Annotated in this window: 51 protein-coding genes, 2 tRNA genes and 1 pseudogene; 29 read left to right on the plus strand and 25 right to left on the minus strand. The window is 59.2% G+C overall.

Going from position 1 to position 46,058, the window contains the following annotated elements; genetic code table 11:
* Positions 1-123 precede the first annotated feature (123 nt).
* Positions 124-1,044 carry a DMT family transporter gene (locus BMY36_RS12460; protein ID WP_050519425.1) on the minus strand — a complete coding sequence of 307 codons (921 nt, stop codon included), beginning with the start codon at positions 1,042-1,044 and terminating at the stop codon, positions 124-126.
* Positions 1,045-1,172: 128 nt separating this feature from the next.
* Between BMY36_RS12460 and ade the strand changes: the two genes are divergently transcribed.
* Entirely contained in the window at positions 1,173-2,873 is a 1,701-nt protein-coding gene (gene ade / locus BMY36_RS12465) for an adenine deaminase (RefSeq protein WP_050518295.1), read from the plus strand.
* Positions 2,874-2,980: 107 nt separating this feature from the next.
* Here ade and BMY36_RS12470 read toward each other — a convergent pair.
* Positions 2,981-3,056, minus strand: a tRNA-Ala gene (locus BMY36_RS12470).
* Positions 3,057-3,187: 131 nt separating this feature from the next.
* Positions 3,188-3,529 carry a TIGR02300 family protein gene (locus BMY36_RS12475; protein ID WP_050518296.1) on the minus strand — a complete coding sequence of 114 codons (342 nt, stop codon included), beginning with the start codon at positions 3,527-3,529 and terminating at the stop codon, positions 3,188-3,190.
* A gap of 199 nt (positions 3,530-3,728) precedes the next feature.
* Between BMY36_RS12475 and BMY36_RS12480 the strand changes: the two genes are divergently transcribed.
* The 4 genes from BMY36_RS12480 (at position 3,729) to BMY36_RS12495 (ending at position 6,847) form a co-directional block, all read left to right on the plus strand.
* Positions 3,729-4,415 carry a M48 family metallopeptidase gene (locus tag BMY36_RS12480; protein WP_050518297.1) on the plus strand — a complete coding sequence of 229 codons (687 nt, stop codon included), beginning with the start codon at positions 3,729-3,731 and terminating at the stop codon, positions 4,413-4,415.
* Between the two features lie 13 nt (positions 4,416-4,428).
* Positions 4,429-5,082, plus strand: a complete 654-nt coding sequence (locus tag BMY36_RS12485; RefSeq protein WP_419186866.1) for a GntR family transcriptional regulator — start codon at positions 4,429-4,431, stop codon at positions 5,080-5,082.
* 66 nt (positions 5,083-5,148) lie between these two features.
* Positions 5,149-5,853, plus strand: a complete 705-nt coding sequence (gene deoD, locus BMY36_RS12490; RefSeq protein WP_050518299.1) for a purine-nucleoside phosphorylase — start codon at positions 5,149-5,151, stop codon at positions 5,851-5,853.
* Between the two features lie 10 nt (positions 5,854-5,863).
* Positions 5,864-6,847 carry an aldo/keto reductase gene (locus tag BMY36_RS12495; RefSeq protein ID WP_050518335.1) on the plus strand — a complete coding sequence of 328 codons (984 nt, stop codon included), beginning with the start codon at positions 5,864-5,866 and terminating at the stop codon, positions 6,845-6,847.
* 4 nt (positions 6,848-6,851) lie between these two features.
* Here the strand turns inward: BMY36_RS12495 and BMY36_RS12500 are convergent, their stop codons facing one another.
* From BMY36_RS12500 to BMY36_RS12555, 13 genes are all read right to left on the minus strand, one after another.
* Positions 6,852-7,067, minus strand: a complete 216-nt coding sequence (locus BMY36_RS12500; protein WP_050518300.1) for a zinc finger domain-containing protein — start codon at positions 7,065-7,067, stop codon at positions 6,852-6,854.
* 25 nt (positions 7,068-7,092) lie between these two features.
* The gene (locus BMY36_RS20780) at positions 7,093-7,227 is read right to left on the minus strand and encodes a hypothetical protein (protein ID WP_269430800.1); all 135 of its coding nucleotides are present in this window, start codon (positions 7,225-7,227) and stop codon (positions 7,093-7,095) included.
* A gap of 151 nt (positions 7,228-7,378) precedes the next feature.
* Positions 7,379-8,155, minus strand: coding sequence for a succinate dehydrogenase iron-sulfur subunit (locus tag BMY36_RS12505; protein WP_050518301.1), 777 nt, complete (start codon positions 8,153-8,155; stop codon positions 7,379-7,381).
* A gap of 12 nt (positions 8,156-8,167) precedes the next feature.
* Positions 8,168-8,911, minus strand: coding sequence for an FkbM family methyltransferase (locus BMY36_RS12510; protein WP_050518302.1), 744 nt, complete (start codon positions 8,909-8,911; stop codon positions 8,168-8,170).
* A gap of 57 nt (positions 8,912-8,968) precedes the next feature.
* Complete coding sequence (locus BMY36_RS12515) at positions 8,969-9,286, minus strand: hypothetical protein (RefSeq protein WP_050518303.1); 318 nt, start codon at positions 9,284-9,286, stop codon at positions 8,969-8,971.
* Positions 9,286-11,088 carry a succinate dehydrogenase flavoprotein subunit gene (sdhA, locus tag BMY36_RS12520; RefSeq protein WP_050518336.1) on the minus strand — a complete coding sequence of 601 codons (1,803 nt, stop codon included), beginning with the start codon at positions 11,086-11,088 and terminating at the stop codon, positions 9,286-9,288. The genes BMY36_RS12515 and sdhA overlap by 1 nt, the downstream gene beginning before the upstream one ends.
* A gap of 10 nt (positions 11,089-11,098) precedes the next feature.
* The gene (sdhD, locus tag BMY36_RS12525; protein ID WP_050518304.1) at positions 11,099-11,470 is read right to left on the minus strand and encodes a succinate dehydrogenase, hydrophobic membrane anchor protein; all 372 of its coding nucleotides are present in this window, start codon (positions 11,468-11,470) and stop codon (positions 11,099-11,101) included.
* 10 nt (positions 11,471-11,480) lie between these two features.
* Entirely contained in the window at positions 11,481-11,867 is a 387-nt protein-coding gene (gene sdhC / locus BMY36_RS12530) for a succinate dehydrogenase, cytochrome b556 subunit (protein WP_050518305.1), read from the minus strand.
* 260 nt (positions 11,868-12,127) lie between these two features.
* On the minus strand, positions 12,128-12,841 hold the full coding sequence (locus BMY36_RS12535) for a DUF4344 domain-containing metallopeptidase (protein ID WP_074818784.1): 714 nt from the start codon (positions 12,839-12,841) through the stop codon (positions 12,128-12,130).
* Positions 12,838-13,866: a MaoC family dehydratase gene (locus BMY36_RS12540; protein WP_050518337.1), complete on the minus strand. Its 1,029-nt coding sequence runs from the start codon at positions 13,864-13,866 to the stop codon at positions 12,838-12,840. The genes BMY36_RS12535 and BMY36_RS12540 overlap by 4 nt, the downstream gene beginning before the upstream one ends.
* A 114-nt stretch (positions 13,867-13,980) precedes the next feature.
* A complete protein-coding gene (locus BMY36_RS12545) occupies positions 13,981-14,184 on the minus strand; it encodes a DUF1737 domain-containing protein (protein ID WP_050518307.1) in 204 nt (67 codons plus the stop codon).
* 3 nt (positions 14,185-14,187) lie between these two features.
* Positions 14,188-14,730 carry an NnrU family protein gene (locus BMY36_RS12550; protein WP_050518308.1) on the minus strand — a complete coding sequence of 181 codons (543 nt, stop codon included), beginning with the start codon at positions 14,728-14,730 and terminating at the stop codon, positions 14,188-14,190.
* 15 nt (positions 14,731-14,745) lie between these two features.
* The gene (locus BMY36_RS12555; protein WP_050518309.1) at positions 14,746-15,591 is read right to left on the minus strand and encodes an HpcH/HpaI aldolase/citrate lyase family protein; all 846 of its coding nucleotides are present in this window, start codon (positions 15,589-15,591) and stop codon (positions 14,746-14,748) included.
* Positions 15,592-15,782: 191 nt separating this feature from the next.
* Between BMY36_RS12555 and BMY36_RS12560 the strand changes: the two genes are divergently transcribed.
* Entirely contained in the window at positions 15,783-16,097 is a 315-nt protein-coding gene (locus BMY36_RS12560; protein ID WP_050518338.1) for a hypothetical protein, read from the plus strand.
* A gap of 3 nt (positions 16,098-16,100) precedes the next feature.
* On the opposite strand, the gene BMY36_RS12565 is transcribed toward BMY36_RS12560, so the two are convergent.
* Positions 16,101-16,844 (minus strand): sulfite exporter TauE/SafE family protein, encoded by a 744-nt coding sequence (locus BMY36_RS12565; protein WP_050518310.1) that lies wholly within the window; start codon positions 16,842-16,844, stop codon positions 16,101-16,103.
* A 176-nt stretch (positions 16,845-17,020) separates the two neighbouring features.
* On the opposite strand from BMY36_RS12565, the gene mdh reads away from it, so the two are divergent.
* The 10 genes from mdh (at position 17,021) to lpdA (ending at position 28,169) form a co-directional block, all read left to right on the plus strand.
* Positions 17,021-17,983 carry a malate dehydrogenase gene (mdh, locus tag BMY36_RS12570; RefSeq protein WP_050518339.1) on the plus strand — a complete coding sequence of 321 codons (963 nt, stop codon included), beginning with the start codon at positions 17,021-17,023 and terminating at the stop codon, positions 17,981-17,983.
* A 281-nt stretch (positions 17,984-18,264) separates the two neighbouring features.
* Positions 18,265-19,458: an ADP-forming succinate--CoA ligase subunit beta gene (gene sucC / locus BMY36_RS12575; RefSeq protein WP_050518311.1), complete on the plus strand. Its 1,194-nt coding sequence runs from the start codon at positions 18,265-18,267 to the stop codon at positions 19,456-19,458.
* Positions 19,459-19,560: 102 nt separating this feature from the next.
* The gene (locus BMY36_RS12580; protein WP_050518312.1) at positions 19,561-19,752 is read left to right on the plus strand and encodes a hypothetical protein; all 192 of its coding nucleotides are present in this window, start codon (positions 19,561-19,563) and stop codon (positions 19,750-19,752) included.
* Positions 19,753-19,878: 126 nt separating this feature from the next.
* Entirely contained in the window at positions 19,879-20,763 is an 885-nt protein-coding gene (gene sucD, locus BMY36_RS12585; protein ID WP_050518313.1) for a succinate--CoA ligase subunit alpha, read from the plus strand.
* A gap of 76 nt (positions 20,764-20,839) precedes the next feature.
* A complete protein-coding gene (locus BMY36_RS12590; RefSeq protein ID WP_074818779.1) occupies positions 20,840-21,376 on the plus strand; it encodes a DUF805 domain-containing protein in 537 nt (178 codons plus the stop codon).
* Complete coding sequence (locus BMY36_RS12595; protein WP_050518315.1) at positions 21,373-24,333, plus strand: 2-oxoglutarate dehydrogenase E1 component; 2,961 nt, start codon at positions 21,373-21,375, stop codon at positions 24,331-24,333. The genes BMY36_RS12590 and BMY36_RS12595 overlap by 4 nt, the downstream gene beginning before the upstream one ends.
* A gap of 5 nt (positions 24,334-24,338) precedes the next feature.
* Positions 24,339-25,832: a 2-oxoglutarate dehydrogenase complex dihydrolipoyllysine-residue succinyltransferase gene (gene odhB, locus BMY36_RS12600; RefSeq protein ID WP_050518316.1), complete on the plus strand. Its 1,494-nt coding sequence runs from the start codon at positions 24,339-24,341 to the stop codon at positions 25,830-25,832.
* A gap of 85 nt (positions 25,833-25,917) precedes the next feature.
* Positions 25,918-26,316, plus strand: coding sequence for a hypothetical protein (locus tag BMY36_RS12605; RefSeq protein WP_050518317.1), 399 nt, complete (start codon positions 25,918-25,920; stop codon positions 26,314-26,316).
* On the plus strand, positions 26,313-26,708 hold the full coding sequence (locus BMY36_RS12610; protein ID WP_050518318.1) for an MAPEG family protein: 396 nt from the start codon (positions 26,313-26,315) through the stop codon (positions 26,706-26,708). The genes BMY36_RS12605 and BMY36_RS12610 overlap by 4 nt, the downstream gene beginning before the upstream one ends.
* A gap of 75 nt (positions 26,709-26,783) precedes the next feature.
* Positions 26,784-28,169 (plus strand): dihydrolipoyl dehydrogenase, encoded by a 1,386-nt coding sequence (gene lpdA, locus BMY36_RS12615; RefSeq protein ID WP_050518319.1) that lies wholly within the window; start codon positions 26,784-26,786, stop codon positions 28,167-28,169.
* 36 nt (positions 28,170-28,205) lie between these two features.
* Here the strand turns inward: lpdA and BMY36_RS12620 are convergent, their stop codons facing one another.
* A complete protein-coding gene (locus tag BMY36_RS12620) occupies positions 28,206-30,167 on the minus strand; it encodes a methylmalonyl-CoA mutase family protein (RefSeq protein ID WP_050518320.1) in 1,962 nt (653 codons plus the stop codon).
* A 274-nt stretch (positions 30,168-30,441) separates the two neighbouring features.
* Between BMY36_RS12620 and ccrA the strand changes: the two genes are divergently transcribed.
* The 4 genes from ccrA to BMY36_RS12640 all read left to right on the plus strand — a co-directional run bounded on the left by ccrA (position 30,442) and on the right by BMY36_RS12640 (position 34,018).
* Positions 30,442-31,734: a crotonyl-CoA carboxylase/reductase gene (gene ccrA / locus BMY36_RS12625; RefSeq protein WP_050518340.1), complete on the plus strand. Its 1,293-nt coding sequence runs from the start codon at positions 30,442-30,444 to the stop codon at positions 31,732-31,734.
* A gap of 191 nt (positions 31,735-31,925) precedes the next feature.
* Positions 31,926-32,126 (plus strand): hypothetical protein, encoded by a 201-nt coding sequence (locus tag BMY36_RS12630; protein ID WP_074818781.1) that lies wholly within the window; start codon positions 31,926-31,928, stop codon positions 32,124-32,126.
* 77 nt (positions 32,127-32,203) lie between these two features.
* Positions 32,204-33,727 carry an ATP-dependent DNA helicase gene (locus BMY36_RS12635; RefSeq protein WP_050518322.1) on the plus strand — a complete coding sequence of 508 codons (1,524 nt, stop codon included), beginning with the start codon at positions 32,204-32,206 and terminating at the stop codon, positions 33,725-33,727.
* Between the two features lie 54 nt (positions 33,728-33,781).
* Entirely contained in the window at positions 33,782-34,018 is a 237-nt protein-coding gene (locus tag BMY36_RS12640) for an Lrp/AsnC ligand binding domain-containing protein (RefSeq protein ID WP_050518323.1), read from the plus strand.
* A gap of 82 nt (positions 34,019-34,100) precedes the next feature.
* Here the strand turns inward: BMY36_RS12640 and BMY36_RS12645 are convergent, their stop codons facing one another.
* The gene (locus tag BMY36_RS12645; RefSeq protein WP_050518324.1) at positions 34,101-35,159 is read right to left on the minus strand and encodes a quinone-dependent dihydroorotate dehydrogenase; all 1,059 of its coding nucleotides are present in this window, start codon (positions 35,157-35,159) and stop codon (positions 34,101-34,103) included.
* Positions 35,156-35,512, minus strand: coding sequence for a DUF952 domain-containing protein (locus BMY36_RS12650; protein ID WP_050518341.1), 357 nt, complete (start codon positions 35,510-35,512; stop codon positions 35,156-35,158). Before BMY36_RS12650 ends, BMY36_RS12645 begins: the two co-directional genes overlap by 4 nt.
* 247 nt (positions 35,513-35,759) lie before the next feature.
* Between BMY36_RS12650 and BMY36_RS12655 the strand changes: the two genes are divergently transcribed.
* The 3 genes from BMY36_RS12655 (at position 35,760) to BMY36_RS12665 (ending at position 38,163) form a co-directional block, all read left to right on the plus strand.
* Positions 35,760-37,280, plus strand: coding sequence for a bifunctional metallophosphatase/5'-nucleotidase (locus tag BMY36_RS12655; RefSeq protein ID WP_050518325.1), 1,521 nt, complete (start codon positions 35,760-35,762; stop codon positions 37,278-37,280).
* Between the two features lie 108 nt (positions 37,281-37,388).
* Complete coding sequence (locus tag BMY36_RS12660; RefSeq protein ID WP_050518342.1) at positions 37,389-38,033, plus strand: SOS response-associated peptidase; 645 nt, start codon at positions 37,389-37,391, stop codon at positions 38,031-38,033.
* 56 nt (positions 38,034-38,089) lie between these two features.
* Positions 38,090-38,163 (plus strand) — tRNA-Gly (locus BMY36_RS12665).
* A 9-nt stretch (positions 38,164-38,172) separates the two neighbouring features.
* On the opposite strand, the gene BMY36_RS12670 is transcribed toward BMY36_RS12665, so the two are convergent.
* Genes BMY36_RS12670 through fabA form a run of 4 tightly spaced genes read right to left on the minus strand, consistent with a single transcriptional unit; the run spans position 38,173 to position 41,185 of the window.
* Positions 38,173-38,574 carry a VOC family protein gene (locus tag BMY36_RS12670; RefSeq protein ID WP_050518326.1) on the minus strand — a complete coding sequence of 134 codons (402 nt, stop codon included), beginning with the start codon at positions 38,572-38,574 and terminating at the stop codon, positions 38,173-38,175.
* Between the two features lie 48 nt (positions 38,575-38,622).
* A complete protein-coding gene (locus BMY36_RS12675) occupies positions 38,623-39,414 on the minus strand; it encodes an enoyl-ACP reductase FabI (RefSeq protein ID WP_050518327.1) in 792 nt (263 codons plus the stop codon).
* Positions 39,415-39,417: 3 nt separating this feature from the next.
* Positions 39,418-40,644: a beta-ketoacyl-ACP synthase I gene (fabB, locus tag BMY36_RS12680; RefSeq protein ID WP_050518328.1), complete on the minus strand. Its 1,227-nt coding sequence runs from the start codon at positions 40,642-40,644 to the stop codon at positions 39,418-39,420.
* A 31-nt stretch (positions 40,645-40,675) separates the two neighbouring features.
* A complete protein-coding gene (fabA, locus tag BMY36_RS12685) occupies positions 40,676-41,185 on the minus strand; it encodes a bifunctional 3-hydroxydecanoyl-ACP dehydratase/trans-2-decenoyl-ACP isomerase (RefSeq protein ID WP_050518329.1) in 510 nt (169 codons plus the stop codon).
* Positions 41,186-41,349: 164 nt separating this feature from the next.
* Between fabA and irr the strand changes: the two genes are divergently transcribed.
* The 6 genes from irr to BMY36_RS12715 all read left to right on the plus strand — a co-directional run bounded on the left by irr (position 41,350) and on the right by BMY36_RS12715 (position 45,789).
* On the plus strand, positions 41,350-41,769 hold the full coding sequence (gene irr, locus BMY36_RS12690) for a Fur family transcriptional regulator Irr (RefSeq protein WP_050518343.1): 420 nt from the start codon (positions 41,350-41,352) through the stop codon (positions 41,767-41,769).
* 6 nt (positions 41,770-41,775) lie between these two features.
* Positions 41,776-42,432 carry a DUF2161 domain-containing phosphodiesterase gene (locus BMY36_RS12695; protein ID WP_050518330.1) on the plus strand — a complete coding sequence of 219 codons (657 nt, stop codon included), beginning with the start codon at positions 41,776-41,778 and terminating at the stop codon, positions 42,430-42,432.
* Positions 42,433-42,451: 19 nt separating this feature from the next.
* Entirely contained in the window at positions 42,452-42,667 is a 216-nt protein-coding gene (locus BMY36_RS12700; RefSeq protein WP_050518331.1) for a DUF4376 domain-containing protein, read from the plus strand.
* On the plus strand, positions 42,664-42,924 hold the full coding sequence (locus tag BMY36_RS12705) for a DUF1353 domain-containing protein (protein ID WP_050518332.1): 261 nt from the start codon (positions 42,664-42,666) through the stop codon (positions 42,922-42,924). Before BMY36_RS12700 ends, BMY36_RS12705 begins: the two co-directional genes overlap by 4 nt.
* Before the next feature lie 270 nt (positions 42,925-43,194).
* Positions 43,195-44,001: a DNA adenine methylase gene (locus BMY36_RS12710; RefSeq protein ID WP_217646624.1), complete on the plus strand. Its 807-nt coding sequence runs from the start codon at positions 43,195-43,197 to the stop codon at positions 43,999-44,001.
* 432 nt (positions 44,002-44,433) lie between these two features.
* The gene (locus BMY36_RS12715; RefSeq protein WP_139194041.1) at positions 44,434-45,789 is read left to right on the plus strand and encodes a hypothetical protein; all 1,356 of its coding nucleotides are present in this window, start codon (positions 44,434-44,436) and stop codon (positions 45,787-45,789) included.
* A gap of 113 nt (positions 45,790-45,902) precedes the next feature.
* On the opposite strand, the pseudogene BMY36_RS19530 reads toward BMY36_RS12715, so the two are convergent.
* Positions 45,903-46,058 (minus strand): annotated as a pseudogene (locus tag BMY36_RS19530) (IS5/IS1182 family transposase); the annotation flags it as partial.

Below are 46,058 nucleotides of genomic sequence, written 5' to 3' on the forward strand. Positions count from 1 at the left end.
GGATTGTTTTCTGATCCGCTGCACTCCCTCAAAACCGATCTTGCCATAAAAAAAGCAGATCGCAGAGGGTCTATGTGATCATCCGGGATGGAACAAGTAGACGTTTTTGAACTTAGCCCCCCATCACCCGTGCGGCGTCATGGCTTTCCTCTGCCGTGCCCGTTCCAGCCCCAGCCGGCGTTCGCGCCAGATGATCAAAACACCTGCGGCGACGACGATGGAGGCGCCCAGTAGCATGGTGCCCGTTGGCACCTCGTCAAACACCCAATAGCCGATGGCGAGGGCGAAGAGCATGGAGGCGTAGTCGAAGGGGGCGACGACGGAGGCGTCCGCCTCTCGGTAGCTTGAGGTCAGTAGGATTTGCCCGACGCCGCCGAGGAGCCCTGCGAGGATGAGGAGCGCCGCATCTTTTGGGGCGGGGATGACCCAGCCGAAGGGGAGGGTGACGAGGGACAGCAGTGTGGCGGTGAGGGAGAAGTAGAACACGATGGCGGCGGTTTTTTCGGTGTTGACCAGTTTGCGCACGAAGACTTGGGCCAATGCCGCGAACACAGCACCCCCCAGCACCAGCATGGCGCCAAGGGTGGCGGCATCATCGCCTGCGCCGGGCAGGGTGGTGAGGCGGGGCGACAGCACGATAAGGACGCCGACAAGGCCGAGGGCCACGGCGGAAATGCGGAACAGGCGCACCTCCTCTCCCAGAAACATCGCGGCGAAAATGACGGTGAGGAGGGGGGCGGCGTAGCCGATGGCCGTCACCTCGGGCAGGGGCAAATAGCCCAAGCCCGCAAAGCCAAGGCCCATGGCCAGCGTGCCGACCACGCCGCGCCAGATGTGGCCCATGGGCTTTTTGACCTTGAGGCCGGTGCGCAATTCGCGGCGCAGCGCGAGCCAGACGAGGATGACGGGCATGGCGAGGAGGGAGCGGAAAAACACGGCTTGACCGGGGGGGACGTGATCGGCGGTGGCCTTTATCAGCGCGGCCATGACGATGAAGGTCACGACCGAGGCGAGTTTATAGAGGATGCCGCGCATGGGGCGCATGTTCGTTCTCCGGCGTTTTGGGGAGGGGACCATTGTTTGGGGGGGGATGCAAGGGATAGGGGTGGACGGCTGGGGGTGGACTGCGGGGGGGCAATGGGGTTTGGTGGGGCAAAGCCAAGGAGAGTTTTATGCCGGTATCATCGCTGTCTGCCCGAATTTCCCAAGGTACAGGGGCGGTGCCTGCCGATGTGGTTCTGCGGGGGGGGCATGTGTTTGATCTGATCACCGGGGATTTGGTGCAAACGGATGTGGCGATCTGTGGCGATACTATTGTGGGGGTGTTTGACGCGTATGAGGGGGGGGAGATTGTTGATGTTACGGGCAAAATCCTTGTGCCCGGATTTATCGACACGCATTTGCATATTGAAAGCAGTTTGGTCACGCCGTTTGAATTTGACCGGATGGTGACGCCCTTGGGCGTGACGACGGCGATTTGCGACCCGCATGAGATTGCGAATGTCTCCGGGTTGGCGGGGATTGACTATTTCCTGCAAGCGTCGGCGTTGACGCTGATGGATATTCGGGTGCAGCTGTCGTCTTGTGTGCCATCGACGCATATGGAGACCAGCGGGGCGGTGTTGGAGGCAGGGGATTTGCTGCCGCTGCGGGACCATCCGCGCACCTTGGGGCTGGCGGAGTTTATGAACTTTCCCGGTGTTTTGATGCAAGATGCGGGCGTTATGGCCAAGCTGGAGGGGTTTGCGGGGCGTCATATTGATGGGCATTGCCCGTTGCTGTGCGGCCATGCGTTGAACGGCTATATCGCGGCGGGGATACGCACGGAGCATGAGGCGACGAGTGCGGCGGAGGGGTTGGAAAAGCTGCGCAAGGGGATGCGTTTGTTGATCCGTGAGGGGTCGGTGTCCAAGGATTTGCACGCGTTGGCGGGGCTGATCACGGAACGCCATTCGCCCTATATCGCGTTTTGCACGGATGACCGGAACCCGCTGGATATAGGCGAGCATGGGCATTTGGATTACATGATCCGCACGGCGATTGCCCTTGGGGCACCCCCATTGGCGGTGTACCGCGCCGCCAGCCTTTCTGCCGCCGAGGCGTTTGGGTTGAAAGACCGCGGGTTGATAGCCCCCGGCAAGCGCGCAGATATTGTGGTGATCGACAGCTTGGAGGATTGCCGCGCCAGCATGGTGTTTGCGGGGGGCGTGCGGGTGACGGATGCGGCGTTTGCCGCGCGGCAAACGGTGGAGCCTGTGGGGCGGCGGTCGGTGCGCGCGCCTGCCATTGCGGTGGCGGATTTTCGCACCCCCGGCAACCGGGTGGAAACCCCGGTGATTGGGATTATCCCCGGCAAGATTATCACCCAGCATCTGACCTTTGATATCGCCCCCGTGGATGGTGACAAAGCGCCGGATCTTGCGCGGGATTTGATTAAAATTGCGGTGATTGAACGGCATGGCAAAAACGGCAACCGCGCCACCGGGTTTGTGCAGGGGTTTGGGCTGAAACGGGGCGCGATTGCATCGACCGTGTGCCACGACCATCACAACATCGCGGTGGTGGGGGCGGATTACGGCGATATGGCGCGGGCGGTGGCGCGGTTGGGCGAGATTGAAGGCGGGTTTGTGGTGGTCGCAGATGGCCAAGTGCTGGCGGAACTGGCGCTGCCCGTGGCGGGGTTGATGAGCCTTGAGCCGTTTGAAGTGGTGCGCGGGGCCTTGGAACGGCTGCGCATGGCGGCGCAAAGTTTGGGCGTGACGCTGGAGGAGCCGTTTTTGCAGCTGGCGTTTTTATGCCTGCCCGTTATCCCGCATTTGAAAATTACGGACCACGGGATGGTGGATGTGGATAGGTTTGAGGTGATGCCGTAGCGGGCGCGCCTGTGCCGCGCTAGGGCGGGTTAAACCAAAAGGCCCCCAAAACCAAAAGGCCCCCAAAACCAAAAGGCCGGGCGAGGTGCCCGGCCTTTTTGAAAGTTTGGTGGAGCCACGCGGGATCGAACCGCGGACCTCTTGAATGCCATTCAAGCGCTCTCCCAACTGAGCTATGACCCCATTCGTAGCACGGCCAAGGCCGTATTCGCGCTAATTAGGGGAGCAGGGCAGGCGCTGCAAGGGGAAAAATCATCCCGATGTGAAAACCCCGATTTGAGGGGGGGTGTACAGCACCGCCTGCGCCTTATCCCTTAGCTGTCGTCGTCTGGAGCGCTGACATCGGCCAGATCATCCAGCGATACGGTGTCATCGCTGTCATCTTCCAGCAGATCATCATCTTCGTCATCCGAATCATCGGTTTCTGCAACGGCGAGCAGATCCTCATCGGCGTCCAGATCATCAACCAACACTTCATCATCATCTTTGGTCGGTGCGGGACGTGCGGCGGCGGCGGACACGATCTTGCGGCGTGCGCTTTCGATATCCACCACTTCGCCCGTGTAGGGGCTGATGATTGGCGTTTTTTTTAGGTCGTAAAAGCGTTTGCCAGTGGTTGGGCAAAGACGCTTTGTACCCCATTCTTCTTTGGGCATGGAATTTCCCTTTGTGACATCGACCGGGGGTGGCGGCCCTGATGGGCCAGCCCGGCAAAAGGGTCGCTTGCCACAGGTGCGCGCGGCTGTCAAAGGCTTTTGCGCAGAAATGCCAGTGATTGGGGGCTGCGGGCGCATGGGGGCTTGCGGCAGGCGCGGCCCACAGGCATCTTGACCGTCATAAAGGAGCCATGACCCCATGCCCGTTTTGCCCGGATCCCCCCCTGTCGAGGTGACGCTGAAGCGCACGGCGCGCGCGCGGCGCATGTCGCTGCGGGTGTCGCGGCTGGATGGGCGTGTCACCTTGTCGTTGCCCCCCTTGGCGCGCGAGGCGGAGGCGTTGGCGTTTTTGCGCGCACAAGAAGAGTGGATTCGCAAAGCTTTGGCCAATGTGGTGGCCGTGGGGGCGGTGGGTTTGGGTGATGTGATTCCGGTGGAGGGGCGCAGATTGGAATTGCGCGCCGGGCCGGGGCGGGTGTTGATGCTGACGCCTGATGCGCTGTTGGTGCCGGGCGATGCAGGCCGCGCGGGCGTGCGGGTGGCGGCCTATTTGAAAACCCGCGCGCGCGATCGGTTGGCGGCGGCGTCGGACCATTATGCGGCCTTGGTGGGGCGGCGGTATCGCACGCTGACGTTGCGCGATACGCGGTCGCGCTGGGGGTCTTGCACGGCGGATGCGGGGTTGATGTATTCGTGGCGGTTGATCATGGCCCCGCCGCGCGTGCTGGATTATGTGGCCGCCCATGAGGTCGCGCATTTGGTAGAGATGAACCATTCCGACCGGTTTTGGGCCGTGGTTGCCGATTTGATGCCCGATTACGGCACGCAGCGGCGCTGGTTGAAATCTGAAGGCCACGCGCTGCACAGTTACCGGTTTGCGGGCTGAGATGTTGAGCGGGTTGCCCCCATCGCTGTCGCGCCCGGTGGACCCGAACGCATCGGCGCATGAACGGCTGTACCGCACGTTGCGGATGCAGGTGATGCATGGCGAATTGCCGCCGGGCCAAGCGTTGACGCTGCGCGGCCTTGCGCGGACGTTTGGCGTGTCGATGACCCCGGCGCGCGAGGCGGTGCGGCGGCTGGTGGCCGAAGGGGCGCTGTCGCTGTCATCATCGGGGCGGGTGGCCACGCCGGAATTGACGCCGGAACGGTTGGAGGAGTTGGCCGCAATCCGCGCGCTGTTGGAGCCGGAGCTGGCATCGCGCGCGCTGCCCCGCGCGCATTTTGCGTTGATTGACCGGTTGACCGCAATCAATGCCGCCAACAGTGAGGCGGTGGTGCGGCAAGACGCGGTGGCGTATATTCGCACCAATCTGGAATTTCACCGCACCTTGTATTTGCGCGCGCAGGCCCCGGCGATGTTGGCGCTGACCGAAACTGTTTGGCTGCAACTGGGGCCGACCATGCGCGCGCTGTATGGCCGGTTGCGGCGCAATGAACCGCCGCCCTATCACCGTCTGATACTGGCCGCGTTGAAGGCGGGGGATGAACCGGGGTTGCGGTTGGCGATACGGACCGATGTGACCCAAGGGTTGCGGCATCTGGCCAGTTGAAATCGGGGCTTTTTGTTGCTGCGGGGGTGGCTTAAGGTGCAGCGACCACAGATTTAGGGGGCTGTCATGACCATTCACATCGGCGCAAAACCAGGCGAAATTGCGGAAACTGTTTTGATGCCGGGCGACCCGTACCGCGCGCGCTGGGCCGCCCAGACGTTTTTGACGGATGCAGTTTTGGTGAATGAAGTGCGCGGGATGCTGGGCTACACGGGCACTTGGCGCGGGCATAAGGTGACCATTCAGGGGTCGGGGATGGGGATGGCGTCGCTGTCAATCTATGCCAATGAATTGATCCGCGATTATGGCGCGCAGACGTTGATCCGCATTGGGTCGGCGGGGGCGATGCAGCCGCAGTTGAAAGTGCGCGATATTGTGCTGGCGATGTCGGCTTGCACGCTGTCCACCCCGTCGCGGGGGATTTTCAGAGAGCTGAACTTTGCGCCGACCGCCGATTTTGGGTTGTTGCACGCGGCGTGGAAGGCCGCGCAAGGGTTGGATGTGGCGACCCATGCGGGGCAGATTTATTCGTCGGACGTGTTTTACGATGAACGCCCAGATTTGAATGAACAAATGCAGCGCCATGGCGTGTTGTGCGTGGAGATGGAGGCGGCGGAGTTGTACACGCTGGCCGCCCGTTATGGCCGCCGCGCGTTGGCGGTGTTGACGATTTCGGACCATTTGCTGACGCATGAGGCGCTGCCAAGCGACCAGCGCGAGCGTAGTTTTGGCGATATGGTTGAGGTGGCGCTGACCGCCGCCTTTGCCTGAAAGGATGCAGATGCAGCAACGGGAATTGGGGCGGGGTGGGCCGCTGGTTTCGGCCATTGGGCTGGGGTGCCTAAGTTTTGGCGGCATCTTTGGCACCACTGACCGGGCCGCAAGTTTGGGCGCGCTGGATGCGGCGTGGGAGGCGGGGATAACGTTTTACGACACGGCCAATATTTATGGCGCGGGGGTGTCGGAAACGATGCTGGGCGATTGGTTGGCAGACCGCGGGCACAGGGCCGTTGTCGCGACCAAAGTGGGGATTGTGACAACGCCGCCGCGCGGGTTTAACAATTCCGCAGCCTATATCCGGGCGGAGCTGGAGGCGTCATTGCGGCGGCTGCGGACCGATCATGTCGCGCTTTATTACATCCACCGCCGTCAGCCAGAGATTGAGATTGAAGAGGTCGCAGGCACCATGGCGCGGCTGGTGGAGGAGGGCAAAATCGGTGGTTATGGCCTGTCGGAGGTGGCCCCGTATACCATTCGCCGGGCCCATGCGGTGCATCCGGTGCGCGCGGTGCAGAATGAGTATTCGCTGTGGACGCGGTTGCCTGAATTGGGTGTGACGCGGGCCTGCGCCGATTTGGGGATTGCCTTTGTGCCGTTTTCGCCGTTGGGGCGGGGGATGTTGTCGGACGCACAGCCAGACCCGAGCCTGATGGGTGAAGGCGATATTCGCCGCACCATGCCGCGGTTTATGGCACCGAATTTTGCGGCGAATGTCGCGGCGATTGACGGGTTTCGGGCGTTTGCGGCGGCGCGCGGCGTGACCACGGCGGCGCTGGCGTTGGCCTGGGTTTTGGACCGGGGCGCGGATATGATCCCCATTCCCGGCACGCGCACGGCGTCGCATTTGCGTGAGTGGTTGGGGGCGGATGCGCTGGTGTTATCGGACAGCGACCGCGCGGAGATTGACCGCTTGCTGCCGCCCGGATTTGCGCATGGCGACCGCTATGACGCGGCGCAAAACGTGGGGCCGGAACGGTTCGCCTAAGCCGTTAGGATGCGGGCGGTTTTGGCGGGCGCAAGCAATCGCGGGGCTGTTTGCCAGGGGCTGTTTCGGTTGTGGCCCCGCAAGCGGCGCAGCGGTAATGGGTGGCCCCGCCCGTGCGGTCAAGCCGCCAGCGACAGGCGCGGGTTAGGGTGGAATTGCGCCGGGACAGCCACATAAACAGCAGCGTGCCCAGCAGCAAGATGAGCAAAAGAATAGGCATTTCAACCTTTTGGTGGGTGCGCGGTTCAAGCCGCGCGCAGGTATTCGCAATATTCGGTCACGTCCGCGCGCGCATCGCTTTGGGCGGTGTAATAGGCGTAAGCCTGTTCCAGCACGGCAAGGGCTGCGGCTTGGGCGGGGGTTGGTTTTGCAGTGTTCATTTGAACCTCGGGTGTGAAATGTTCCTCCCTACCCCTTAGTTAGGTCTGTTGCTGCGTTGCGGCAACGCCCGTTTGCGCAACGCTGCATTGCGTCGGGCGCATGAAAAAGGCGGCCCGTTTGTGGGGCCGCCTTTGTGGCGCGTGAAAGGGATCAAACCACCCGTTCGATCATTTTCTTTTTAATCGCGGCAATCGCCTTGGCGGGGTTCAACCCTTTGGGGCAGGTTTTGGCGCAGTTCATGATGGTGTGGCAGCGGTACAGCTTGAACGGGTCCTCAAGATCGTCCAAACGCTCTGGCGTCGCTTCATCCCGGCTGTCGATGATCCAGCGATACGCGTGCAGCAGGGCTGCTGGCCCCAAATAGCGGTCGGAGTTCCACCAATAGGAGGGGCAGGCTGTGGAGCAGCAGGCGCACATCACACATTCATAAAGCCCGTCGAGTTTTTCGCGGTCTTCAATCGACTGGCGCCATTCCTTGGCGGGGGTATTGGTTTTAGTTTCCAACCACGGCATGATCGACGCATGCTGCGCATAAAAATGCGTGAGGTCGGGGATAAGGTCTTTGACCACGGCCATGTGGGGCAGCGGATAGATTTTTACATCGCCCTTCACCTCATCCAGACCGTAAATGCAGGCCAGCGTGTTGATGCCGCCGATGTTCATGGCGCAAGAGCCGCAAATTCCTTCGCGGCAGGAGCGGCGGAAGGTGAGCGTGGGGTCGATCTCGTTTTTGATCTTGACCAGCGCGTCTAAAACCATCGGGCCGCAGGTGTCCATATCGACAAAATACGTGTCGACACGCGGGTTTTCCCCATCATCTGGCGACCAGCGATAGATGCTGAATTTGCGCACATTGGACCCGCTGGGTTTGGGCCAAGTTTTGCCCGTGCGGATGGTGGAGTTTTTGGGCAGGGTGAATTGAACCATCGGTCCCTCTCCTTAAATCGTGGAAATGGTGGGTGCCGGTGTTGGCCACCGGGTGAACAGAACATCCATCAAGCGCGGGGCGCTGCCGCCCTTGCCATCGCCGGTCATTCGCAACACATCGCGAAATTCAAGACCGGCAGCGGCAAGGCGGCTGATGATTTGGCTGGGCGGGGTGATACCGTCAAAGCGCTGCACGAGCGACAATTCGAGTATCACAAAGTCTGTGCGTTTCAGGGTTTCAACAGCACCTTTCAGCACCTCATCTTCAAACCCTTCGGTGTCGATTTTCAGGCCGATGCGGCCTTGCATTTTGGCGGCAAGACGGTCGAGCGTGGTGACCGGCACCTGACGGGTTTCCAGCTTGATGAATTTGCTGGCCAAACGGTCGATGCGGGTGCGCAGGCTGGCCATTGCGCCTTCCTCCCCCCGTTCAGAATGAGGGATGGTGAGGGTCATTGTGCCGGGTGTGGCCCCAAGGGCGGTTTCGAAAAATTCGGCGTCACCGGGGGCATCGGTGGCCGTAAGGGCGGCGGCGGATTCGTGGCGGGGGTCGACCAGTGCAAAGCGCGCCTCGGGGAAGGCTTGGTAAAGGAAGGGGGTGCCTTGATCAACGCCGATGTCAAAAATCACCTCGGGTAGCAGTTTGAACGATAGCAAATGTTCGGCGCGCGATTTGTCGACCACGGCCGTAAGCCCCTTGCGCCGCAAAAAGCGGTTCACCTGAATACGGTCAATTTTACCGGAGTCGGGGGGCATGTCAGGCGGCCCTATCGCTGCGGGCACAGCCCGTTGAAGGGGGGAAGGGGCGTGTCGTCACAGCGCCAACCCCGGCAGGCCCGCGCCCAGCACGCATTGGATGGTGTTAGGGCGTTGCAGGATGGTGGAAACCGTTTGCACGGTGGTGGTGCCTGCGCGGGTGCCAATGTCGCGCGACAGGCTGAAGATTTCATCGGTGTTGGCGTTGTCGATGATGCAAACCGCGACCGCCTCGGCCTGCGGGCCGGGCAGGCGCTGTTGCACGATGGGCAGGACAACGGATTTTGCGCTGGCCCGTGCCACCGCCTCCACCGGGTTGGTGGTGGTGCAGGCGGCGATTGCCAACACGCAGAGGAGGGGCAGGGCCGCGCGCATCAATACACCCGCGCTTTTGGGGCGATCTTTTTCATATCAATCCCACCATCTTCGAACGTGGTCAGCGGGTTTGTGTGCACGGGACGGGTGGACAAAGTCACCTTTGACCCATCGACATGCGCCAACGAGTGGACGCGCCAGTTTTTATCGTCGCGGTCTGGGTAATCCTCGTGCGCGTGGGCACCGCGGGATTCCTTGCGTGCCTCGGCCGCCACAATGGTTGCCAGCGCGTTTGGCATCAGGTTGCCCAGTTCCAGCGTTTCCATCAGGTCCGAGTTCCAGATCATGGACCGGTCTGTGACCTTGAGATCATCCATTTTTTTAGCGATCTCGGTCATTTTGGCCACGCCTTCGGCCAGCGTTTTGTTGGTGCGGAACACCGCGGCATCGGCCTGCATGGCGTTTTGCATTTCCAACCGCAGTTCCGCCGTGGGCACCGACCCTTTGGCATGGCGCACCGCGTCGAAACGGTCCAGGGCCTTGTCCACCTCGGCCTTGTTCACGGGTTCGGCACGGTCCTTTGGGTTCACAATTTCACCTGCGCGAATGGCAGCCGCACGGCCAAACACCACAAGGTCGATGAGGGAGTTGGAGCCGAGACGGTTCGCGCCATGCACGCTTGCGCAGCCAGCCTCACCCACAGCCATCAGGCCGGGGAAAATGGCATCTGGGTTTTGCGCCGTGGGATTCAACACCTCACCAAAATAGTTGGTGGGGATACCGCCCATATTGTAATGCACGGTTGGCAGCACGGGGATTGGTTCTTTTTGCAAATCCACGCCGGCGAAAATGCGCGCCGATTCTGAAATGCCCGGCAGGCGCAAATCCAGTGTGGCTTTGGGCAAGTGGTTCAGGTTCAGGTGGATGTGGTCCTTGTTTGGCCCCACGCCGCGCCCTTCGCGAATTTCAATTGTCATGCAGCGCGACACCACATCGCGCGATGCGAGGTCTTTGTAGGTCGGCGCATAGCGTTCCATGAAACGCTCGCCTTCGGAGTTGGTCAGGTAGCCGCCTTCGCCGCGCGCCCCTTCGGTGATCAAACAGCCAGAGCCGTAGATGCCTGTGGGGTGAAACTGCACGAATTCCATATCTTGCAGCGGCAGACCAGCGCGGGCGACCATGCCGTTGCCGTCACCTGTGCAAGTGTGCGCGGATGTCGCGCTGAAATAGGCGCGGCCATAACCGCCCGTGGCCAGCACAACCATTTTGGCGTTGAACACATGGATGGTGCCATCATCCAATTTCCACGCGACGATACCTGTGCAACGACCATCGGTCATAATCAGGTCCAGCGCGAAATATTCGATGAAAAACTCGGCATTGTTTTTCAGGGATTGGCCGTAAAGCGTGTGCAAAATGGCGTGGCCCGTGCGGTCGGCGGCGGCGCAAGTGCGCTGCACGGGCGGGCCTTCGCCATATTCGGTGGTGTGGCCGCCAAAGGGGCGCTGGTAAATCTTGCCCTCTTCGGTGCGCGAGAATGGCACGCCGTAATGTTCCAGCTCGTACACTGCCTTGGGTGCTTCGCGCGCAAGGTATTCCATCGCGTCGGTGTCGCCCAGCCAGTCGGACCCTTTGACAGTGTCATACATGTGCCACTGCCAGCTGTCCGGCCCCATGTTGGAAAGGCTGGCCGCAATACCGCCTTGGGCGGCAACCGTGTGGCTGCGGGTTGGGAACACCTTGGTCACGCAAGCGGTGCGCAAACCCTGTTCGGCCATCCCAAGCGTGGCGCGCAGGCCAGCGCCGCCAGCCCCCACCACAACCACGTCGTATTCATGCGTCTCATATTCGTAAGCAGTCATGTTCAGCCCTTCAAAGCGCGATACGGACAAGGGCAAACAGCCCTGTCGCGGTGATCGCATAGGAAAGTGTAATCGCCAAAATCACCAGCGCGCGGCGGGCGGACCCTTTGGCGTAATCTTCGATCATCATGGTGGCACCCTTGGCAAAATGGCCCATCGAGGCGAATAGCACCAAAGCGGTTAGAATGGCGGGAAACGGGCGGGCGAACGTGGCCACCACTTCGGCTTGCGTGCCGCCCAAAGCGGAGCCGAAAATGTAAACCCAAGTGGGGATCATAAACGCCAAGGCGACGGATGTGACGGTCATATACCAATGGTGTTCGGTGCCGGACCGGGCGGACCCTTTGCCCATGGCGCGTTTGCGGTCGGTCAAATAACGCATATCCGCCCCCTTATTGCACAAGAATGATGGTAAGGACGGTCAACACGACCGACCCGATGATGCAGGCCCAGCCCAGTTTTTCGGCGGTGGGGATATCAAGCCCCTTGCCCGAGTCGAAATAGAGGTGCCGCAGCCCCGCGAGGTAGTGATAGCAGATCGCCCAAAGCGAGGCGGTGAACACCAGATCGCCGAACCAAGAGGTTGCCACAGCGTTTGCAAAGGCGAAATATTCGGGCGAGGTGGCAGCGGCCAACAGCCACCAGACCGCTAAAATGGTGCCCACGATCAACCCATTTCCGGTGATGCGCGTCAAGATGGACGTGATCGCGGTCAACTGCGGGCGATAGATTTGCAGGTGGGGGGACAGGGGGCGGATGATCCGCTTGGTTTCGGCCATTGTCGTATCCTTCTTTGCTTCGCCCTGCGAGACTTCCCCACGCGCGGCTTGCTGCTCTGCCCCTAACTAACGCATTTTCCGCCCGAGTCACGCAAAGAGAACCAAAAAACCTATGGTTTCGCACGGTTCGAGATTAAAAAATGCTGCATGTGATCACATTTAAGCGGTGTGTGATCACTTAATTTTCGTTATTACATGGGATGGTTTGAATGTCGCGCGGGGTGATGCGGCAGGGAAGGGGCTTTTTGGCGGGTTTGTGATCACAAATCATTTGCAATCGCCTGCCGTTCCAAAAATTCGACGTATTCGGTGCAGATTGTTATTGTGACGTTTTGCGGGTCGTAAAAAGCGTTTTCCTCACCACACGCCGTTAGCATGACCTTAACTGGTTCTGGCGTGGCATAAATCTCATTCAAATCGCGCACTTCATCGGCCAAAAGCGCGCCCACATCGGTGGAGGTATCGCCATCAAATTCGATGGTGCGCGTGGTGTCATCGATCAACAACGGGTCCAGCACGGCGGCCCAAGAGGCGGCCGCCAGATCAAATTCCTCTACGCAAGTGGCGGCGCGGGCGGCGGGCAGTTCAAACTCCTCCGCAAAGAACGCGCGGTCTTGGGGGTTCGCGCCGTAAAACAGGCAAACATGGTTGTAATAGCGCTGCATGTTCAAGCCATGCACGTCCCAATAGGCAGGGTCTTCATCCTCTTGGGCGGCAAGTTCAAAGGAAAGCGCGGTCAGCGCGACGATGGTTTGCGCGGACTCCTCCTCCCACAGATCATCGAGCAGGACAACGGCAAGGATATCTGCCGCATCCTCCTCTCTGCCCAGTACCGAAGCGTCGGTGAGGTGGATCATCGCATGGCCAAATTCGTGATAAAGGGTGGAGATCACGTTGGCGGTGACAAAATCCTGCGCCCCGTTGGCATGGGCGGGGGAGGCGAGCAGGACGGCGAGCGCGAGGCTGCGGATCATTTTGGTATCAAGGCCCAATAATCAAGGTCCAACAGGACGGATGGATCATATTTGCCATCATCGGCGCGCAAAGCAAAGGGTTTTGCGCCATGTTTCACTGCGACCAATCGCAACCGGATGGCCCCCACGCCCGGCGCATCGGTGTCGGCACGGTCGAGCACTTGGGACCAAGCGCGCACTGTGTCGCCCGCAAAACAGGGGTTTGCATGCGCGCCCGCGTTCAGCGCCACGATCATTTGGGCATTGGCCAGCCCGTTGAACGATAGCGCGCGCGCAAGGCTGATGATGTGACCGCCATAGATCAGGCGGCGACCGTCGTCGCGGTTGGTGGCATCGAAATGCACCTTGGCGGTGTTTTGCCACAGGCGGGTGGCCAGCATATGCTCTGCCTCAGATATCGTGACACCGTCGATATGGTCGATCTGCTCATTGATTGTGTAATCGGACCAGCGGTGCGGCTCGCCCGCCAGGGTGAAGTCATATTGGGTGAAATCAAGCCCTTCGGGGATGACCAAGCGGTTGGGGGTGACCACATCGGGCAGGTCGGGGATATGGGTTTCGGGGGCGGGGGTGTCGCGCAATTTGCGCACCATGACCCAGCGGACATAGTCCAAAACCGCCTCATCCCGCTGGTTAATCCCGGTGGTGCGCACATAAACCACGCCCGATTGGCCGTTGGAATTTTGTTTCAGCCCGATCACCGTGCTTTGCGACCTTAAGGTGTCGCCGGGGTACACCGGGGCCAGCCAGCGCCCATCGGCGTAACCCAGATTGGCGACCGCGTTCAGGGAAATATCCGGCACGGTTTTGCCAAAAACGGTGTGAAACGCGATCAGATCGTCCAAGGGGGAGCCTTCGAGCCCGCAATGGGTGGCAAAATCATCGGAGGAATAGAGGGCGTGGCGGGCGGGGTAGAGCGCGTGGTACAACGCGCGTTCCCCTTCGGCCAAAGTGCGGGGGACGGCGTGGTGGATGGTTTGCCCCAGGGTATAATCTTCGAAAAAGCGGCCTAGGTTGGTTTTCATCGGGGCGTCCTTTTGGCGGGCATGGGCAAGGGCGGGGGGCATGGGGCGGTGGGTTGGCACCCACCCTACGGTATTGGGGGTAGGGTGGGTGCCAACCCACCGCCCCTTTGGGCCTTAGTGTTGGCCCAGTTTCGTGTCCGCCGTATAGGTTCCCGGTGCTTCTTTCACCACGGCTTGGCCGCAGCGCATCACGCCTTTGGCGGCGTCCCACGCATAGGTGGGGCTGCCATACAGCTCCCACCCTTTGTTCAGCGCCTCGGTCACTTTGTGGCAAAAGGCGGAGGTATCTTCCTCGGTCAGCAAACGGTAGAGTTTCATGGCTTATCCAAACGGGTTGACGCCAAGCCAGATATGGATGGCGGCGGTGATGGAGAATGCGACAACGGTGGCCACGGCGGCAGTGATTTCCTTTTTCACCGGCACATCGCGGTAAGGGGCGGGCGGGGCGACGCGGTTCAGCACAATCACCTCGGCCAGCGCCCATGCGAACAGGCCGCCGAACAGCAAAAAGGATGGGGTGTCGCCGTTCACCAGAATGTGGGAAATCGCCCAGACCTTTACGGCGGTCAGTTGCGGGTTGCGCACCCATTTGGTCACGCGGGTTTTGGCGGCGGATGCGGCGTAAAGGTAGAAGGCCAGCACCATCAACAGGTTGTTGATGCCTGTCATCGCGGGCGTGCGGCCCCAAAACACGGTTCCCTCGGCGGCGCGGTAGCCGACCACCATTAGAACAATCGACAGGACCAAGCCCGCGGCCACGATGCCTTTGCCCTTATCGCCCAACTTTGCGCGACTGCTGGGGCTGACGCGTTTCCAAAAATGCAGACCAGACCAGAGGAGGAGGCCGAGAAACAGAGTAAACATAAGGTGCCTTTGGGGTTAGGAGAGGGCGGCGATGGCCGTAGCTTTGGCCAAGGTCGCGCGTGCGGTGACAATATGCAAGTTTTCCACGATTTTACCATCCACAACCGCAACGCCTTGGCCTGCCGCCTGTGCCGCCTCAAACGCGGCGATGAGGCGGGTGGCGAGGTCGGTTTCTGCCGCGCTGGGCGCAAAGGCCGTGTTGGCGATGTCGAGTTGCGCGGGGTGGATCAGGGTTTTGCCGTCAAAGCCCATATCGCGGCCCATGTCACATTCACCGCGCAGACCGTCGTCATCCTTGAAGGCATTATAGACCCCATCCAGAATGACCAGCCCATGCGCCTTTGCCGCCAGCAGGCACAGGCCAAGGCCCGCCTGCATTGGCAAACGGTCCGCGCGGTGGCGGCTGTTCAGCTCCTTTGCCAGATCATTGGTGCCCATCACCATGCCTTGCAGGCGGGGGTGCACCGCAATGGCCGCCGCATTCAACATACCCGCCGCCGTTTCCATCATCGCCCAAAGCGCCACATCGGGAATAAGCGCCGCCACCGCATCCAGATCGGCGGGGTGGGACACTTTGGGAACCAGCAGTGCGTCGATATCCGCGCCGCGAAACGCTGCAATATCATCCGCCCCCCACTCCGTATCCAACCCGTTGACGCGCACAATTTTGGCCCGCGCCCCAAACCCACCTTGCGCCAGCGTTGCCGCCAACAGCGCCCGCGCGGCTGGTTTTTCCTCCGGGGCAACCGCATCCTCCAGGTCAAAGATGATCGCGTCACAGGCCAACCCTTTGGCCTTTTCCAGCGCGCGGTCTTTTGATCCGGGGATGTACAGCGCGGAACGATAGGAGCGGTCGGTCATGATTCTCTTCCAAGCAATATTATTACGTTATGGATCACGGTTTTGGCACATTCGGCAAGGTGAAATGCGCCGCAATGCAGCAAAAGGGCCACAAATCTGGCGCGGGCATTAACCTTTTTTGCGGGTTTGGGGTGCAGGCTTTCCCCATCACAGCAGGCTCTGCGCTTTGCGCTTGGGAACAGGGGATACCGATGAAACACACACTTTTTGCACTGTCGCTCGGGTTTGGCGCGCTCATCTTTGTCACGCAGGCAAACGCGCAGCCCGCTCTTCAATGCGGCCCGCGCGCAATGGTTCTGGCGCAACTGGCCAACACGCACGGCGAAACCCGCCGCTCCATCGGGCTTGCCGAAAACAACATGGTGATGGAGGTGTTTGCCTCCGACACCTCCCAAAGCTGGACCATCACGGTAACGACGCCACAAGGCCAAACCTGCCTTGTCGCCTCTGGCACGGGGTTCGAAGGGATGGCAGACGCCCTGCCAGCCAAGGGCCAGCCGGTTTAGCCGTCATGGCGCAAAGGCGACCCACAACATCCGCAGCGACAGTATCAACAGCGCCCATAACACCAGTTTGAAAAACAGCTGCTCGGGCAACCATCTCACCAAACGCACACCTGCAAACACGGCCAATGTGGCGGGCAAAAACAGCCAAACGGCTGTGTTCAGGCTGTCAAACGACAAAATACCAATCGACCAATATGCAGGCAGTTTGACGGTGTTGACCCAAGTGAACAAAATGGTCGATGTGCCAGCAAACACCGCCTTTGGCATTTGCAAGGGGACAGTGTAAATCTGGTATGGCGGGCCACCCGCATGGCTGACAAAGCTGGTGAACCCCGCCGCCGTGCCCCAAACCAACCCCGGCCCAACCCGCGCTGGCCGCGCCTCGGCTGTGGCCCCCCAGCCCAGCAACCGGCTTGCGGCAAAACTGCTGCCAAGCGCGCCAATCACCCCGCCCACCATCGCCTCGGATACCAAATTGGCGGTGGCCCAGCCAATCAAAATACCCACCGCCGTAGCCGGAAACATAATTTTCAGCACCCGCAGATCATAGGAGCGCCGATACGCCCAGACCCCAAACCAATCGGACACGATATAAATGGGCAACAACAGCCCGGCGGCCTGCAATGGCGGCATCACCAGCGACAGAATCGGCACCGACATCATCGCAACCACGGGCAAACCGCCTTTGGACAGGCCCACCGCAATCGACGCTGCCACCGCCGCTGTCCAAAACCAAATGCCGTCCATACCGCCCCCAACCCCTGCCTGCCGCCGCTTTAGCGCAAACACTTGGCCCGCAACAGGCCCCCCCTCCGTGCTGCCCCTCCGTGCTGCCCCGCCGTGCTGCAATGCAGCGCCCTTGCGCAATGTGTCCCAAGGGGCTAGGCATCACGCATCAAAAAACCCACCCGGAGATTGAAATCATGGCCAGACCCAAGATTGCACTGATCGGCGCGGGGCAGATTGGCGGAACGCTCGCCCATCTCGCCGCGATCAAGGAATTGGGCGATATCGTCCTGTTCGATATTGCCGAAGGCACCCCGCAGGGCAAAGCGCTGGACATTGCGCAATCCGGCCCATCCGAGGGCTTTGACGCCGTAATGCGCGGCGCCAATGATTACGCCGATATCGCGGGCGCCGATGTGTGCATCGTGACCGCAGGCGTTGCGCGCAAGCCGGGGATGAGCCGGGATGATTTGTTGGGCATCAACCTGAAAGTCATGAAATCGGTCGGCGAAGGCATTGCAAAACATGCTCCGAACGCCTTTGTGATCTGCATCACCAACCCGCTGGACGCGATGGTTTGGGCGTTGCAGCAGTTTTCCGGCCTGCCGCACCACAAGGTGGTCGGCATGGCGGGCGTTCTGGATTCGGCACGCTTCCGGCATTTCCTGTCGGTGGAATTCAACTGTTCCATGCGCGATGTGACCGCGTTTGTGTTGGGCGGCCATGGCGACACGATGGTGCCCTTGGCGCGTTACTCCACCGTTGGCGGCATCCCATTGCCCGACTTGGTGGCGATGGGCTGGACCAGTCAGGACAAACTGGACGCGATTATTCAGCGCACCCGTGACGGTGGCGCGGAAATCGTGGGTTTGCTGAAAACCGGGTCCGCATTCTACGCGCCCGCAACATCGGCAATCGAAATGGCCGAAGCGTATCTGAAAGATCAAAAGCGCATGTTGCCTTGTGCCGCCTATTGTAATGGCGAATTGGGCGTAAAGGGCATGTATGTTGGCGTACCCACGATCATCGGCGCGGGCGGCATTGAACGCATCGCGGATATCAAAATGACCGTGCCCGAACAGGCGATGTTTGATAAATCGGTCGCCGCGGTCCAAGGTTTGATGGCCGCGTGCAAAGAGATTGACGGCTCGCTGGTTTAATCCGGCCTGCGGTGTAAATTAGGGGCTGTCCTGTGGGGCGGCCCCTTTTTCATGGCGATTTCATCACAGGGTTCTCTGCCTGTTCTCTGCGGTGTCTGTGTCGTTTGGCCGCGCCTGTCGCGCCCGTCTACCCTTTGCGCGCAATTTGTGATCACACTTTTCAAACCTGTGATCACAAATGTCGAAATTATCAGGGAAAAACTGATTTTACACGAATTCCCTTTTGAAATGGCCTGTTCTTGTGGCATGAGGGGCCAAATTCCTTATCTGTGGGACTGCTCATGAACATTCACGAATATCAAGCCAAAGCCCTGCTGCGCAGCTATGGGGCGCCTGTCTCCGATGGTCGCGCCGTGACGAAGGCGGAAGACGCCAAAACCGCAGCGGGCGAAATGGATGGTCCTTTGTGGGTGGTCAAGGCGCAGATCCACGCAGGTGGCCGCGGCAAAGGCCATTTCAAGGAGGCTGAAGCCGGTGAAAAAGGCGGCGTGCGCCTTGCCAAATCGGTTGAAGAAGCGGCCGAGATGGCCAAGCAAATGCTGGGCCGCACTTTGGTGACGCACCAAACCGGGCCTGCGGGCAAGCAAGTGAACCGCATCTATATTGAAGATGGGTCGGATATTGCGCGCGAACTTTACCTCGCGCTGCTGGTTGATCGTCAATCCAGCCGGATTTCCTTTGTCGCTTCCACCGAAGGCGGGATGGATATTGAAGAAGTCGCAGCAAACCGCCCCGAAAAAATCGTGTCCTTCTCGGTTGATCCGGCGTCGGGGTTGTCCGATTTCCACGGTCGCCGTGTGGCGTTCTCGCTGGGTCTGACCGGCGGTCAGGTTAAGCAATGCGTGTCTTTGATCAAGGTGCTTTACAAAGCTTTTGTTGAAAAAGACATGGAGATGCTGGAAATCAACCCGCTGATCGTGACGCCCGATGGCAACTTGAAATGCCTTGATGCCAAGATGAGCTTTGATGGTAACGCCATGTACCGCCACCCCGATATCGCCACCCTGCGTGATGAGACGGAGGAGGACCCGAAGGAATTGGCAGCCTCCAAGTTCGATTTGAACTACATCGCGCTGGACGGTGAAATTGGCTGTATGGTCAATGGTGCGGGCCTTGCGATGGCGACGATGGATATCATCAAGCTGTATGGCGCGGAACCTGCAAACTTCCTCGACGTTGGTGGCGGTGCGACCAAGGAAAAAGTGACCGAAGCGTTCAAGATCATCACAAGCGATCCAAACGTAAAGGGCATTTTGGTCAACATCTTTGGTGGTATCATGCGCTGTGATGTGATTGCCGAAGGTGTTATTTCCGCCGTTAAGGAAGTGGGCCTGAAGGTGCCATTGGTCGTGCGTTTGGAAGGCACCAATGTTGAAGAGGGCAAAGCCATCATCAAGAATTCCGGCCTGAATGTGATCGCCGCTGAAAACCTGAAAGATGGTGCGGAAAAAATCGTGAAGGCTGTCAAAGGCTAAGGGATTATGCTGATACTTGGTCGGGGGCTGCATGGCCCCCGGCAAAAACCGCGAACGGCGTCACGCCAGTGGAGCAGTTCAACAGTGCTGAGAGGGTATATTATGAAAAAAATCGCAATCGGATCGTTGGTTTTGATGATGCTGGGCGCTTGTGGGGGCGGAACTGGCGCTACTGGCAGTGATGGCATTGAAGAAGTGGTGTGCAACCAGCAGTCCGAATGGGCGCGCAGTGGCAAAGTGGACGGGACAGATATTTATATCACCTGCCCAGGCCAAGCCCGCCCCGGTTATTGAACAAAACATGCCAATGCGCGGCCCGCTGTCGCATTGGCCTTTGCGGGTGCCGATTGACTGGCACCTGCGACCAAAATCAAACTTTCGTCTGGCCTGATGCTGGACTGACCCATCAAGGAGGCCCGGATGGCCGTACTCGTCAATAACAACACCCGTCTGATCTGTCAGGGTTTCACCGGCAGCCAAGGCACGTTCCATTCGGAACAAGCCATTGCCTATGGCACGAAAATGGTCGGCGGCGTGACCCCCGGCAAAGGCGGTTCCACCCATCTGGACCTGCCCGTGTTCAATTCGGTGCATGAAGCGCGTGCTGTGACGCAGGCCAATGCCACCGTCATTTATGTGCCGCCTCCGTTCGCTGCGGACAGTATTTTGGAAGCGATTGACGCCGAGATGGAGTTGATCGTTTGCATCACCGAAGGTATCCCGGTGCTGGACATGATGCGCGTCAAGCGCGCGCTGGAAGGCACCAAGTCCCGCCTGATCGGGCCAAACTGCCCTGGCGTGATCACGCCTGACGAATGCAAAATCGGCATTATGCCCGGCCACATTCACCGTCGCGGTTCGGTCGGTGTTGTGTCGCGGTCCGGCACCCTGACGTATGAGGCGGTCAAGCAGACCACCGATCTGGGTCTGGGCCAGTCCACCGCTGTGGGCATCGGCGGCGACCCGATCAAAGGGTCAGAACACATTGATATCCTTGAAATGTTCTTGGCCGACCCTGAAACACATTCGATCATCATGATCGGTGAAATCGGGGGTTCTGCCGAAGAAGAAGCCGCACAGTTTTTGGCGGATGAACGCAAAGCGGGTCGGTGGAAACCCACTGCAGGCTTTATCGCGGGTCGCACCGCACCCCCCGGCCGCCGCATGGGCCACGCAGGCGCGATTGTCGCGGGTGGCAAAGGCGACGCGGAAAGCAAAATCGAAGCGATGAAGCGCGCCGGTATTGTGGTTGCAGAAAGCCCAGCCCACTTGGGTGAGGCGGTAATGCAGGCGATCAAGGCGTAAACTTGTAGGGTGGGGTTCAACCCCACCTTGCCCAACGTGTGATTGCCGGGGTGAACCCCGGCCTACGGAGCGGATATTGGGACCAGTTCAGGCCATAAAAACTTGTTTTGCCAAGTCCTTCCAGTTCTCTGGCCGCGCTCGTCGCGCGGAATACTGGTGGTTTTTACCAACTGGTTTGAGCGTTCCCGTCTCGGCGCTATGGCTGCAAAACATGCTTTGGCCAGACCTGCATGGCTTGCTGCGAATTGCTGTTTTTCTTTTCGCTTTGCTGCCACTGATGGCAGTGACCAGCCGCCGTCTTGTCGATACTGGCGAAGCGGCAATCGGCTTTGAAATACCAGCCAAAGCGCTGATCCTTTTTCTTGTGACATGTTGGGGCCTTGGTGCGCTTTCGGATTGGTTTGATACGGCGCTCATAGCGGGGGCCGATGGTCCAAGTGGCTTTGGCATGATGCTCGTCTTTTTGCTTGGGGCAGTGTTTATTTTGCCCTTTGCTATTGTGCAATTATGTGTCGGCTTCGCGTCGGGTTCTGCCCTGTTTGGGCAGATGACCGCACCCTCCAACACGTCTTTCTGTCCTACAGAATTCAACCTTAGAGAGGTCCAAAAATGACCGAACATTCCACCAATTCCCAGTTTCACGCACAGTCGTTCTTGGATGGCGCAAATGCGGATTACATCGACCAAATGGGTGCGAACTACGCCGCAGACCCGTCATCGGTGGATGAAAGCTGGGCCGAGTTTTTCAAGGAACTCGCTGAACCTGACCGCGTGGCGCAGGCCGCTGCTGCTGGTCCGTCTTGGGCGCGCGCTGATTGGCCGCCAATGCCCGTCGATGATTTGACCGCCGCCTTGACCGGCGAATGGGCTGTGATGCCCGCTAAGGAAGGCCGCGCGGCGGGCGATAAAATTGTCGCCAAAGCAGCGGAGGCGGGGGTGTCCCTGACGGACGCACAAGTGCAGCGCGCCGTGCTGGACAGCATCCGCGCGTTGATGATCATTCGCGCCTACCGCATCCGGGGCCATTTGGCCGCCGATCTTGACCCGCTGAAAATGCAAGACGTCACCACCCATCCCGAGCTGGACCCAAAGGCCTACGGGTTCAACGATGCCGATATGGACCGCCCGATTTTCATCGACAACGTGTTGGGCCTGCAGATGGCGTCAATGCGCCAGATCATCGACATCGTGAAACGCACTTATTGCGGCACGTTTGCGTTGCAATACATGCATATTTCCGATGCCGAACAGGCCGCGTGGCTGAAGGAACGGATTGAAGGGTATGGCAAGGAAATCGCCTTTACCCGTGAGGGCCGCAAGGCCATTTTGAACAAGCTGGTCGAGGCGGAAGGGTTCGAAAAATTCCTGCACGTCAAATATATGGGCACCAAACGGTTTGGCCTTGATGGCGGCGAAAGCTTGATCCCCGCGATGGAACAGATCATCAAGCGCGGTGGCGCGCTGGGTGTGCGCGAAATCGTGATCGGCATGCCGCATAGGGGCCGTTTGTCGGTGTTGGCCAACGTGATGCAAAAACCCTACCGCGCCATTTTCAACGAATTCCAAGGCGGCAGTTCCAAGCCCGAGGATGTTGATGGCTCCGGCGATGTAAAATACCACCTTGGTGCCTCCAGCGACCGCGATTTTGATGGCAATGTCGTTCACCTGTCGCTGACCGCCAACCCCAGCCATTTGGAAGCGGTTGACCCAGTGGTTTTGGGCAAAGTGCGCGCCAAACAAGACCAGATGAACGACACCGACCGCGAAAAGGTGCTGCCAATTTTGCTGCACGGCGATGCGGCCTTTGCGGGCCAAGGCGTTGTGGCGGAATGTTTCGGGTTGTCTGGCCTGCGCGGGCACCGCACCGGCGGCACGCTGCACATCGTGGTGAACAACCAAATCGGCTTTACCACAGCACCCGCGTTCAGCCGGTCTTCGCCCTATCCCACCGACATCGCGTTGATGGTCGAAGCGCCGATTTTCCATGTGAACGGCGACGACCCCGAGGCGGTGGTGCATGCCGCCCGCGTGGCGATCGAATTCCGTCAAAAGTTCCACAAAGACGTTGTTTTGGACATTTTCTGCTATCGCCGCTTTGGGCATAATGAGGGGGATGAACCCATGTTCACCAACCCGTCGATGTACACCCAGATCAAAAAACACAAAACCACCCTGTCGCTTTATACCGAACGTCTGGTCAAGGATGGCCTGATCCCGGAAGGCGAGATTGAGGATATGAAGGCCACGTTTCAGGCGCATCTGAACGCGGAGTTTGACGCGGGCAAAGATTACAAACCCAACAAGGCCGATTGGCTGGATGGGCGTTGGAAAAACATGTCACGCGAAGGCACGGAATATGAGGCGGGCAAAACCGCGATCAGTGCGGAGGCGATGGTTGAAATTGGCGCGGGCCTGACGCGCGTGCCCGATGGGTTTGATTTGCACAAAACCGTTGGCCGCCAGCTGGACGCCAAAACCAAGATGTTTGCCGAAGGCAAAGGGTTCGATTGGGCCACCGCCGAAGCGCTCGCCTTTGGGTCTTTGGTGACCGAAGGGTTCCCCGTGCGCCTGTCGGGCCAGGATGTGACCCGCGGTACCTTCAGCCAGCGCCATTCCGCCTTTGTGAACCAAGCGACCGAGGAACGGCATTACCCGCTGAACCACATCAAACCGGGCCAAGCACGGTATGAAGTGATCGACAGCATGCTGTCGGAATACGCGGTTTTGGGCTTTGAATACGGCTATTCGCTGTCCGAACCCAACACGCTGACCCTTTGGGAAGCGCAGTTTGGCGATTTTGCCAACGGCGCGCAGATCATGTTCGATCAGTTCGTGTCGTCGGGGGAGTCGAAGTGGTTGCGCATGTCGGGCCTCGTTTGCCTGCTGCCGCATGGGTACGAAGGGCAGGGGCCGGAACATTCGTCGGCCCGGCCAGAACGGTTCTTGCAGCAGTCCGCGAATGACAACTGGATTGTGGCGAACTGTTCCACCCCCGCCAATTATTTCCATATTCTGCGCCGCCAAATTCACCGCGATTTCCGCAAGCCGTTGATTTTGATGACACCGAAATCGCTGCTGCGCCACCCGATGTGTATTTCTGAGGCGGATGATTTCACCACGGGCTCCAGTTTCCACCGCGTGTTGTGGGATGACGCGCAAAAGGGCCATTCGGACCTGACGCTGAAATCCGATGATGAAATCAAGCGCGTAGTGACCTGCTCCGGCAAGGTTTATTTCGATTTGCTGGCGGCCCGCGATGCCCAGGGTCTCGACGATGTGTACCTGCTGCGCTTGGAACAGTTTTATCCGTTCCCGGCCATGTCGATGGTCCAAGAACTCAGCCGCTTCAAGGATGCCGAGGTGGTTTGGTGCCAAGAGGAGCCGAAAAACCAAGGCTATTGGGGCTTTGTAGAGCCGAACCTTGAATGGGTTTTGGGCAAAATCAATGCCAAATCTGCCCGTGCCCGCTATGCCGGCCGCGCCGCCTCTGCATCACCCGCAACGGGGCAGGCCAGCCGCCACAAAACCGAACAAGAGGCGCTGATCGTTGACGCGCTGACAGGGGGCTAGGGCGCATGGCAACCGAAGTAAGGGTTCCTACCCTTGGCGAAAGCGTGACCGAAGCGACCGTGGCGACCTGGTATAAAAAGCTGGGCGATGCGGTCGCGGTGGACGAAATGCTGTGCGAATTGGAAACCGACAAAGTCACGGTTGAGGTACCAAGCCCGGTGGCCGGAACCCTGACCGAAATCGTCGCGGCCGAAGGGCAGACCGTTGGCGTCGACGCCTTGCTGGCGCAAATTGGCGCGGCATCAGCAACATCTGCGGCGACCGCCAAAATATCAAATGACAAATCCGCAAAGGCCGAGGCCAGCGTGAAAGAGGGTAAAATGACCGACGTAAATGTACCAACGCTTGGCGAATCCGTGTCCGAGGCGACCGTCTCTACCTGGTTCAAAAAGGTGGGCGACATGGTCGCGCAAGACGAAATGCTGTGCGAGTTGGAAACCGATAAAGTGTCGGTGGAGGTGCCAAGCCCCGTCGCAGGTGTGTTGACCGAGATTATCGCGGCCGAAGGCGAAACCGTGTCCGCCAACGCCAAGCTGGCCGTGATTTCCGAAGGGGCGACCGCCCCCGCCGCCAAAGTGGAAAAGGTCGAGGCCGCCCCCGCCAAATCCGGCAAAGATGTGGAGGATGCCCCATCCGCCAAAAAGGCCATGGCCGAGGCAGGCATCACCCGCGATCAGGTCCAAGGGTCGGGCCGCGATGGCCGCGTGATGAAAGAAGACGTGGCAAAAGCCTCCTCTGCCCCCGCCGCAGCCCCCGCGCCAGTATCGGTGCCCCGCGCGCCTGTGCCCGCCGATGACGCGAGCCGCGAAGAGCGGGTGAAGATGACCAAGCTGCGCCAAACCATCGCGCGCCGCCTGAAGGAAAGCCAGAACACCGCCGCCATGCTGACCACCTATAACGAGGTGGATATGTCCGGCATCATGGAATTGCGCAACGAATACAAAGACATGTTTGAGAAAAAGCATAAGGTCAAACTCGGCTTTATGTCCTTTTTCGTCAAGGCTTGCACCCACGCGTTGAAAGAGGTGCCAGAGGTGAACGCCGAAATCGACGGCACCGATGTGGTCTATAAAAACTACGTCCATATGGGGGTTGCCGTGGGCACGCCGTCCGGTCTTGTGGTGCCTGTGGTGCGTGACGCCGACCAAATGGGCTTTGCCGCGATTGAGAAAAAGATCACCGAACTGGGCCTGCGCGCGCGCGATGGCAAACTGTCGATGGCCGAAATGCAAGGCGGCAGCTTTACCATTTCCAACGGCGGTGTTTACGGCTCGCTCATGTCCTCGCCCATCCTGAACCCGCCGCAATCGGGGATTTTGGGGATGCATAAAATCCAAGACCGCCCGGTGGTGGTAAAGGGGCAAATCGTCATCCGCCCGATGATGTATCTGGCCTTGTCCTATGACCACCGCGTTGTGGATGGCAAAGGGGCTGTGACCTTCCTTGTGCGCGTGAAAGAGGCGCTGGAAGATCCACGGCGGTTGCTGATGGATTTGTAAGGGGCGGTGGGTTTCACCCACCCTACGCCGCGACGATGATGTGGCGTAGGGTGGGGTTTTACCCCACCATTAGGGAGACCGAAATATGGATCTTATCCAAGGATTGGCAGCGGCGTCAGCCGCTATAGGGATTGCAAAAGACCTTCGTGAAATCGATCGTGGTGTCGACGAGGCGAGCTATAAACTTAAAATAGCTGAACTGATAAGCGCTTTGGCTGACACGAAAATCGCCCTTGCCGACGCAAAAGAAAAAATCACGTCTCTCGAGGCAGAGTTAGACCGAACGACAAAAGGCGATTTGTGCCCCAAGTGTCGGATTGGGCGGCTTTCGTTGGCGTCATCATCCCGAATGAGTATGGGTGGTCTTGGAAACTATGGTGTTGAAGAATGGAAGTTCACCTGCGGGAATTCAGAATGCGATTTCGAAACGAAAAAAGTAAATGATCCGCAAGGACTTGTCCCAAAGTTTATAGCAAAACGATGACCCCAGAACTCACAACCCTCGCCCTCGCGGCCCTCCTCCAAGCCGTCCAATTCGCCCTCTTCGCCATTCCGGCGAATATGGAACTCGGCACCGGCTACACCTCATCGGCCCGCGACCGCCCGCCAAGCCGCCAAATCAGTGACCGCACGGGTCGGTTGCAACGCGCGATGAACAACCATTTTGAAGGGCTAATCCTTTTCACCATCGCCGTTCTGGTTGTAACACTTGGCAACCAATCCACCCCCCTCACCCAAACCTGCGCTTGGGTCTACCTCGCCGCCCGCGTCCTCTATATCCCCGCCTACTTCTACGGCTGGCGGCCGGGCCGTTCCATCATCTGGGCCACAGGCTTTTTCGCCACCTTCACGATGATTATCGCCACCTTGGTATAAATCATCCGCTCAAACATATCCTCGGGGGGCGCTTGCACCACCCCCCGCTCCGCACCTAAGAAAAGGACACTCCCCATGGCAAGTTTTGACGTCATCATCATCGGCGGTGGCCCCGGCGGCTACGTTTGCGCCATTCGCTGCGCGCAACTCGGCCTGAAAGTGGGCGTTGTTGAGGGGCGCGATACCCTTGGCGGCACCTGCCTGAACGTCGGCTGCATCCCGTCCAAGGCGCTGCTGCACGCCACCCACAGCCTGCATGAGGCAGAGCATAACTTCGCCAAAATGGGCCTGAAAGGCAAATCCCCTTCGGTCGATTGGGACCAGATGAAGGCCTATAAACAAGAAACCATCGACGGCAACACCAAAGGCATTGAGTTTTTGTTTAAGAAAAACAAGGTCACTTGGCTAAAAGGCTGGGGCACCATTCCCGCCGCAGGTCAGGTCAAAGTGGGTGATGAGGTGCATGAGGCGAAAAGCATTGTCATCGCCACCGGGTCCGAACCCGCAAGCTTGGCCGGTGTGGAGGTCGATGAGAAAACGATTGTCACCTCCACCGGCGCTTTGGTGCTGAACAAAATTCCAAAGTCGATGGTGGTGATCGGCGCGGGCGTGATCGGGCTGGAAATGGGCTCGGTCTATGCGCGCTTGGGCACTGAGGTGACGGTGGTCGAATATTTGGACGCAATTACGCCGGGTATGGACGCCGAAGTGGCCAAAGCGTTCCAGAAAATTTTGACCAAACAAGGGATTAAGTTCATTCTTGGCGCTGCCGTTCAAGGGGCAACCGCCAAAGGCGGCAAGGCCAAAGTCACCTATAAGCTGCGCAAGGATGACAGCGAGGTGACACTCGACACCGATTGCGTGCTGGTTGCCACGGGCCGCAAACCCTATGTCGACGGGCTGGGGTTGGAGGCGTTGGGCGTTGAAATGGAAAAGCGCGGCCAAGTCAAAACCCACCATTTCGCCACGAATATCAAAGGCGTCTATGCCCTTGGTGATGCGATTGTCGGCCCGATGCTGGCCCATAAGGCCGAGGATGAAGGCATGGCGCTGGCCGAAATTCTGGCGGGCAAATCCGGCCATGTGAACTATGATGTCATCCCCGGCGTGATCTATACCACCCCCGAAGTGGCATCGGTTGGCCAGACCGAGGAGCAGCTGAAAGAGGCCGGGCGCGCCTATAAGGTTGGCAAATTCTCCTTCATGGGCAACGCGCGGGCCAAGGCGATTTTCCAGGCCGATGGTTTTGTGAAGATTTTGGCGGACAAGGATACCGACCGCATTTTGGGCGCGCATATCATCGGCCCTATGGCGGGCGATTTGATTCATGAGGTGTGCGTGGCGATGGAGTTTGGCGCATCGGCCCAAGATCTAGCACTTACCTGCCACGCCCACCCCACCTATTCCGAGGCGGTGCGCGAGGCGGCCCTTGCTTGCGGCGATGGGGCCATTCACGCGTAAACCTTGCGAAAAGGGGGCGTTAACCGCCCCCTTTTGTCATTCCGCCGCCACAGGCGTTTGATCGACCAGATGGACAATATCCATCATAATCCGGTTCAGCTCAAAATCTTTGGGGGTGTAAACGGCGGCCACACCCAGCGTGCGCAGCCGGACTGCGTCCTCCTCTGGAATAATCCCGCCAACGATCAGCGGCACCTCTGCCAACCCGCGCGCGCGCATAATGTCCAGCGTTTCTGTGATCAGCGGCAGGTGCGAGCCTGACAGGATGGACAGGCCAATCACATGCGCCTGCTCGTCGATCGCGGCCTGCACAATTTCGGCGGGCGTCAACCGGATCCCTTCATAATGGATTTGCATCCCGCAGTCACGGGCGCGGGCGGTGATTTGTTCTGCACCATTGGAATGACCATCAAGGCCCGGTTTGCCCATCAAAAACGTCAAGGGCCGCCCCAGTTTGGCGGCAACGGCCTGCACCGCTTCACGGATCGGCTCCAGCCCTTCGGTGCGGTTGGATGGGTTGCGCGAGACGCCTGTGGGCGCGCGGTATTCGCCAAAGGCCGCGCGGATGGTGGCCCCCCATTCGCCCGTTGTCACGCCCGCTTTGGCGCAGGCAATCGACGGGCCCATGATATTGGTTCCGTCCTGCGCGGCACTGCGCAGCGCGGCAAGCGCGGCCTCGACGGCCGCCGAGCTGCGGGCGGTTTTCCAATCGGTCAGGCGTGCGATTTGGTCTGCCTCCGCTTCGGGGTCGGCCACCATAATCGACCCATCGCCTGCGGTCAGCGGGCTGGGCGTGGTTTGCGTCCAACGGTTTACGCCGACCACGGTCGTTTCCCCCGTTTCAATCTTGCCAATGCGTTCGGCATTCGCCTCGACCAGACGGCCTTTCATATAGGCGATTGCGGCCACAGCGCCGCCCATCGCGTCGATTTGCGCCAACTCCTCGCGCGCGCCTACCTTCAACGCCTCCACCTTGCGGTCCACCGCCGGGTTGCCATCAAACAGGTCGTCATATTCCAGCAAATCGGATTCGTAGGCGAGGATTTGCTGCATGCGCAGCGACCATTGCTGGTCCCACGGGCGCGGTAGGCCCAACGCCTCGTTCCAGGCGGGCAATTGCACCGCCCGCGCCCGGGCCTTTTTGGACAATGTCACGGCCAAGGATTCGATTAAAATGCGGTAGACGTTGTTTTCGGGTTGTTGTTCGGTCAACCCCAGCGAATTCACCTGCACCCCATAGCGAAAGCGGCGGTATTTGGCGTCTTGCACGCCGTAGCGGTCCAAACAAATCTCATCCCACAGGTCCACAAACGCGCGCATTTTGCACATCTCGGTCACAAACCGGATGCCTGCGTTCACGAAAAACGAAATCCGCCCCACCATATTGGGGAAATCATCGGCGGAAACCTTTGCTTTCAAATCATCCAGCACGGCGCAGGCGGTGGCCAGCGCAAAGGCCAGCTCTTGTTCCGGGGTCGCCCCCGCCTCTTGCAAATGATAGGAACAGACGTTCATCGGGTTCCATTTGGGCAGGTGTTTTTGCGTATAGGCCGCGACATCGGTGATCATGCGCAGGCTGGGTGCGGGCGGGCAAATATAGGTGCCGCGCGACAGGTATTCTTTGATAATGTCATTTTGCACGGTGCCGTTCAGGTCCGCGATGTCCGCGCCTTGCTCCTCGGCCACCGCGATATACAGCGCCAGCAACCACGGCGCGGTGGCATTGATGGTCATCGACGTGTTCATCTGGTCCAGCGGAATATCCGCAAACAGCGACCGCATATCGCCCAAATGTGCCACGGGCACCCCCACCTTGCCCACCTCGCCCCGCGCCAATTCATGGTCTGAATCGTAACCGGTCTGGGTCGGCAGATCAAAGGCCACCGACAATCCGGTTTGTCCCTTGGCCAGATTGCCCCGGTACAGCGTGTTGGACGCGGTGGCGGTGGAATGGCCAGCATAGGTGCGAAACAGCCAAGGCTTATCTTTGGGGGGCATGGCATCTCCGTGCATCTGTGCGCAATTTTATTTCTTTATTTGATTGATAATAGACATTTTATGCCCGTGTCAATTCGCTGCGTTGCAGCAGGCGCAAAATCCTGTCGCGCGGCGTGAACGTGCCGCAGTAGACGCGAAATGCTGCTATGCAGCAGAAACAAAGTTACAAAAACGTACACGTAATCCTTGTAATGTTGCGCAAATCGCCTTACCTCTTGCGTAAAGCCGCATTGATTCTGCGATGCGGCGTGATCACACTGAACAGGAGGCCGGCATGGCACTGGATACGCAACCAAACATTGTTGCCTATGATGCACCTGAAAAAGACCTTTATGACATTGGGGAAATGCCGCCCTTGGGCCATGTCCCCAGCCAGATGTATGCGTGGGTCATTCGTGCCGCGCGCCACGGCGAACCAGATACCGCAATGCAGGTGGAGGTGGTGGACACCCCAAAGCTTGACAGCAACGAAGTGCTGGTGATGGTGATGGCGGCGGGTGTCAATTACAACGGCGTTTGGGCCTGTCTGGGGCAGCCGATGTCGGTGTTTGATGTGCATAAGGCCGATTATGCGGTGCTGGGGTCCGATGCGGCGGGCATCGTTTGGGCCGTGGGCGACAAGGTGAAACGCTGGAAAGTTGGCGATGAGGTGGTGATCCACTGCAACCAAGACGATGGCGACGATGAGGAATGTAACGGCGGCGACCCGATGTTTTCCACCAGTCAGCGGATTTGGGGCTATGAAACCGCCGATGGATCCTTTGCGCAGTTCACCCGCGTGCAGGCGCAACAGCTTATGGCGCGGCCAAAGCACCTGACATGGGAGGAATCGGCCTGTTACACCCTGACGCTTGCGACCGCCTACCGGATGCTGTTCGGCCATGAACCGCATGACCTGAAACCGGGGCAAAACGTGCTGGTGTGGGGCGCATCGGGTGGCCTTGGTTCCTATGCGATCCAGTTGATCAACACGGCAGGCGCTAACGCGATCGGCGTGATATCGGACGAGGACAAGCGCGCCTTTGTCATGGGCCTTGGCGCGAAAGGTGTGATCAACCGCAAAGATTTCAAATGCTGGGGGCAATTGCCCACCGTGAACACGCCAGAATATAAGGAGTGGTTCGTTGAGGCGCGCAAGTTTGGCAAGGCTATTTGGGACATCACCGGCAAAGGCAACAACGTCGATATGGTGTTTGAACATCCGGGCGAGGCGACGTTTCCGGTGTCGACGCTGGTGTGCAAAAAAGGTGGCATGGTGGTGATTTGCGCCGGAACCACGGGGTTTAACTGCACCTTTGACGTGCGGTATTTGTGGATGCACCAAAAGCGCGTGCAAGGCAGCCATTTTGCGCATCTAAAACAGGCGTCATCGGCCAACAACCTGATGCTGGAACGCCGCTTGGACCCCTGCATGTCCGAAGTGTTCCCATGGGCCGATATTCCCGCTGCCCATATGAAAATGCGCCGCAATGAACACAAGCCCGGCAATATGGCCGTGTTGGTCCAAGCGCCGCGCACCGGCCTGCGCACGTTTGAGGATGCGCTGGAAACCAGCAAGAACCGTTAATTGGTTAACCCTCCGGTTTTGTTAACCTTTTGTTAACCATGATAGCCGCCATTTCCCAATCGGAATGGCGGCTTTTTGCTTGCGCAACACTATTTGGATTGTGGTTACTGTTTGTTGACAGATCGCGGGTTAGGCTGTGAGGCACCGCATGATTTTGGGTGTTGGTTTCAACGATTAAAATTGGGGGCGCAATGCGCCATGACTGGATCTTTGACGTGTTGGCCGATCTGCGGGTCTATGCGGACGAAAACAACCTTCCCGCCTTGGCGGCGCAGGTGACTACCGCCCTGCAAGTGGCGCGGCTGGAGGCGGGGGCAGCCGCCACCCAATCGCCCCCACCCTTGGATGCGGTGGCCGATGCCATCGCTGAAAAGCGCAGGCGGGCGCATTAACGGGGGCGGGTGGTTTTTGCGGTGAAACTGGGGCTTGCTCGCTGGTCTTGGCGCGGCGGCACCGTTATGGTCGCTAAATGGCAAACACCGAACACACATTCTCCGACGATCAGGCCGAGGCTTGGGACAGGCTTTCCGATCAACTTCGGGGCATGGGGATTAATTTGGATAACGCCACCCTGACGCCCGCGATGGAAGGCAAATCCAGCGTGTTGGCGATTGTGGGCAAGGCCGGGTCTGGCAAAACCATGCTGTTGGCCAGCCTGTATAAAGCGATGGTCGCAGCGGGTGTCGATGTGGTGTCTGGCGATTATGAAGGCAAAAAACGCAAAGATCGCCGGACGTTGGCGATTTTGGCCCCGACAAATAAGGCGGCATCGGTGCTGCGGTTGCGCGGCGTGCCCGCGACCACCATCCACCGTATTTTGTATACGCCGCTGTATGACCCACAATATGAACAGATCGCGGAATGGTTGGCGGGCAACGGCCCCCGCCCGCAGGTGGAGGGGTTGAGCGAATTGGCGCTGGACCGCGCGCGCGCGTTTTATGATACCGTGGCGTCCATCCCCGGTGCCTTGGCTGCGGCGGGCCTGCGCGGATCCGATTTCATCAAAGGCTGGAAACGCCGGGAGGAGCCACTGGATGTTGGGTTTGTCGACGAATCCTCGATGCTTGATCAGCGCCAGTTTGATGATCTGCGCGAGATTTTTCCAACTTTGGTGCTGTTTGGCGACCCTGCACAGCTGGCACCCGTGGGCAGTTCGGGCGAGATGGTGTTCAACACGCTTGGCTCCACCCGCAGGCTGGAATTGTCACGCATCCACCGCCAAGCTGAAGGCAATCCGATTTTGGACCTGGCCCATGCGCTGGCCGACCCCAGCCTGACGTTTGAACGGTTTGAACGCATGGTGGAGGAGGCTGCGGCGCGCGACCCCCGCGTGGAAATGGCGCAGCGGGTCGACAGTGATTTGATGGCGCGGTCGCCCGTTCTGGTCTGGCGCAACGCGACCCGGATAAGGTTGATCACCGCCTTTCGCGCCGCCCACGGTGCCCCTGAATTTGAACTGATCCCAGGGGAGCCGTTGATTTGTGATGGCATCGAATTGCCCGTAAAACACCGCAAAAAACGGATTGACCTAGAGGCGCGGGGCCTGATCAAAGGCGCGCAAGTGATCTATATGGGACCGGGCAACCGCGACGGGTTTGCCCGCCTGCATGTGGTGGGCGCCGAGGAGCCGCAAGTGTCTGCGGCCAGCATCATCAAAATTGAAAAACCGGATGAGGATGAACCGTTCATCCCGTCTGCCGCGAAAATGGGGGCCGCGTTTTTGCACGGGGCCGCCGTGACCATTCACAAGGCGCAAGGCAGCCAATGGGACACGGTGCAGGTGTTTGCGCCCGACCTGTGGGCGGCCGCCCAAGCGGGGCGCAGCGAGGCGGGGATACCGCTGTGGAAACGCCTTGCCTATGTCGCGATCACCCGCGCCCAAGACCGCCTGCTGTGGGTGGTGCGCAACCGCCTTGCGCGCCCGATCACGGTGCTGGGCGTGTCAGATTTGGTCGCCAAACCCGCGCCGCTTGCGTTAGAGGTGGAGGAATAGGGCTTTCGTCCCGCCCCGCCGCCGCCTATGACTTTGCCAAATCAGGAGAGTGTCATGACCGCCGTTTTCGTCCAATTCCGCTGCACCCCCGGCAAAACCTATGAGGTGGCCGATGCGATTTATGACCGGGAGGTGGTGTCCGAACTGTTTTCCACCAGCGGGGAATATGACCTGATTGCAAAGGTTTATATCCCCGAAGGGCAGGACGTAGGGCATTACCTGTCGTCGTCACTGTTCGACATTCCGGGCATTGTGCGGACCTTGACGACGATGACGTTCAAAGCGTTTTAGGCCTGTTTTGGGGCAAGCGCCGGGGGGCTGCGCTGCCCCCCCGGACCCCCCGCAGGTATTTTTGCCAAGACGAATGAGAGGGTTAGAGCCACGCGCCGCGTTGGGTTCCGACGGCTTGGGCGACCGTGGTGTAGCCGTCACGTTCCAACAATGAGTCCAGCCCTGCTGCGATATCGCCTGCAAGGCTGATGCCATGGTAGACCATTGCGGTGTAAAGCTGCACTGCCGATGCGCCGGCGCGAATTTTGGCATAGGCTTGATCGGCTGTGCTGATACCGCCCACGCCGACGAGGGGGATTTTGCCATCTGTCAATTGCGACAGTTGTGCCAGAATGCGGGTGGATTTTTCGAACAGCGGCGCGCCAGACAGCCCGCCCGCCTGATTTGCGTGGCGGCTTTTCAGCCCATCGCGCGCCAAGGTGGTGTTGGTGGCGATGATACCGGAAACGCCGGTGGCGAGGGCGACTTCGGCGATTTGGGCCAGCTCTTCGTCGGTCAGATCTGGGGCGATTTTTAGAAAGATCGGGATGGCGGAGGCGAGTTCGTCGCGCACCTCCATCACGCCGGTCAAAAGGCCGGTCAGGGCGGCGGCCCCTTGCAGGTCGCGCAGTTTTTCAGTGTTGGGCGAGGAGACGTTGACGGTGGCAAAATCCACATGATCGCCGCAATGGGCCAGCACATGCACAAAATCTGCCGCGCGGTCGGTCGAGGTTTTGTTGGCCCCCAGGTTCAGCCCCACGGGCACGCCGTTTGGGCGTTTGGCGAGGCGGGTTGCAATCGCCTCCATCCCTTGGTTGTTAAAGCCAAAGCGGTTGATGGCGGCGCGGTCTTTGGTCAAGCGAAACAAGCGCGGTTTGGGGTTGCCGGGTTGGGGCAGGGGGGTTGCCGCCCCCACCTCGAGCCAGCCAAAGCCGGATTGCATGAGAGCAGGCAGACATTCGGCGTTTTTATCATATCCGGCGGCGAGGCCCACGGGGTTGGGCAGCGCCATGCCGGCCAATGTGGTGACAAGGCGCGGGGTGGCAAAAGGGCCGGGTGTGGGGGCCAGCCCCAAGCGCAGCGCCAGCACCGACAGCCCATGTGCGCGTTCCGGATCGATTTGATGCAGCGCCCGCAAGGCCAGACGTTCGGTGACTGTCATGCTTTTAGTCCCGCGAACATATGGCCTTCCGGGAAGATATGGCCCGTGGCGCCCAAAGGCAGCGCCTTGTCCCAAGCCACATCCGACATGCGCAGCATGCGGTAAAGATGGGGGAACAGGGCGCCATCGCGCGACGCCTCCCACCGCAGATCGCTGCCCAAGTGATCCGCCTCTACCGCGACCAAAACCAGATCGGATTGGTCCGCGAAATAGAGGGCAGCCGTTTTTGCCACCTGTGCGGCGGTGGAAAAATGGACATACCCATCGGCCACATCAATCGGTGCGCCCGTGGTTTGGCCTGCCTGTTGCAGCTGGTTCCATTCGGAACGGCGAAAGATTTTGAATATCAACATGGGCTTGTTCATGCACCGAGGGGGGATTTGCGTCAATGGCCCCCGTGCGGTTGGACTGCTGTGCGGTTGGACTGCTGCGCGGTTGGACTGCTGTGCGGTTGGACTGCTGCGCGTTTGGAATGCTGTGCGGTTGGCCCCCCCCTTTCGTTTCACGCCCCGTGCGCCCCCCTCCGTGCCATTCGCGTATCATGCTTTGACAGACGCGCGCTGCGGCGCAATGATAGGGCCTTATCCAACAGGAGTATTGATGATGAACAGATTGGCCACAGGTTTTTCCGCAGCCTTGCTAGGCGCGACCGCCTTGGTGTTGCCCTTGGCGGCGGCGCAGGCAGATACCATCAAACTAACGTTTCTGGGGGTGGGCGACATCTATAATTTCGCGGATGAGGATGGTCGTGGCGGTTTTGCCCGCCTGAACGCAGTGGCAAAGGCCGAACGCGCCGCCAACCCCAATACGATCTATGTGTTTGATGGCGATATGTTGTCGCCGTCGATCCTATCGGGGTTTGACAAGGGGCAAAACACGATTGACCTGACCAATCTGGAACCGTTTGATTTGGCGGTGCCCGGCAACCATGAATTCGATTTTGGGCCGGAAAATTTCCTCGAAAAAGTTGCGGCGTCGAAATATCCTTGGGCCGCGATCAACATCACGCAGGCCGATGGGTCGCCGCTGCCGGGCGTGGGTGGTGTGATGATGAAAGAGGTGGCGGGGCTGAAAATCGCGCTTATTCCCGTGGCGCAAGACACGTCGCCCACCGTGGCCAACACTGGCGACCTGATCTTTGGGCCGACGGTTGAGATGGGGATTGCTGCCGCCAAACAAGCGCGCGACGATGGCGCCGATCTGGTCGTGGGTGTGGTGCAAACCGACAAGCGCAATGATGAGGCGCTGATTGCGTCCAAAGCGTTTGACGTGGTGCTGTCGGGCGATGATCACAGCTATGGTACGTCTTATGATGGGATCACGGCCTATGTCGAAACGTCGATTGACGGGAAATTCCTGTCGCCGCTGGATTTGATGGTGGATGTGACCGAGGCGGATGGCAAACGCACGGTGAAATGGACGCCGATGTTTCGCTTTATCGACACCGCCAGCGTGACGCCCGACCCCGAATCCCAAGCGATGGTGGACGCGCTGCAAACTCAGTTGGATGTGAGCTTGAATGTCGAAATTGGGGCCACAACGGGTATGCTTGATTCGCGCCGCAACGTGATCCGGGCAGAGGAATCGGCCATGGGCAACTTGATCGCCGATGCCATTCGCGATGCGACGGGGGCCGATATTGGGCTAGCCAATGGCGGCGGTATTCGCGGCGACACCACCTATGACGCGGGGCGGATGCTGACGCGCCGCGATGTGTTGACCGAACTGCCCTTTGGCAACGCGACCGTTTTGACCGAATTGCCGGGCAGCCAAGTGTTGGCCGCATTGGAAAATGGCGTGTCGCAGGTCGAAAAAGGTGCGGGTCGATTCTTGCAACTTTCGGGGGCCACCATTGTGTATGACCCAACCGCCCCCGCTGGTGCGCGGATTGTGGAGGCAACGGTGGGCGGTGCGCCGCTGGACGCCGATACGCTGTACAAGGTTGCCGCGAACGACTTTATCCTTGGGGGCGGCGATGGATTTGGCGCGCTTGGGGGTGGCAACGTGTTGATAAACGGAGGCAACGGCAACTTGATGGCGAATGATGTGATGGATTACATCGTCAAAATGGGTGGCGTGACCAGCGTGGTTGAGGGGCGAGTCAAAAAGGTCGGCGAATGACGCTGTAACGGTTTGACCGGGGGCAAAGGCCGCGCAAATGGGTGCGGCCTTTGCTTTTTGGCGCAGGGTTTTAGGTATTTAAGCCAAGATGAAGGGAAAGGGGGGCAGATGTGCGGGCGGTTTTTGATGACGCAGCCAAATGATGCGCTGGCCCGGATGTTTGACGCGGTTCCTGACAATGATTTGCCTATGGGGCCGCGGAACAACATTTGCCCGACGCAAAGCGTGGCCGTGGTGACCGCAGGGCGGCGGTTGCAGGCGATGCGCTGGGGGTTCATCCCAAGCTGGTATGCGGCCCCCGCGCAAGGGCCGCTGATCATCAACGCGCGGGCTGATACAATTGCGACCAAGCCTGCGTTTCGGGATGCAGTGCGCGCCCGGCGCTGCATTATTCCGGCGGTTGGGTTTTACGAATGGTCGGCAGGGGACGGCGGCGCGCGTTTGCCGTGGTTGATCACCCGCAGCGATGGGGCGCTGATGGCCTTTGCGGGAATTTGGCAAGCGTGGCAGGGGGCGGCGACCTGTGCGATGGTCACGGTGGACGCGGGGCCGGGGCTGGCCGCAATCCATCACCGCGAACCTGTTATTCTGGACCCCGCCGATTGGGCGCTGTGGTTGGGCGAGGCGGGGCATGGGGCTGCCCCTTTGATGGTGGCGCAGGGCTTGGGCGTGTTGCAATCACACCGCGTGTCGCCCGCCGTCAATTCCAACCGGGCAGAGGGGGCCGCGTTGATCGAACCGTTCGAGGGGTGAATTTGCCGCCCACGGCGCTTGCACTGGGGGGGCTGTGCGATTATAGGTTCAGAGACGCGGGCGTTGTGTAATGGTAAGACCTCTGCCTTCCACGCAGAAGACGCGGGTTCGATTCCCGCCGCCCGCTCCACCTTCACAGTCAATTTTGCACGGTTTGGTCCATCCAAAAGGGTTCAAACACGTTGCCGTCCGGGTCTTGGAACGTGCGCCCATACATAAAGCCGTGATCGGTGGCGGGTTTGGGTTCGGTGCCACCTGCGGCAAGCGCGGCATCGACCATCGCATCCACCGCCGCGCGGTTGTCACGGTTCAGCGCGATCATAACGGAGGTGGTTTTGTGCGGGTCCGCGCGGGGCAGAGTGGCAAAGCTGTCGAATTTTGTGTGCGAAAGGACCATCAGGTTGATGTTGTCCGCGATCACCACACAACAGGCCGTTTCATCGGCAAAGTTCAAATTCAGCGTGAATCCAATGGCTTGGAAAAACGACTTTGATCGATCCAGATCAGACACGGGGATATTGATGAAAACCATTTGGGTCATTCGGCGCGTCCTTTGTAAAACCACAGGATGCGCCGAATGGTGTTTGCGTCAACCGATATGTTCGGCGCGGGGCATGCCCAAGACGTGATAGCCGCCATCCACGCGCACAATTTCGCCCGTGGTGTGCATCCCGTAATCGGAGGCCAAAAATACCGCCGTGCCGCCAACTGATTCCAGACTGGCATTGGTTTGCAGCGGCGCGTTCGCCTCCGTGTGGCGATAGGTTGCGCGTGCGCCGCCAATCGCCGCCCCGGCAAGGGTTTTCATCGGGCCCGGTGAAATTGCGTTCACCCGAATTTTTTGCGGCCCCAAATCGGCCGCGAGATAGCGCACAGCCGATTCCAGCGCCGCCTTGGCCACGCCCATCACGTTGTAATTGGGGGTTACGCGGTTGGACCCGCCATAAGTCATGGTCATCAAACAGCCGCCATTCGGCATCAATTCCGCCGCACGCCGCGATACGTCGATAAAGCTGAAACAGCTGATATCCATCGAGTTTTTGAAATTGGCGCGGCTGGTGTTGCTGATGCGGCCTGTCAGTTCGTTTTTATCCGAAAACGCGATTGCGTGGATCAGAAAATCAATGCTGCCCCATTCATCCTTGATGCGCGCAAACGCCAGATCGAGCGACGCGTCATCGGTCACATCCACATCCACCATCATGCTGGACCCAACGCTTGCGGCCAGCGGTTCCAACCGTTTGCCAAACGCATCGCCTTGATAGGTGAACGCCAGTTCTGCCCCCTCGGCCGCTAGCGCGCGCGCGCAGCCCCATGCGATGGACCGTTCATTTGCGACACCCATCACAAGGCCCCGCTTGCCCTTCATCAGATCGGCCATGGGTTAATCCTTGTACTTTGACATCAGCAGCGTGGCGTTGGTGCCACCGAACCCGAAGGAGTTTGAGAGGATGCTGTCGTGATCGGCGTTTGCAAACTCGGTCGCGATTTCCTCGGGTTTCAATTCGGGGTCCAGCTGCGTGACGTTGGCGGAGGCGGTGATGAAACCGCCCTGCATCATTAACAAAGAATAAATCGCTTCATGCACGCCGGTTGCGCCCAAGCTGTGGCCGGTCAGCGATTTGGTCGATGAAATTGGCGGCACGGAGCCATCGCCAAACACCCGGCGAATGGCCTTTACTTCGGTCACATCGCCTGCGGGGGTCGATGTGCCATGCGCGTTGATATAGGTCACTTTGCGCCCTTCGGGCAGGGTGGACATGGCCAAACGCATGGAGCGTTCGCCACCTTCGCCCGATGGGGCCACCATATCGGCGCCGTCCGATGTGGCGCCGTATCCGGTCACTTCGGCATAAATCTTGGCGCCGCGGGCAAGGGCGTGGGTCAACTCCTCCAGCACCACAACGCCGCCGCCGCCTGCAATCACGAACCCATCCCGGGTCGCATCAAAGGCACGCGCGGCCAGTTCGGGGGTGTCGTTATACTTGCTGCTCATCGCGCCCATCGCGTCGAACAGGCAGGACAGGGTCCAGTCGAGTTCTTCGCCGCCGCCTGCAAACACAATATCTTGCTTGCCCATCTGAATGAGTTCGGTGCCATTGCCGATGCAATGCGCCGATGTGGAACAGGCGGAGGTGATGGAATAATTCACGCCCTTGATTTTGAACGGGGTGGCCAAACAGGCCGAATTTGTGGACGACATGCAGCGCGTGACCATGAACGGGCCCATCCGCTTTGGCGCGCCTTTTTCAATCACCATCTTATGCGCTTGGAAAAAGTTCGATGTCGACGGCCCGCCCGACCCCATAATCAGGCCCGACCGTTCATTCGACACATCCGACGCATCAAGGCCTGCATCCGCAATCGCCTGTTCCATCGCGATAAAGTTATAGGCGGCCCCCGGCCCCATAAACCGCAAGTCACGCTTGTCGATGTGATCTTCCAGCACGATCTGCGGCATGCCGTGAATTTGGCTGCGAAACCCATGTTCGGCATATTCGGGCGCGGCAACGATGCCCGATTTCCCAGCGCGCAGCGACGCCTCCACCTCGGCGGCGTTGTTGCCGATGGACGATACAATACCAATACCAGTGATGACGACGCGGCGCATGGGCGCACTCCTTATTCTTGAACGCAAAAGATCAGCTTTCCGACAGCGCGACCTTCATATCCTTGACCAGATAAATCACCTCGCCATCTGCCTCGACGCGGCCATCGGCTACGCCCATTGTCAGGCGGCGGGTTTGAATGGCTTTGGTGAAATCAACGTAATACCGCAGCATCTTGCGGTCTGGGCGCACCATGCCTGTCAGCTTTACCTCACCAACCCCCAGCGCATAACCGCGCCCCAGCCAGCCGCGCCAACCAAGGTTGAAGCCGGTCAACTGCCACAAGCCATCAAGGCCAAGGCAACCGGGCATGATCGGATTGCCGGGAAAATGGCAATCGAAAAACCACAGATCGGGGGTGATATCAAATTCGGCCACAATATGGCCCTTGCCGTGCAAGCCACCATCGCCCGACACTTCGGTGATGCGGTCCATCATCAACATGGGCGGCGCGGGCAATTGCGCATTGCCGGGGCCAAACAATTCGCCGCGCGCGCATTGCAGCAAACCCTCTTTATCGAAACTTGTCGGATACTGCGTCATGCGGCAATGCCCCCTCCCTTACGGCTGTCTGGTTTCCAATAGCATCCTGACTTTGACACTGGCAAGGGCGCTGGCACGACCTGACGGCGAACATGCACGCATTCGGGTTGAAAAACACCTTCGCAGCGCTTTATATAGAGGAAGGAATAAAGGGCGAATGGCACATGCTTGATCACGCAGGACAACGCAGCACGGATTGGCTGGCAAAAGGCGGCTTGCGCCCCACGCGCCAGCGGGTTGCTTTGGCACGCCTTTTGGTGGGCGACGGGGAAAACCGTCACGTCACCGCCGAAAGCTTGTTTGCCGCCTCCTCTGAAACATCTGAAGGGGTGAGCCTTGCCACCGTCTACAACACCCTGCGCGCGTTTTGCGATGCGGGCCTGATGCAAGAAGTCGTGGTGGACGGATCAAAAAGCTATTTCGACACCCGCATGGACGATCACCCGCATTTCTACTGGGAGGACAGCGCAGAATTGACCGATGCGCGCTCTGACCAGCTGGAAATCACCCGCCTGCCCGACCTGCCACCGGGAACCGAGATTTCAAAGGTCGATGTGGTCATCCGCCTGCGCCGCCGCGCCTAACACCCGATGCGCGAATCCGATCTCTACGCGCCCCTCAAGGCGTATCTTGAAGGGCAGGGATATGAGGTGAAGGCCGAGATTGGCGATTGCGATATCATGGCCTGCCGCGCGGGCGACCCCCCCGTGATCGTGGAAATGAAGCTGTCGTTTTCGCTGCAATTGGTGCTGCAAGGTGTGGTGCGCCAAGGCCTGTTTGACCATGTGTATCTGGCAGTGCCCGTGACCAAAGGCTGGACCCAACGCTACCGCGACATCATTGCGCTGTGCCGCCGCCTGTCGCTGGGCCTGCTGGCCGTCGGCCCAAAGGGCGTGGAGGCGCATCTGGACCCCGGTCCCTATGCCCCGCGCTTGAAAACCAAACCCGCCGCCCGCCTGCTGCGCGAATTTGCCCGCCGTGTGGGCGACCCAAACGAAGGCGGCATTACGGGCACCGCGAAAATGACCCATTACCGCCAAGATGCGGTGCGCTGTGGGCTGTATTTGCAGGCGGGCCCGTGCAAAGCCGCCGTGGTCGCGCGTGCCACAGGTGTCGCGCGCGCCGCCACACAGATGCGCGACGACCATTACGGCTGGTTTGAACGGGTCGAACGCGGCGTGTACCAACTGACACCCAAAGGTCACGCCGCCCTTGCGGACCACGCCGCCAGCGGCGTAGCGCGGTAGGGCCAACAGCCGCGCGCCTTTGCCCCCCAAACCTGCGCTGGCATGGCATGGCGGGGAAAGTGACTTCGGCTGGATTGCACTGGATAACAAGATTGTTCCGATGGATGCGCAGACGGTTTTTGCCTTTGGGCAAGCGGCGGCACGGGTTGAAAGCGAGTTGGTTTTCATTGCCAACTGGCTGAAAAAACAAGACCCAATCCCGGCGGATTTTGCGAGTGGCAAATACTGGCCGTGAGCGAGTTCACCGACCTGATCGATTGGACAGAGCGCCTGTGCGGCATCCAATACCGCACAGCCGCGCCCCTGCGCTGGGAAGTGGCGGTCAAAGGCTCCGGCGCATGGATCACCGTGCCTGTGGGCTTTGTGTTTGACGTGTCGGTGCCGCACCCGGTGCGTTGGCTGATCTCGCCCCACGATCCGCGCTATCTGCCCGCCGCCTGCCTGCATGATTGGCTGCTGGCAAGGCTGGGACCGCGTCCGCGCCGCCGCTGAATTTGCCCTCGCGCTGGAGGCCAAAGGCGTGCCCCCCGCGCGCCGGTTGGTGATGTTTTTATGCGTCGCCGTTTACAAGTGGTTCGCGGTGCCAAGGGCGTTCGCGATGCCGAGTTGACCAGCTTCGACTAGGAGGCCGGAGGGTGCGCTAACACCCCCCGACACGGGGCAAGTTTGGACACCAACCCCGCCGACCAGCGCAACGCTTAATGGCCGCTCCTCCCCCTTCGAAGGGACCGGCATCATGAGGCGATTCTATACATTATGACAATGCACGAAATCACACCCATTCAACCCGTCGCACCTTGGCTCGGCGGTAAACGCAATCTGGCCAAGCGGATTACAGGCCTCATCGATGCCGATAGCCACCACACCTATGCCGAGCCGTTTGTCGGCATGGGCGGCATCTTCCTCCGCCGATCCATGCGCCCAAGGGCCGAAGTGATCAATGATCGTGGCCGCGATGTCAGCAACTTGTTTCGCATCCTGCAGCGCCACTACCCCCAGTTTCTGGAGGTGCTGCGGTTCCAGCTGACAACGCGTGCCGAGTTCAACCGGTTGGTTGACACCAACCCAGAAACCCTGACCGATCTGGAGCGCGCTGCGCGCTTCCTATACCTGCAACGCACGGTCTTTGGTGGCAAGGTTTCTGGGCGGAATTTTGGGGTCGCAAAGGATCGCCCAGGGCGGTTCAACCTAACCACGCTAGAGCCGATGCTGGAAGACCTGCACAGCCGGTTGGCAGGCGTGGTGATCGAGTGTCTGGACTGGTCCGAATTCGTCACCCGCTATGACGGGCCGGGGACGCTGTTCTACCTCGATCCACCGTACTGGGGTTGCGAGAACGACTATGGCAAGGCGATGTTCAGCAGGGATGATTTCACCGCGATGGCGGGCGTTTTAAGGGGCGTTAAAGGGCGGTTTATCCTGTCGATAAACGACGTCCCCGAGATCAGGGAGACCTTCGCCGGGTTCGCGATGCGTGAGGTCAAAACGACCTATACCATCGGGACGGCCGTCGGCGGCAGGCCAGAGCGTGCGGAGCTGTTGATCAGCAACTTCGCGCTGGAGGATTGATGTCTGGGCGGGATGGGGTGATCTGACGGCGCTTCGTTAAGCAATGATCGGTGATTATCCTGATAGCACGCGGATTGGCGGCCCAGATCAGCTTGGGCCGCTTCTTCGGTTTAATGGCTGACGGATAAGGTCGACGGCGGCCCTATTGTTGAAGTGGCCGGGCGGCGGTTGCAGTAAAGCGTGGCCGTGTTGCCGGGGGAGGACGCGGGCGGGTTGTGGCGGCGGGCGCTGGGACCGTTGGGCGCGCGGTTGTTGGTCGAGGGGGCGGGGGTAAGTTAGGTTGGCTATTGGGATTGATTTATCATCGACTGTAGGCGATAGGGGCGATGTAGAAAATGTGGGTGCATCTCGGTGGATTTTTCGTGGCTGATTCCGGGCTTTAGATCGTGGAAGTCTGCCAAGCCCAGCTTGCCGACCGACGCACGACGCAAGTTGGCTGAAATCTATCGTGCGACATATCGCAAACCCCTAAGTTCACTTCCCCGGAGTATAAAAGTTTCTACTTTGGGTTGGAACAAACATGTGAATTCGCGGGCGCGCCTGATCCTCAAGGGGCAACACAAGCGCAAGGTAATCCTTGAAAAATTAGATTTGAGAACCAAAACCGCTGTCATGACAGCGAGATTATCTAAGTCCATTTTACTTGACGGGTTGGTACCTAACAGAACCGAGCGTTGGATGTCGCCTAGCGCACGCCTAAAATCTCCTGACCATAGGTCGTTGGAAGTTGAAAATTTTTCGTTCTTTGCCGCGCCTAAGTCGACTATGACGTCGCTGGCCGCTATTGCAAAGGCGGACGCTGAGTGTGTGTCTGGCCGGATTAATTTTCTAGACCATGACTGCTTAGATATCGGACCATGGTTGGTGCTTGCGGTAATGCGGCAAGAAATGCTTCCCATTTTTAATGGCGGTGCTATCGGGGATCAGTTGTCGGCCGTTATTAAAGCGTTGCGCCTGAACGGCCCTTTAAGGTTTGGATTGGGCCAAACTTACTCTGATCCTAATGAAATTTGGGCTTTTCCTTTGCGGAGCAGGCGCCCGGCGGGAACATCGCGGTCACCGACGATGCATCTCGACCCACAATCAAGTGAAGAGGTGGCCTTTGAGCTTTGCGACCAAATAGACAACTGGCTCCAACAAAGTTCATCCCTTGAGTTGTCTCCTGAAGGAAGACGTATAGTTGGGAAGATCGTTGGCGAGACTTTGGATAATGCCCAGCGGCATAGCCGCCCTGACTTCCCAAATGATGGTGATTGGTCGATTTCTGGTTACATGCGTCGTCAAGGCACCGGCGAAGGGCAGACATTTATCTGTCAGATGGCTTTCCTGAGTGTTGGCGCGCCGATTTCCACCACAGTAAATGGGTGCGTCGCGGCCACTAAACGTCAGATGGACGAATACGTTGCGAGTCACCTTAGCTCTTTCCCGAATCAGCTATATGCCGATGAACACTTGCGAACCATTTACGCCTTGCAAGACCGTGTGTCAGGTGACGCAAACGCCGTGGAAAATGGTCGAGGGGGGACTGGGTTTAGGGATATAATCACCTTTTTTGGAGATCTTGCGGCCGCCACCTCAACGGGTGTCGGCGCTAAACTTGCTATAGTCTCTGGTCGGACATGCCTACATATAGATGCAAACTATTGCGAGGTATCAAGGCCCGCACGTGGACAAGAGTTCAATATTTGGATGAATGCGCAAAATCTTAAGGGCACCTCGATTTTTGACTGTTTTCGCGGCAACGGGATAGCAGGTTCCGCCCAAAGCGCGTCAGCGACCTTCAACTGACAGAGTGTTGCCTTGGGTTTGATGATGTGCTGCCCATTTCGCTTCGCGGACCTTCGGTTCAGGGCCGTTTTTGGCGATGCGCAGCATGATCTGCGTCTGTGTTCGCCCGTGTTTCAGGCTGGGTGAGGGTTGATGCGACCCAGTTGGGCGAGACGGCGCATGTTGTAGGTGAGATTCTTCATCCCGATTTTGGCCTTGGCCCGAACCAGACCGATCGTGCGCACGAGGGTGCCGCCCATGTCGTTGGCTTGCGCGCCAAAAATATGCTC

The organism is Pseudorhodobacter antarcticus (assembly GCF_900110135.1).
GTDB lineage: Bacteria > Pseudomonadota > Alphaproteobacteria > Rhodobacterales > Rhodobacteraceae > Pseudorhodobacter > Pseudorhodobacter antarcticus.

Coding starts and splice junctions, on each gene's coding strand:
- BMY36_RS12460 (WP_050519425.1), bottom strand. CDS start 1,044: ATGCGCCCCATGCGCGGCATCCTCTATAAACTCGCCTCGGTCGTGACC.
- ade (WP_050518295.1), top strand. CDS start 1,173: ATGCCGGTATCATCGCTGTCTGCCCGAATTTCCCAAGGTACAGGGGCG.
- BMY36_RS12475 (WP_050518296.1), bottom strand. CDS start 3,529: ATGCCCAAAGAAGAATGGGGTACAAAGCGTCTTTGCCCAACCACTGGC.
- BMY36_RS12480 (WP_050518297.1), top strand. CDS start 3,729: ATGCCCGTTTTGCCCGGATCCCCCCCTGTCGAGGTGACGCTGAAGCGC.
- deoD (WP_050518299.1), top strand. CDS start 5,149: ATGACCATTCACATCGGCGCAAAACCAGGCGAAATTGCGGAAACTGTT.
- BMY36_RS12495 (WP_050518335.1), top strand. CDS start 5,864: ATGCAGCAACGGGAATTGGGGCGGGGTGGGCCGCTGGTTTCGGCCATT.
- BMY36_RS12500 (WP_050518300.1), bottom strand. CDS start 7,067: ATGCCTATTCTTTTGCTCATCTTGCTGCTGGGCACGCTGCTGTTTATG.
- BMY36_RS20780 (WP_269430800.1), bottom strand. CDS start 7,227: ATGAACACTGCAAAACCAACCCCCGCCCAAGCCGCAGCCCTTGCCGTG.
- BMY36_RS12505 (WP_050518301.1), bottom strand. CDS start 8,155: ATGGTTCAATTCACCCTGCCCAAAAACTCCACCATCCGCACGGGCAAA.
- BMY36_RS12510 (WP_050518302.1), bottom strand. CDS start 8,911: ATGCCCCCCGACTCCGGTAAAATTGACCGTATTCAGGTGAACCGCTTT.
- BMY36_RS12515 (WP_050518303.1), bottom strand. CDS start 9,286: ATGCGCGCGGCCCTGCCCCTCCTCTGCGTGTTGGCAATCGCCGCCTGC.
- sdhA (WP_050518336.1), bottom strand. CDS start 11,088: ATGACTGCTTACGAATATGAGACGCATGAATACGACGTGGTTGTGGTG.
- sdhD (WP_050518304.1), bottom strand. CDS start 11,470: ATGCGTTATTTGACCGACCGCAAACGCGCCATGGGCAAAGGGTCCGCC.
- sdhC (WP_050518305.1), bottom strand. CDS start 11,867: ATGGCCGAAACCAAGCGGATCATCCGCCCCCTGTCCCCCCACCTGCAA.
- BMY36_RS12535 (WP_074818784.1), bottom strand. CDS start 12,841: ATGATCCGCAGCCTCGCGCTCGCCGTCCTGCTCGCCTCCCCCGCCCAT.
- BMY36_RS12540 (WP_050518337.1), bottom strand. CDS start 13,866: ATGAAAACCAACCTAGGCCGCTTTTTCGAAGATTATACCCTGGGGCAA.
- BMY36_RS12545 (WP_050518307.1), bottom strand. CDS start 14,184: ATGAAACTCTACCGTTTGCTGACCGAGGAAGATACCTCCGCCTTTTGC.
- BMY36_RS12550 (WP_050518308.1), bottom strand. CDS start 14,730: ATGTTTACTCTGTTTCTCGGCCTCCTCCTCTGGTCTGGTCTGCATTTT.
- BMY36_RS12555 (WP_050518309.1), bottom strand. CDS start 15,591: ATGACCGACCGCTCCTATCGTTCCGCGCTGTACATCCCCGGATCAAAA.
- BMY36_RS12560 (WP_050518338.1), top strand. CDS start 15,783: ATGAAACACACACTTTTTGCACTGTCGCTCGGGTTTGGCGCGCTCATC.
- BMY36_RS12565 (WP_050518310.1), bottom strand. CDS start 16,844: ATGGACGGCATTTGGTTTTGGACAGCGGCGGTGGCAGCGTCGATTGCG.
- mdh (WP_050518339.1), top strand. CDS start 17,021: ATGGCCAGACCCAAGATTGCACTGATCGGCGCGGGGCAGATTGGCGGA.
- sucC (WP_050518311.1), top strand. CDS start 18,265: ATGAACATTCACGAATATCAAGCCAAAGCCCTGCTGCGCAGCTATGGG.
- BMY36_RS12580 (WP_050518312.1), top strand. CDS start 19,561: ATGAAAAAAATCGCAATCGGATCGTTGGTTTTGATGATGCTGGGCGCT.
- sucD (WP_050518313.1), top strand. CDS start 19,879: ATGGCCGTACTCGTCAATAACAACACCCGTCTGATCTGTCAGGGTTTC.
- BMY36_RS12595 (WP_050518315.1), top strand. CDS start 21,373: ATGACCGAACATTCCACCAATTCCCAGTTTCACGCACAGTCGTTCTTG.
- odhB (WP_050518316.1), top strand. CDS start 24,339: ATGGCAACCGAAGTAAGGGTTCCTACCCTTGGCGAAAGCGTGACCGAA.
- BMY36_RS12605 (WP_050518317.1), top strand. CDS start 25,918: ATGGATCTTATCCAAGGATTGGCAGCGGCGTCAGCCGCTATAGGGATT.
- BMY36_RS12610 (WP_050518318.1), top strand. CDS start 26,313: ATGACCCCAGAACTCACAACCCTCGCCCTCGCGGCCCTCCTCCAAGCC.
- lpdA (WP_050518319.1), top strand. CDS start 26,784: ATGGCAAGTTTTGACGTCATCATCATCGGCGGTGGCCCCGGCGGCTAC.
- BMY36_RS12620 (WP_050518320.1), bottom strand. CDS start 30,167: ATGCCCCCCAAAGATAAGCCTTGGCTGTTTCGCACCTATGCTGGCCAT.
- ccrA (WP_050518340.1), top strand. CDS start 30,442: ATGGCACTGGATACGCAACCAAACATTGTTGCCTATGATGCACCTGAA.
- BMY36_RS12630 (WP_074818781.1), top strand. CDS start 31,926: ATGCGCCATGACTGGATCTTTGACGTGTTGGCCGATCTGCGGGTCTAT.
- BMY36_RS12635 (WP_050518322.1), top strand. CDS start 32,204: ATGGCAAACACCGAACACACATTCTCCGACGATCAGGCCGAGGCTTGG.
- BMY36_RS12640 (WP_050518323.1), top strand. CDS start 33,782: ATGACCGCCGTTTTCGTCCAATTCCGCTGCACCCCCGGCAAAACCTAT.
- BMY36_RS12645 (WP_050518324.1), bottom strand. CDS start 35,159: ATGACAGTCACCGAACGTCTGGCCTTGCGGGCGCTGCATCAAATCGAT.
- BMY36_RS12650 (WP_050518341.1), bottom strand. CDS start 35,512: ATGTTGATATTCAAAATCTTTCGCCGTTCCGAATGGAACCAGCTGCAA.
- BMY36_RS12655 (WP_050518325.1), top strand. CDS start 35,760: ATGATGAACAGATTGGCCACAGGTTTTTCCGCAGCCTTGCTAGGCGCG.
- BMY36_RS12660 (WP_050518342.1), top strand. CDS start 37,389: ATGTGCGGGCGGTTTTTGATGACGCAGCCAAATGATGCGCTGGCCCGG.
- BMY36_RS12670 (WP_050518326.1), bottom strand. CDS start 38,574: ATGACCCAAATGGTTTTCATCAATATCCCCGTGTCTGATCTGGATCGA.
- BMY36_RS12675 (WP_050518327.1), bottom strand. CDS start 39,414: ATGGCCGATCTGATGAAGGGCAAGCGGGGCCTTGTGATGGGTGTCGCA.
- fabB (WP_050518328.1), bottom strand. CDS start 40,644: ATGCGCCGCGTCGTCATCACTGGTATTGGTATTGTATCGTCCATCGGC.
- fabA (WP_050518329.1), bottom strand. CDS start 41,185: ATGACGCAGTATCCGACAAGTTTCGATAAAGAGGGTTTGCTGCAATGC.
- irr (WP_050518343.1), top strand. CDS start 41,350: ATGCTTGATCACGCAGGACAACGCAGCACGGATTGGCTGGCAAAAGGC.
- BMY36_RS12695 (WP_050518330.1), top strand. CDS start 41,776: ATGCGCGAATCCGATCTCTACGCGCCCCTCAAGGCGTATCTTGAAGGG.
- BMY36_RS12710 (WP_217646624.1), top strand. CDS start 43,195: ATGCACGAAATCACACCCATTCAACCCGTCGCACCTTGGCTCGGCGGT.